The organism is Bradyrhizobium sp. UFLA05-153, from assembly GCF_054185185.1.
Genome location: NZ_JBBIAM010000005.1, coordinates 54,954 through 112,095, shown reverse-complemented (window position 1 = coordinate 112,095; position 57,142 = coordinate 54,954). Strand labels below are relative to the sequence as shown.

Below are 57,142 nucleotides of genomic sequence, written 5' to 3'. Positions count from 1 at the left end.
CGTTAAGCTTGTGCGGGCAGGTCGCGGCGGGTTCCGTCCGGCCAGGGTCGTTTCGCTGAACCTGGGTTGCCGTACTCGGTCCATCGCGTCTCTCGCTCGTGAGGCGGACGCGCGTGGCTGAAAAGCGCGTGGTATCGCCACCGCGGCTTTCAGCACGGGAGGGTGCATTCATGGCCACTCTGTACTCCCACGACCTCATAAGACGGCACGTGTTCGGCGAAGCGGTCTCTTATCCCGTTCGCAAGATCGACCTGTCCGACCTTCGAGAAGCGCTGCGCCTGGGTTGGGAAGATTTCCAGGCAATGCCAAGTCACGCGATCGTCGTATGCGTGATTTATCCCGTTCTCGGCCTCGTCCTGTTCAGGATGGTCCTCGGCCATTCGGTGCTGCCGCTATTGTTTCCGCTAGCGGCCGGATTTGCCTTGATCGGACCCTTTGCCGCGATCGGTCTCTACGAGCTCAGCCGTCGCCGCGAACGCGGCGAGGAGGTCGATGCATGGGACGCGATCAAGGTGCTGCGGGCACCGTCGTTCGGCGCCATGGTCGAGCTCGGCGTGCTCCTGCTCGTCCTGTTCGGGGCCTGGATCGGTGTCGCGAACGCGATCTATGTCTCAATCTTCGGCCACGCGGCAGCCGCGAGCATTCCCGACTTCGCAACGCGCGTGCTGACCACACCGGAGGGCTGGTCGCTCATCATCGTGGGTTGTGGTGTCGGCTTCGTGTTTGCGGTCGTGGCCCTGTGCGTCAGCGTGGTGTCGTTTCCGTTGATGCTCGACCGGCATGCGACTGCGATCGATGCGATCCGCACATCGCTGCGAGCGGTGGCGGCGAATCCGGTTGCGATGGCTGCGTGGGGCCTCATCGTCGCGGCGCTGCTCGTGATCGGCTCGCTACCGCTCTTCGTCGGTCTCGCCGTCGTCCTTCCGGTGCTCGGCCATGCCACCTGGCATCTTTATCGGAGGGTGGTCGAGCCGAATCCAAATCCACCGGACGAGGCGCCGCCGCCCCCGAAGGGAAAGCGCTATGCCGCGGATTTCCCGGCCAATCTCTTCCCGTGGAGCCGCGAGGGCGAGCAGTAACAGCGCAAGGGCCGCGGAGTACTGGATGCCCCGCCTTCGCGAAGGCGGGGCATGACAGTAGAGTAGGGACCAGCTACTTCTGCTGCTGCGGCAGGAAGGTCGGACCGACTGAGCGGATCGGCTTGTTCTCGCTCGGGGGCGTCGTCGGCGTGGAATCCGCCGGTGCAGCCGTCGCCGGTGCGCTCGCCGTAGTCGTAGCCGGAGGTGCACCCTTCTTGCCGTTGGCCGGCGCACCCTTGGTGAGCTGCCGCTGCTGCATCTTCTTGGCGCTCTCTTCGGTGACGATGATGTCACCCTGCTGCTCGACCGCCGCCTTGTCGTCGGCCGATTTCAGCGCGTCCGCCCAGCTCTGGCCCGCGGCCTTGCACGAGCAGGACGGGTTGAACTCGCTGCGGAATTTGAAGGCGTTCGGGAGCGCGGTGTAGGGCTGGCCGCTGACGGAGACCGCCGCGTTCATGTCCTCGCCGGGATTGCGATAGGCGTAGAGCGCAGCGTCTGCCGCCGGGCACAGCGCCTTGCAGGTCCTCTCGTCATCAGGGAAGCGTGCCGGGACGGTGGCGAACGAAACCGGGAAGTAGGCGCCGTCGCAGGTGCGGACACAGACAGTACGATAAGTGCCCGACTGCGGGCCGAGATCGGCGGGCGGTGTGCCGGGTGGAGGATTATTAGGATTGTTGCCGCCGCCAAACAGGTTGCTGAGGAAATTGCCGGGGCCTTGCGACTGCGCGGCGTTGGCATATTGCGGGCCGCAATTGTTCTGCGCGAGCGCGACCAGCACAGATCGGCGCTGGTTGTCGCGGTCGGGGCTGTAGCTGCCAGGACCGCCGGCGCGTAAGCGTTCGAGATTGGAGGTGATCTGGTCGAGATTCGCCCGCATCTGCTGGATCTGGGTGTTGACCGGACCGCATTGCGCCGACTGGTTGTTGAACAGCGAGAAGAAGCCGGAACTGTCGCAGCCCATACGCTTGGCCTGCGAGGTGAGGCGATCGAGCTCGGCCTGCTGGCGGGTCGCTGAATCCTGGTAGCGGCGGATCTGGTCGTCCTTGGCGGGATCGCCGCTGCCGCCGCGGTCGAGCGCGGCAAGCTGGCCTTCCAGCCGCGAGCAGATCGGGTTCGCTCCCGGCGCGGCTTGCGCGGGCGGCGGCGGCCCGGGGGGACCTGATTGTGCGAGAGCGTCAGTGCCGAGGGCGAGCGCGCTGATCAGCGCGGCGCCGGCAAGGATCGAACGGGAGCGAGAGAGAGAAGACAAAAATTCCGGCATATCCGCCATTCTAGCGATGTCACGGCCCCAAACATGGGGCCGGTGCGCGCCCTCCAATACCCGCTTCTCGGGGCATCGTCACGTCGTTTCGGGGGCGGTGATTGGACCTAAGGTCCGCCAGCTCCGACCGAATTCAGCGCTGGCAGGTGATTGCGACGTAATCGTCGCAATGGCCATGGGAGCAATTTGCGCCTGATTTGGGGACGGAGCCGGTAATTTCGTCGGGATCGACCCGGCGGTAGGACGAGGCCTGGGCAAAGTCCCGGGACTGGCAATAGGAGCGGGCGGCGTGCGCGCCGCACTGTTCACCCTTGGCCAGGCACTGGTCGACGCCGTAGCCGTCCGCCTGGTTGGCGATGATGAAGACGCGGGTCTCCGCCGAGGCGCTGGAGGCGGCGATGATGAAGGCACAGCAAAGAAGTGCCGGAAGGGATCGCATGGAAAGCACCGTAGCTTGGGAGGAACCGCCATCACATGAGTAAACTCAAAAGGTTAAGGATGATTAACCCTGGTGGCGGGACGCGGGCGCTTTGAGCAGAGAAAGCGGCTTTTTCGCGGCTCACTTGACGGCAGGCCCGCTTGTGGCCCATATGTTCCGCATGAACGGTCTCCTCGCCATTTGCGCCATTTGCCGCGAGATTACGAGCTAGCGATTCGCTGGCTGGAGCCGTCTTTTCTCAAAACATATTGAGAGCACTGGACGCCCGGCCCGGCCGATAGGGATGGGTTGTCATGGACTTGCGTCTTCACGATACGCTGACGAGGGAAAAGCGCACTTTTGTGCCGCTCGATCCAAAGAACGTCCGCATGTATGTCTGCGGACCGACCGTCTACGACTTCGCCCATATCGGCAATGCGCGGCCGGTGATCGTGTTCGACGTGCTGTTTCGGCTGCTCCGCCACCTCTATGGCGAGGCGCACGTCAAATATGTCCGCAACATCACCGATGTCGACGACAAGATCAACGACCGCGCCGCGCGGGATTTTCCAGGGCTGCCGCTCAACGAGGCGATCGGCAAGGTCACCGAGGAGACGGGGCGGCAGTTTCACGCCGACGTCGACGCACTCGGTGCGCTTCGGCCGAGCGTCGAGCCGCGCGCAACCGAGCATATCGGCGAGATGCGCGAGATCATCGAAAAGCTGATCGCCGGCGGTTTTGCCTATGTTGCCGAGGACCACGTGCTGTTCTCGCCGCAGGCCATGAACGCGGCCAATTCCGAGCTGCCTCGCTATGGCGCGCTGTCCAATCGCTCGCTGGACGAGATGGTCGCCGGTGCCCGTGTCGATGTCGCGCCCTACAAGCGAGGGAACACCGACTTCGTGCTGTGGAAACCGTCAAAGCCCGGCGAGCCGTCATGGCCGTCGCCGGCCGGCATCAAGGCAGAGGGGCGCCCGGGCTGGCACATCGAGTGCTCGGCCATGGCCTGGAAGCATCTCGGCACGCATTTCGACATTCACGGCGGCGGCATCGATCTCGTGTTTCCGCATCACGAGAACGAGGTCGCGCAGAGCTGCTGCGCGTTCCACCAGTCGCGCATGGCGAACTATTGGATGCACAACGGCTTCCTCCAGGTCGAGAGCGAGAAGATGTCGAAGAGCCTCGGCAACTTCATCACCATCCGCGACCTGCTTGCGGATTGGCCGGGTGAGGTGCTGCGTCTGAACATGCTCAAGACGCATTACCGTTCGCCGATCGACTGGACCCTGAAATCGCTGGAGGAGAGCGGCAAGACGCTCGACGACTGGTATCGTGTCGCGGCGGACGTTCCGCCCGGCAAGCCGGCCACGTCGGTGATCGAGCCGTTGCTGGACGACCTCAACACGCCGCAGACCATCGCGGCGCTGCATGGTCTGCGCAACGCGTCCGACGCCGCCGGCCTGGCGGCGTCACTGCGGCTGCTTGGCTTCCTGTCCGAAACTGCGGCGCAGTGGGAGGGACGGAAGCGGCAGGCAAGTGGTGTCGATGCCAGCGAAATCGACCGTTTGATCTCGGAGCGCACGGCGGCACGTGCGCGGAAAGACTTCAAGGAGTCCGACCGCATCCGCGATCAGCTCGCCGCGATGGGCGTTGCGATCAAGGACTCCAAGGAGGGCACGACCTGGGAGATCGCGCGATGAGCCGTCCCGATACGCCTTTTCCCAGGCACTGGCTTTACTACATCGTGCTGAAGATTCTGCTCCTTGCCGGCGCGGTTGCGCTGGCGCTGAAACTGTACGGAATGTGGTGACGATCATGGGACAGACTTTGCCGAAGCCCGCGCTGCGGCCGTTCCTGCCGGCCGACGTCCCGGTCGTTGCCGCGATCTTCGCATCCGCGATCGAGGAGCTGACCGGCGACGACTACAGCGAGGCGCAGCAGGAAGCCTGGATGGCGGCTGCGGAGGAGGACGAGTTCGGCCGCCGGCTCGCCTCCGACCTGACGCTGGTCGCAACGCTCGATGGATCGCCGGTCGGCTTTGCCTCGCTGCGGGGCAACGATCACATCAGTATGCTCTATGTGCATCCGGCGGTGAGCGGCCAGGGCATCGCGACCCTGCTGGTCGATGCGCTGGAGAAGCTTTCCGGCGGCCGCGGCGCCACGAGCCTGACGGTCGATGCCAGCGACACCGCGCAGGGCTTCTTCGCCAAGCGCGGCTATACCGCCCAGCAGCGTAACAGCGTGACGATCAACGACGAATGGCTCGCCAACACCACCATGAAGAAGACGCTCGGAGCGCCGCAATGAGCAAGGAGCGCCTCTATCTGTTCGATACCACGCTGCGTGATGGCGCGCAGACCAACGGTGTCGATTTCACGCTTGCCGACAAGCAGGTCATCGCGCAGATGCTGGACGAGCTCGGCATCGACTATGTCGAGGGCGGCTATCCCGGCGCCAATCCGCAAGATACGGAATTCTTCGCCGAGAAGCCGAAGTTCGCGCAGGCGCGCTTCACCGCCTTCGGCATGACGCGGAGGGCGGGGCGATCGGTGTCGAACGACCCCGGCGTCGCCGCGCTGCTGGAAGCGAAGGCGGACGCGATCTGCTTCGTCGCAAAATCCTCCGCCTATCAGGTGCGCGTCGCGCTCGAGACGACGAAAGAAGAAAACCTCGCCTCGATCCGCGACAGCGTCAGCGCCGCCAAGAAGGCCGGTCGCGAGGTGATGCTCGATTGCGAGCATTTCTTCGACGGCTACAAGGAGGATGCGGATTTCGCGCTCGCCTGCGCGAAGGCAGCCTATGAGGCCGGCGCGCGCTGGGTGGTGCTGTGTGACACCAATGGCGGCACCATGCCGCACGAGGTCGAAAGCATCGTCACCGAGGTGATCAAGCACATCCCCGGCGATCACGTCGGCATCCATGCCCATAACGATACCGAGCAGGCGGTGGCGAACTCGCTCGCAGCCGTGCGCGCTGGCGCGCGCCAGATCCAGGGCACGCTCAACGGACTTGGCGAGCGCTGCGGCAACGCCAATCTCTGTTCGCTGATCCCGACCTTGAGGTTGAAGAAGGAGTTTGCCGATGTCTTCGAGATCGGCGTGACCGGCGAGAAGCTGGCAAGCCTCGTCAAGGTTTCGCGCACGCTCGACGACATGCTCAACCGCGCGCCGAACCGGCACGCGCCTTATGTCGGCGAGAGCGCCTTCGTCACCAAGACCGGCATTCACGCCTCCGCCGTGCTGAAGGATCCGCAGACCTATGAGCATGTGGCGCCGGAGGCCGTCGGCAATCATCGCAAGGTGCTGGTCTCCGACCAGGCCGGGCGCTCCAACGTCATCGCCGAGCTCGATCGCGCCGGGATTGCCTACGAGAAAAGCGATCCGAAACTGACGCGGCTGGTCGAGGAGCTGAAGGAGCGCGAGGCGCAGGGCTACGCCTATGAATCCGCCAACGCCTCGTTCGAGCTGCTGGCGCGCCGCACGCTCGGCAAGGTGCCGCACTATTTCGAGGTCGAGCAGTTCGACGTCAATGTCGAGCAGCGCTACAACGCGCTTGGTGAGCGCGTCACCGTTGCGCTCGCCGTGGTGAAAGTCGACGTCGCCGGCGAGCGCCTGATCTCGGCGGCGGAAGGCAACGGCCCCGTCAACGCGCTCGACGTCGCGCTGCGCAAGGACCTCGGCAAGTACCAGAAATACATCGAAGGGTTGAGGCTGATCGACTACCGCGTGCGTATCCTCAACGGCGGCACCGGCGCGGTCACGCGCGTTCTGATCGAGAGCGAGGACGAGAACGGCGACAGCTGGACCACGGTCGGCGTGTCGCCCAACATCATCGACGCCTCGTTCCAGGCGCTGATGGATTCGGTGATCTACAAGCTCGTGAAGTCAGGCGCGCCGGCGTAAGACCCGCGACGGCCGTCATACCCCGCGAAAGCGGGGTATCCAGTACGCCGCGGCTTCTCAGTAGCTCTCGGGCGTCTCGGAATACTGGATCGCCCGGTCGAGCCGGGCGATGACAGCGGAGGTGAGGAGGGGACGAAGACATGATCGACCACATCTCCGTCGGCGTCAGCGATCTCGATCGCTCCGCAAAATTCTATGAGGCGACACTTGGCACCCTCGGGCTCACGCGGCTCGTGACGCGGCCGGGGACGGTCGGTTTCGGCAAGGCCTATCCGGAATTCTGGATCAATTTGCGCGCCGGCATGCCGCCCGTAGCACGGGAGAGTGGCGTCCACATCTGCCTGCGGGCGAAGTCGACTGTCGAAATCGATGCGTTTCACACCGCAGCGCTTGCGGCGGGCGGCGCTTCCGACGGTGCGCCGGGCCTCCGCCCGCATGACCGCGTGCGCTATTACGCGGCCTTCGTTACCGATCCCGACGGCAATCGCATCGAGGCGGTGACGTTTCCGAGCGAATAAGATTATCGTTTGAGCATGATCTTTTCGGAAAACCGCTTCACACTTTTCCGGATCATGCTCTACAGCTTCCGCGCAACTTCCGGCGCGAGGTTCTTCTCCGCCTCGGCCACCTGCGCGGCAGCCGCCTTCAGTTTCGGCAGGATATCCTCGACCTTGTCGGCCATGAGGATGTCGACGTTGAAACCGGCGCGGATGAATTCCGTCTGGCGCATGTGCGACAAGAGCGAGAACAGTGGCTCCCAGAAATTGTCGATATTGGCGAGCAGCACGGGCTTGGCGTGACGGCCGAGCTGCTTCCAGGTGAGTTGCTCGACCAACTCCTCCAGCGTGCCGATGCCGCCGGGCAGCGCCACGAAGGCGTCGGAGCGTTCAAACATCAGCCGCTTGCGCTCGTGCATGTCGGGCGTGACGACCATCTCCTGCACGCGGGTCAGCGCATTCTCGCGCATCCGCAGGAAGTCAGGGATGATGCCGGTGACGGTGCCGCCGTGGTCGAGCACGGAGGTTGCGACTGCGCCCATCATGCCGAGCGCGCCGCCGCCATAGACGAGGCGGACGTTGCTCTCCGCGAGCGCCTTGCCGAGCGCCTTGGCGCCTTCGATGAAACGGGGATTGGTTCCTGGGCCGGAGCCGCAATAGACACAGACGGTTTTTAGAGTGCTCATTGAACCCATGATGCATTGCAGCGAAAGGGCGTCAAGTCCAATCGGTGATTCGCAAGCCCCCGGGACTCTACCGGTAAATCACGACAAACAATCGAGAATAGCCGTCTGGTGGGGTGCGCGGCTGGCCCGAAGCCTCTATATGAGGGCGAAATCGGTTAATCGCAAACGGGCTCGCATCCGGCGGGTCTTCCAAGGTTGTCTATGGCTCACCCTCATTCGTCCCCTGCCGGCGGCGACGTCCCTGATGCCGCGCGCAGCTCCGCGGAGCGGGCGACCCTGGCTGGAACGCTGGCGCATCTGTGGCCCTATATCTGGCCGAGCGACCGCATCGACCTGAAGATGCGCGTGGTCTGGTCGATGGTGCTGCTGCTCATCGCCAAGCTCATCACGCTATCGGTGCCCTTCACCTTCAAATGGGCGACCGATGCGCTGACCGGCGCGAACACGGCGCCGGTGGAAGCCTCCAACTGGCACCTCTGGGTGATCGCTTCGCCGCTGGTCCTCACCGCAAGCTACGGCGCGACGCGTATCTTGATGGCGGTGCTGACGCAGTGGCGCGACGGCATCTTCGCCCGCGTCGCCATGCACGCGGTGCGTAAGCTCGCCACCATCACCTTCATCCACATGCACGAATTGTCGCTGCGCTTTCACCTCGAGCGCAAGACCGGCGGCTTGACGCGCGTACTCGAGCGCGGCCGCGAGGGCATCGAGGTCATCGTGCGCATGGTGATCCTGCAGCTCATCCCGACCATCGTCGAGGTGTCGCTCTTGATGGCCGTGCTGTTCTGGCAGTTCGACTGGCGCTACGTGGTCGCGACCCTGATCACCGTCGTGATCTACATGTACTACACCTACATCGCCACCGAATGGCGGATCGGCATCCGCCGCAAGATGAACGATTCCGACACCGAGGCGAACACCAAGGCGATCGACTCGCTGCTCAACTACGAGACCGTGAAATATTTCGGCGCCGAGGCGCGCGAGGCGCAGCGCTATGACCGTTCGGTCGAGCGCTACGAGGAGGCGAGCGTCAAGACCTACACCTCGCTCGCGGTGCTCAACACCGGCCAGGCCGTGATCTTCACCATGGGACTTACGGCAACCATGCTGATGTGCGCGATCGGCGTACGAAGCGGGCGCAACACGGTCGGCGATTTCGTGCTGGTCAACGCCATGATGATCCAGCTCTACCAGCCCCTGAACTTCATGGGCATGGTCTATCGCGAGATCAAGCAGGCGATCATCGACATCGAGAAGATGTTCAACGTGCTGTCGCGGGAGGCCGAGATCAAGGACGCCCCGGACGCCAAGCCGCTGGTGGTGTCCGCAGGCGCCGTGCGCTTCGAGGACGTGCGTTTTGCCTATGAGACGGCGCGGCCGATCCTCAAAGGCATCAGCTTCGAGGTGCCGGCCGGGAAGACGGTTGCGATCGTGGGGCCGTCTGGCGCCGGCAAGTCGACGATCTCGCGGCTCCTGTTCCGCCTCTACGACGTCTCCGGCGGCAAGATCCTGATCGACGGCCAGGACATCCGCGATGTCACCCAGGGCTCGCTGCGCGCCTCCATCGGCATGGTGCCGCAGGACACCGTGCTGTTCAACGACACCATCCGCTACAACATCCGCTACGGCCGGTGGGATGCGAGCGATGCGGACGTGGAGCAGGCGGCGCGGCTCGCGCAGATCGACAATTTCATCCGCATGGCGCCGAAGGGCTATGAGACCCAGGTCGGCGAGCGCGGCCTGAAGCTTTCCGGCGGCGAGAAGCAGCGCGTGGCGATCGCGCGCACCGTGCTGAAGGCACCGCCGATCCTGGTGCTGGACGAGGCGACCTCGGCGCTCGACAGCCACACCGAGCACGAGATCCAGGGCGCGCTCGACCGCGTCTCGAAAAATCGCACCTCGCTGGTGATCGCGCACCGGCTTTCGACCATTGTCGGCGCCGACGAGATCATCGTGCTCGACCAGGGCCGCATCGCGGAGCGGGGGACGCATGCCAGCCTGCTGGCGTTCGGCGGGCTCTATGCCAGCATGTGGAACAGGCAGCGCGAGGCGGAGGCCGCACGCGAAAAGCTCGCCAAGATCGCCGAGTCCAGCGAGGCACCGAACCGCGAGCCGCCGCCGGTCGATGACGTCCTCACGACGCCGGCGGCCGCCGAGTGACCTTGTCTATGGTCCCAACTCTGGCCTAAACCTCTCCCGCGCGCGAGATGACCGCGCGCCAGCAACCCCAGGCGGCAGATAGCGATGTCCATTCTCGATTCGATCCAACGGCAGATCCCGCCGATCCACAAGGAAGGCTATCCCTTCATCGGCATCTTCGCGCTGGTGAGCCTCCTCCTGTTCTGGCTCTGGTCGCCCCTGGGGTGGATCGGCACCGTGCTCACGGTGTGGTGTGCGCTGTTCTTCCGCGACCCCGTCAGGGTGACGCCGGTGCGCGAGGGGCTCGTGGTATCGCCGGCCGATGGGCGGGTCTCGATGATCACGATGGCGCTGCCGCCGGCTGAGCTCGGGCTCGGCGACCGGCCGCTGCCGCGGGTCTCGATCTTCATGAGCGTGTTCAACTGCCACGTGAATCGTGCCCCGATCGCAGGCCGCATCGACCGCATCGCCTACCGGCCCGGCCTGTTCATCAATGCCGAGCTCGACAAGGCGAGCGAGGACAATGAGCGCAACTCGCTGGTGATCTCCTCGGCGCAAGGGCGGATCGGCGTCGTCCAGATCGCCGGCCTCATCGCCAAGCGCATCGTGTGCTTCGTCAAGGAGGGCCAGTCGATCGGCGCCGGCGAGCGGTTCGGTCTGATCCGCTTTGGCTCGCGACTCGACGTCTATCTGCCGCTCGGCACCCGGGCGCTGGTCTCGGAAGGCCAGACCGCGATCGCCGGCGAGACGGTTTTGGCCGATATTGTCGCTGACGACACCGGCCGGTCCTACCGCGCCAATTAACTATTACAGCGGCGAAAGGTCCCGCGGGCGCATTGGCGGGAGGCGGGGCGGCTTGCTATATCTCGGGGAAGCGAGGTCAAAGCCATGACGCCCTACGACTTCAAGAATCCCGACGTGCGCCGCCGGCGGTTCCGCCCGATTCCGGTGCGGATGCTGGTGCCCAACGTCATTACACTGCTGGCGATCTGCGCCGGATTGACCTCGATCCGGCTGTCGATCGAAGGGCGGATGACGCTTGCGGTCTATGCGATCGTGTTCGCCGCGGCCCTCGACGGCATCGACGGCCGCATCGCGCGGATGATCAAGGGCCAGTCGAAATTCGGCGCCGAGCTCGACAGCCTCGCCGACTTCGTCAATTTCGGCGTGGCGCCCGGCCTGATGCTGTATTTCTGGCAGCTTCACGAGCTGCGCAACGCAGGCTGGATCGCGGCCATGGTGTTCGCGATCTCCGGCGGCTTGCGGCTCGCGCGCTTCAACGCCACCATGGACGATCCCAACAAGCCGCCGTTTGCCTCGAATTACTTCACCGGCATTCCGGCGCCTGCCGGTGCGATCACGGTGCTGCTGCCGATCTATGCGGCGTTCCTGGATCTTGGGCGCTGGCCCGCGCCGGTGACGGCCGGCTACACGCTGCTGATCGCCTTCCTGATGGTGTCGCGGCTGCCCGTGTTCTCCGGCAAGACGGTGCGCATGCGTGTGCCGCCGGAGCTGGTGCTGCCGTTGTTCGTCGGCGTGATCTTCTTCATCGCGCTCCTGATCAGCTATCCCTGGTACATCCTGCTGGCTGGCTCGGTGCTCTATCTCCTGGCCCTGCCATTGGGCTGGAGGTCGTATCAGAAGCAGGCGCGTGCGTACGCCGCTGCGTCACCGGGACCGGTCGGCGTCACGCCGCCGGGTGCCGCGCCGACGCTGTCGCCGAACCTGCCGGAACCCCCGCACGACGACCGGCCCGAGCGGCTGCATTAGACGGCGCTCGCGGATATCTGCCATGAAGGCGCGCGCGTTGGGTTGACTCCCGATCTCGGCTATATCGCCTTGGGTCCGCGGCGCATGCGAAACAGCCGTGGCCAACAGGGGAGAGAACGCCGTGACGACATCCGCAACCGGGCCGCTGCCTGCATCCGTCCTCGAAGCGCTCGGCCGCTACGACACGCCGACGATCTGCAACGCCATGGAGATCGTGGCCCCCGAGCGGCGGCTGATCGGCTTCACCACCAAGCCGCTGGTCTGCCCGTTCCCTGATCTGCCGCCGATCGTCGGCTACGCGCGTACGGTGACGATCCGCTCGGTGCTGAAATCCTCGCTTCCCGCGGAAGAGCAGGCCAAGCGCCGCATCGACTATTACGAATATGTCGGCACCGGCCACGGGCCGCGCATCGCCGTGATCCAGGACATCGACGGCGCGGACGTCGGCTACGGCGCGTTCTGGGGCGAGGTGCAAAGTAACGTGCACAAGGCGCTCGGCTGCCTCGGCGTCGTCACCGATGGCTCGATCCGTGATATCCCGCAATGGGCGCCGGGCTTCCAGGCGCTCGCCGGCTCGATCGGCCCGTCACATGCCTGGGTGCATGCGGAAAGTTTTGGCGGCGAGGTGCGGGTCGCCGGCATGACCGTGAAGTCGGATGATCTCATCCACGCCGACCAGCACGGCGCGATCGTGATCCCGCTCGACGTCGCCGCCAAGCTCCCCGAAGCCGCGGAGCTGTGCGGCCGCCGCGAGACTCCGATCCTGGAGATCGCGCGCAGCCCCGACTTCTCGCTGGAGAAGCTGAAGGCCGCGCTGAAGCGCTCGGCGGAGATTCACTGATAGCCTCGGCCGATCGCCTTCACGTTCGCCGCAATATCGTTCGGAAGCAGCGCGGGCGGAGCGAGTTACGCGCAACTCCTCCGGTCGCGACAGGCGTCAGGCTTGCGGCGACCTCCACGATGTCGGCGACCCCACGAAAAATCATATCGACCGCGACATAGACAATCACGAGCAGGCCAACATAGGCGATCCAGCGTTGATGCTGCAGCAGCCTTGCGATGAGTGAGGCGGCTGCACCCATCATCGCAATGGAGAGGGTCAGCCCGAAGATCAGAATCACAGGCTGCTCGCGCGCCGCGCCGGCGACAGCCAGAACGTTGTCGAGCGACATTGAGACGTCCGCGACGACTATCTGCGATATGGCCTGGAAAAGTGTCTTTCCCGGCTCGCGTTTTGTGTCGACCTCGGTGGTGTTGGCGTCTTCATCGCTCGACGACGTGCGCAGCTCGCGCCACATTTTCCAGCACACCCACAACAGCAGGATGCCGCCTGCCAGGAGAAGGCCGACGATCTGCATGATCTGTGTGGTCAATACCGCAAACAGAATGCGAAGCACGGTCGCGGCCAGGACGCCGATCAGAATGGCTTTGCCTCGTTGGGTATCTGACAGGCCGGCCGCAGCAAGGCCGATGACGATGGCGTTATCTCCGGCGAGTACAAGATCGATGACAACGACCTGAAGGAGTGCGGTGAGGGCATCGATGTTGAGGAGTTCGGACATGGGCCACCCGCCTGACTCCAGTCCGACATCGCAGCCCGTAGGCTGCCAGAGGGGCCCGGCCTGGTAACGATCGACTAGGGTCGTGAGACCGAACGCAGCTCGGCCTGTTCCTCAAGGAACAGGGCGGCTTGATCGGGCTCGCCGAATATCGCAGCCGCGCAGCCGATCAGAGTGAGTGCGCCGGCGAAATCCCACAACGTTATATCCGCCGCATTCTCCGGAACGTGCATCATATGCGCAACGATGCCGGTGACGGCGGCTTCCGCGAGGAGCAGGACGCTGAACGCGGGGAGAACGAGTTCCGGCTCAACCGTGCGCAGCGTTAGGATAGCGGGGGCGATGGTGAGGAGGCCGAACAGCGCCAACGTTCCGAACGGCTCCAGCGAGGGAGCGTGTCGCGTGAACCAATCTGGACTGGAGGCAGACATCCTGTCCCTTTCAACGTCCACATGAGGATCAACGGTCGCATCGCAGCCACGCTGTCAGGATAACAAAACGAGGCCCTGCCGGGGAGAGTTCGCGCCGCTCGCGAGGCGTGGCGCAGCGCCGCACACAGAGGCGTGCGCCTGCGCGCGCTAAGCCTTAACTTGACGGGTTTTGCCCCAGGCCAGCCGACTATGGTTAGCAAAGTCTTGCGATCGGAATGGCCTTGCGGCAATTCGCCCGCGCGATGAGCCCGGCGATGTGGCCGGATCGAGGCAGGCCGCACTTAACCTTTACGCGTCTTTAATGGCAGCTCTTTAGGGTTCCTCCAACGCGGTTCGGGGTTGGGCTGCGCCGCCGGCCATGACGGCCGGTGTGTGGCGTGCGGGTTGGAGTCTCCCATGGATATCATGACGGGCGTTGGGCTTGCGGCGGGTTTCGCTGTCATCGCCGTCATGATGATCATGGGTGGCGATCTCCACATGTTCATCTCCGAACATGCGATGATCATCATCTTCGGCGGCTCGATCTCCGCCACCATGATCCGCTTTCCGCTCAGCGCGCTGGTGCACGGCCTCCCGCTCGGCGCCAAGTTCGCCTTCACCATGAGCCGGCTGTCGGCGCACGATCTCGTCGACGAGCTCGCCCGCATCGCCGAGATCGCCCGCAAGCAGGGTCCGGTGGGTCTGGAAAAGGTCGAGACCGACGAGCCGTTCCTCGCCAAGGGCATCCGCTACGTCGCCGACGGCTACGACCTCGACTTCATCCGCGACAATCTCGAGCGCGATCGTGACAATTTCCTCATGCATCTGGACGAGGGCAGCAAGATCTATCGCGCCATCGGCGACTGCGCCCCGGCCTTCGGCATGATCGGCACCCTGATCGGCATGGTGCAGATGTTCGCCAACATGACCGACCCCTCCAAGCTCGGCCCGTTCATGGCGACCGCGCTGCTGGCCACGCTCTACGGGGCGCTGGTTGCGAACCTGTTCTGTCTGCCGATCGCCGACAAGCTGCACGGCAAGCTGCTCGACGAGGAGACTAACCGCACGCTGATCATCGACGGCATCCTGATGATCCGCGACTCCAAGAGCCCGACCCTGGTGCGCGAAATGCTGCTGGCTTACCTGCCGGAGAAGCATCGCCATGCTGAGGGCGAGCCAGTGCCGGCCTGATCAGCCACGCCGGGTTTAGGACATGGCCAAGAAGAAGCGCGGCGATGCACATGGAGGCGGTCACGGCTGGTTCGTGACTTTCGCCGACCTGATGGGCCTGATGATGAGCTTCTTCGTGATGCTCGTCGCGTTCTCCACGCAAGACGCCAACAAGCTCAAGATCGTCGCAGGCTCCATGCGCGACGCCTTCGGCATCCAGAGCGAGGCGCGCTATGCCGGCATCATCGAATCCGACGGCCTGCCCACGCGTCCCAAGCTGAAGAACGTCGATCACATCCAGCCCGAGGACGCCTCCAACACGCCGACCCCGGATCAGCAGGATCGCGACCGCACTTCGGGCGCGAAGATCAAGGTCGATCGCGACTTCGCGCTTGCCGCGGCCTCGCTCCGCCAGGCGCTTCAGGACCTGCCCGAACTCACCGAGATGTCCAAGCACATCATGTTCGAGGAGACCAAGCAGGGTCTCAATCTCGAGATCGTCGACCAGGACGGCCGCTCGATGTTTGCCGACGGCTCGAAGGTGCCTTATGACCGCACCCGACGCCTGATCGAGAAGCTGGCGGTCCCGCTCAAGGCGACGCCGCTGCGCGTCTCCATCGTCGGCCATACCGCCGCAGGCTTCGTGCCGAGCCGCAGCGACTACGGCGCCTTCGACCTCTCGGCCGACCGTGCCAATGCGGTGCGCCAGATCCTCGAGCGTGAGGGGCTGCCGCCCTCGCACATCTTCGCCGTGTCCGGCAAGGCGGACAGCCAGCCGCTGTTTCCCGACGATCCCTCGCTGGCCGCCAATCGCCGCGTGACCATCACCCTGATGCGCGAAGATCCGCCGCTGCCGCCGAACCTGAAGCCCTAAATTCCTTGCGTTACCATTTTACCTGAGGCATGTCGTCGCGCGGCGATGACCGTGGCTGCTCCGTCAGAGCATCCGCGCCGGCGCCTGCTATGCTGGGGCGATTGACAGGCGCGCAGGAAGCGTCAAAAGGCGCCGGATCAATTTCAGGGAAGAAGCGTTTTCCACCCCTATGACGGCGAGCATCACCACGACCGAAGGCCAAGAGACCACGGCCCATGCGGGCTTTTGGGCCCTGACGCTCGGAAGCATCGGCGTCGTCTTCGGCGATATCGGCACCTCGCCGCTCTACGCATTCCATGAGGCGGTCAGGGGCGCGGCCCATGGCGAGCCGGTCTCGCGGGTCATCGTGCTCGGCGTGCTCTCGCTGATCCTGTGGGCGCTGCTGATCGTCGTTACCGCCAAATATGTCCTGCTGCTGCTGCGCGCCGACAACAACGGGGAGGGCGGCACGCTTTCGCTGATGGCGCTCGGCCAGCGTGCGCTCGGGCGTCGAAGCTGGTTCCTGCTCGCGCTCGGCGTCGTCGGCGCCTCCATGTTCATCGGCGATTCCATGATTACGCCGGCGATTTCGGTACTGTCGGCGGTCGACGGTCTGAAGCTCGCGACGCCGGCTTTCGAGCACTATGTCGTGCCGCTCACCGTCTTCATCCTCGTGGTGCTGTTCGCAGTCCAGAGCAAGGGCACCGCGCTGGTTGCCTCCGCCTTCGGGCCGGTCATGGTGGTCTGGTTCACCTGCCTCGCGGTGATGGGCCTCGTTCACATCGCCGACGATCCGTCGGTGCTGGCGGCGATCAATCCCTATTACGCGCTGCAATTCCTGCTGACGCACGGCACGATCGGGCTTGTGACCCTCGGCGCGGTATTTCTCGCGGTCACCGGTGGCGAGGCGCTCTATGCCGATCTCGGCCATTTCGGCCGCAAGCCGATCCAGTCGGCCTGGCTGTTCTTCGTGCTGCCCGCGTTGCTGATCAACTATTTCGGACAGGGTGCACTGGTGCTGTCCGATCCCAGCGCGATCGAACATTCCTTCTATCGCATGGTGCCCGAGCATCTGGTGCTGCCGCTGGTCGGACTTGCGACCGTGGCGACCGTGATCGCGAGCCAGGCCGTGATCACCGGCGCCTATTCGCTGGTCTATCAGGCAGTACAGCTTGGCCTCTTGCCGCGCTTCGCGGTCCGCTACACCTCCGAGTCTCACGCCGGCCAGATCTATCTGCCGCGCGTGAACCGGCTGCTGCTGATCGGTGTGATGCTGCTGGTGCTGCTGTTCCGCACCCCCGGCGGGCTGGCCTCGGCTTATGGCATCGCGGTGTCCACCACCATGGTCGCCGACGGCATCATGGGCTTCGTCGTGATCTGGAAGCTGTGGAACTGGCGCGCCGCGACCGCAGCGGCAGTGATCCTGCCCTTCGTCGTAGTCGACATGACCTTCTTTGGCGCCAATCTGCTCAAGCTGCTCGAAGGCGCCTGGGTGCCGCTGTTGTTCGGCGCCTGCATGGCCGCGACGATCTGGACCTGGCGGCGGGGCACGGGAATTCTGCTCCAGAAGACCCGCCGCATCGAGGTGCCGCTGGACGATTTGATCCGGAGCCTGGAGAAGCGGCCGCCGCACATCGTCAAGGGCACTGCGGTGTTCCTCACCAGCGATCCCGCCTTCGTGCCGACCGCGCTCTTGCACAATCTCAAGCACAACAAGGTGCTGCACGAGCACAACGTGATCCTGACGATCGAGACCGCGCACACGCCGCGGGTCGATCTCTCGGAGCGGTTCCGGATGGAGAAGATCAGCGATAAGTTCTCCAAGGTGCGGCTGCGCTTCGGCTTCATGGAACAGCCGAACGTGCCCAAGGCGCTGGCGATTGCGCGCAAGCAGGGCTGGCAGTTCGACATCATGTCGACGTCGTTCTTCGTGTCGCGCCGCTCGCTGAAGGCCTCGGCACAGTCGGGCATGCCGCTGTGGCAGGATCACATGTTCATCGCGCTCAGCCGGTCCGCCAACGATGCCACAGATTACTTCCAGATTCCGACCGGACGGGTGGTTGAAGTTGGCACCCAAGTCACTATTTGACGAAATTGGCGGACTTATGCGATTTTTGCATGGCAAGGGCCCAAAATCGCGCTAGGCTATGCCGGTAGCGCAGGACTATAAGCCGCGCGCTCTCTGCCGCCATTGTGCAGTGAAGCATTTTTAGAGGCCAACAGTCTCTCCCATGACCAGTGAAGTCGCAGTTCCCGCCCCGGAAACGGTGGCGGCCAATGGGCATGGCGATGCCCACACCACCGCCGGCTTCGGCGCGCTGACGCTTGGCAGCATCGGCGTCGTCTACGGCGATATCGGCACCAGCCCGCTTTACGCGTTCCGCGAGGCGGTCACGGCGGCGTCGGGCGCGGAGGGCGTGCCCACGACGGTCGCTGTGCTGGGGGTGGTCTCGCTGATCCTGTGGGCGCTCGTCATCGTGGTGACGCTGAAATACGTCGTGATCCTGCTCCGCGCCGACAACAACGGCGAGGGCGGCACGCTCGCCTTGATGGCGCTGGCCCAGCGCGCGGTCGGCACGGGCGGGGCGACCATCGTCCTGCTCGGCATCATTTCCGGTGCGCTGTTCTACGGCGATGCCGTGATCACGCCGGCCGTCTCCGTGCTGTCAGCCATCGAAGGCATGAAGGACGTCACGCTGACGTTCGAGCCTTACATCGTCCCGTTGACCGTGGTGATCCTGGTCTGCCTGTTCGCCGTGCAATCGCGCGGCACGGCCCGCGTCGCGGCATTCTTCGGTCCTGTGATGTGCGTCTGGTTCGCGGTGATCGCGGTGGCGGCGATCGGTCCGATTCTCCGGCAGCCGCAGGTGCTGTTCGCGCTGAACCCGCTCTACGCGGTGTCCTTCATGCTCCACCACGGCATCATCGGGTTCGTCACGCTGGGCGCGGTGTTCCTGGCGGTCACCGGCGCCGAGGCGCTCTATGCCGACCTAGGCCATTTCGGCAAGCGGCCGATCCAGACCGCCTGGCTGTTCATCGTGCTGCCGTCGCTGGCGCTGAACTATCTGGGGCAGGGAGCTCTCGTCCTGGACGACCCCGGCGCGATCGTGAGCCCGTTCTTCCAGTTGTTTCCGCAAGGCTGGCTCCGCGGCAGCATGGTCGTGCTCGCCACTTTGGCCACCGTGATCGCCAGCCAGGCCGTCATCACCGGCGCCTATTCGCTGACGCGCCAGGCGATCCAGCTCGGGCTGCTGCCGCGATTTGAAATTCGCCATACCTCCGAGGCCCATTCCGGCCAGATCTTCATCCCGCGCATCAACCAGCTGCTGCTGGTTGCCGTGATCCTGATGGTGCTCTTGTTCCGTTCTTCCAGCGCTCTGGCGTCGGCTTACGGCATCGCCGTCACCGGCACGATGGTGGTCACGGGCATGATGGGCTTTGTCGTGATCTGGAAGGCCTGGAGGTGGTCGCCGCTTGCTGCTGCGGCTCTGATCGCTCCGTTCCTCTGCCTCGACTTGACCTTCCTGGCGGCGAACCTGCTCAAGGTGTTCGAGGGCGGCTGGGTGCCGCTGGCGCTCGGCGCGCTCATGATCCTCCTGATGTACACGTGGCGACGCGGCAGCCGGCTCTTGTTCGAAAAGTCGCGCAAGCTCGAGTTCCCGCTCGCCGACCTCGTGGCGATGCTGGAGAAGCGGCCGCCGCAGCGGGTGCCCGGAACGGCCGTGTTCCTCACCTCCGACCCGCTGAGCGCGCCGACCGCGCTCATGCATAGTCTGAAGCACTACAAAGTGCTGCATGAGAAGAATGTCATTCTCACCATCGAGACCGCAACGACCCCGCGCATCGATCCGTCCGAGCGCGTCAAGCTGGAGCAGGTCAGCCCGACCTTCTCCAAGGTGACGCTGAAGTTCGGCTTCATGGAATCGCCCAACGTGCCCAAGGCGCTGGCGATCGCCCGCAAGCTCGGCTGGCAGTTCGACATCATGTCGACCTCGTTCTTCCTGTCGCGCCGGGCGCTGAAGCCCGCCGCCCATTCGGGCATGCCGCGCTGGCAGGACCGCCTGTTCATCTCGCTCAGCCGCTCGGCGAACGATGCCACCGACTATTTCCAGATCCCGAGCGGGCGGGTGGTCGAGGTCGGAACGCAGGTGACGATCTAAAGCTCCGCTTCAATGCCCTGCGATTTAGCTTTAAGTTCCGGGATATCGCTCAAGCCTTTGTAGCGCTTGATTTTCGCGTGCCGAGAGGCGAGGTTGCCGCCGGCCGGGGCAGCCCGGCCTAACGCGGCCGTTCTGGAGGATGAAGTGGCAAACCAGGTGCAAGATCTGACCCCGGACGAGGTCGCCAAGGGTGTGAGCGAGGGGCGCTATCTGCTCGTCGACGTCCGTGAGCCCAACGAGGTTGCCGCGGAGGCCTATCCCTATGGCGTCGTCGTGCCGCTCTCGACCTTCGACCCCAAGGCGATCCCCGATCCGCAAGGAAAGGACGTCGTGTTCGCCTGCCGCTCCGGCAAGCGCTCGGTGACGGCCTCGCTCGCCGCGCAGGCGGCGGGGCTTGCCTACGACAAGCATCTTGCAGGCGGCATGCTCGGCTGGAAGTCGGCGGGCCTCCCCACCAAGGTCGGTGGCTGATCTAAGCCGATGTCGTCCAAGAGCTCCTCCCTGAACAAGGTCTTCGCCGACCTTCCCGTCACCATCTTCGAGGCGATGTCGCAGGCCGCGCGCGACAATGCCGCCATCAATCTCGGTCAGGGCTTTCCCGACGATCCCGGCCCCGAGGACATCCGCCGCGCCGCGGCCGATGCCTCGGTGCATGGCTACAACCAGTACCCGTCGATGATGGGCATCCCCGAGCTGCGCCAGGCGATCGCGACCCATTACGGGCACTGGCACGGGTTGAAGCTCGATCCGATGAGCGAGGTCATGGTGACCTCCGGCGGCACCGAGGCCCTGACCTCGGCGATCCTCGCGGTGGTGCAGCCCGGCGACGAGGTCGTCTGCTTCCAGCCGGTCTATGATTCCTATTTGCCGATCATCCGCCAGGCCGGCGGCATTCCGCGCCTGGTGCGGCTCCAGCCGCCGCACTGGCGGCTGGACGAGGACATGCTGAAAAGCGTGTTCAATTCAAAGACCAAGGCGGTCCTGTTCAACAACCCCTTGAATCCATCCGCCGTCGTCTTTCCGCGCGAGGACCTCGAACTGTTGGCGCGCTATTGCCAGGAGTTCGACGTCATCGCGATCTGCGACGAGGTCTGGGAGCACGTCACCTTCGACGAGCACAAGCACATCCCGCTGATCACCATCCCCGGCATGCGCGAGCGCACCATCAAGGTCGGCTCGGCCGGCAAGATCTTCTCGCTGACCGGCTGGAAGATCGGCTTCGTCTGCGCCGCGCCGCCCTTGCTGAGGGTGGCCGCCAAGGTGCACCAGTTCCTGACTTTCACTACTGCGCCGAACCTGCAGGCCGCCGTCGCCTATGGCCTCGGCAAGCCGGACGAGTATTTCGTCTCGATGCGCAAGGATCTGGCGAGGAGCCGGGATCGTCTGACCAAGGGCCTGGAGAGCCTCGGCTTCCCCGTGCTGAAATCGCAAGGCACCTACTTCCTCACCGTGGACCTGTCGCCGCTCGGGCTCAACGAGAGCGATACCGAGTTCTGCTGGCGCATCGTGAAAGATTACAAAGTTGCGGCGATCCCGGTGTCGGCGTTCTACGAGCAGGACCCCGTGACCTCCGTGGTGCGCTTCTGCTTTGCCAAGAAGGACGAGACGCTCGACACCGCGCTGGAGCGGCTGTCGGACGCGGTGCGCGGGCGCAAGAGGTAGATCTGAGATGACGAACGTCAGCCGCTCCTGGCTTTGCCGTGGTTTCGCAATCGCCGCAGCGCTGACGTTGCTCTCCGCTCCCGCAGGGGCCGAGGAGCGCGTCGTCAACTTCTACAACTGGTCCAACTACATGGCGCCGGATGTCCTTGACAACTTTACCAAGGAGACCGGCATCAAGGTGGTCTACGACACCTTCGACGCCAACGAGACGCTGGAAACGCGCCTGATGGCCGGCAAATCCGGCTACGACGTCGTGGTGCCCACCGCCTATTTCCTCCAGCGGCAGATCAAGGCGAACATCTTCCAGAAGCTCGACAAGTCGAAGCTGCCCAATCTCGCCAACGCTTGGCCGATGGTGAACCAGCACCTTGCGACCTACGATCCCGGCAACGTCTTTGCCGCGAACTACATGTGGGGCACGACCGGCATCGGCTACAATGTCGCTAAGGTGAAGCAGATACTCGGGCCCGACGCGAAGATCGACAGCTGGGACATCGTCTTCAAGCCGGAGAACCTCGCCAAGTTCAAAGATTGCGGCGTCCACATGCTCGACTCTGCCGACGACATCTTTCCGGCGGCGCTGAACTATCTCGGGCTCGATCCGAACTCGACCAAGCAGGCGGACCTGGAGAAGGCCGCCGACGTCGTCGCCAAGGTTCGCCCGTCCGTGCGCAAGTTTCATTCGTCCGAATATCTCAGCGCGCTCGCGACCGGCGAGATCTGCTTCGTGGTCGGCTGGTCCGGCGACATCATGCAGGCCCGCGCCCGCGCGGCTGAAGCCAAGAACGGCATCGAGATCGGCTATGCGATTCCCAAAGAGGGCGCGCAGATGTTCTTCGACAATCTCGCGATCCCCGCGGATGCCAAGAACGTCGCGGAAGCCTACGAGCTGATCAACTATCTCTACCGCCCGGACGTCGCCGCGAAGAACTCCGACTTCCTGTCCTACGCCAGCGGCAACCTCGCTGCCCAAAAGCTGGTCGACCCGAAGATCCTGGGCGACAAGAACATCTATCCGGACGAGGCGACGCTCGCAAAACTCTTCGTCATCACCGCCCGCGATCCCGCCACCCAGCGGATCATCAACCGGCTCTGGACCAAGTTGAAGACGGGGCGGTAGAGCGGCGGCAACCAAAACCCTGCAAAACAATCCCATGAAAAGTAGAACCGCCACCTCGGGGTTTACCGAGGTGGCGGCGCCTAAGTCGCGATGATGTCTGGCTTAATCGCCCCGCAGGCGCTCAGAACCCGACGCGCAAACCCGCGCGGCCGCTGACCACGTTGGAGTTGTCCGACAGCGCGAGATATTCGGCGGCTGCGTACAGGGTGACGTTGCGGCTGCGCCACTCCAGCCCCAGGCCGCCGAAACCGCCCCAGACGTTGGCTTGCCCCGGCGTCGCGAACGGAATGGCCTGGCCGAGCAGGGCGGCGTTGACGGTGGAGCTGCCGACGCGTTGCGTGCCGAGCACGCCACCAGAGAGGCTGGTGGAGAGCTGGCTCATCGGGCCGAACGCCACGCTGCGGGTCAGCTTCACCTCGCCACGTTCCTCCAGCGTGTTCGCGGTCTGCTCGCCCACCGTCAGCGGCGCGGTGGTGCCGGTCTCGGTGTAGCCGTCGAAGGCGCCGTAGAGATAGCGCACGCGCGCGCTCGGCGTCAGCGTGTAGGTGGCGTCCGCGAGCTGGCCGAGCGCAAAGTGATGACCGAAGGTCAGCTCGGGGCTGACATACCAGCCGTTGAACGAGGCGACGGCGTTCTCGATGCCGCCTGTGACGAGGTTGTTGTTGACGGTGCGCGTCGTGGTGTTGCGCGAGCCGCCGCCCTGGATCGCGCCATGCAGGAAGGACGCGCCGATGTCGTAGCGGGCATAGGCGCCGCCGAACAGCATGTCGGAATCCGCGCTGCCCTGGTTGAGATCGATGCTCGAGCGGGTCTTGCCGCCGCCGAGGAAGAGGCCGGTGCGCAGGTCGGGGCGCGCCGCGAAATCGGCGCCGATCATGCCGCCATAGAACAGATTGGCCGTGCGCAGCAGGACGCCGTCCTGCTGCTGGATGCGCTGGCCGGCAAAGCCGCGGGCCCATACCGTCGTGCCGTCTGCATAGGTCGATGTCGGTGCCTTGAACACCATGGCCTCGCTCGCATAGGCGGACGCACGCGAGGGGATCGCTGCAAAGGCATCGTCGAAACGCGAGGGCGCATCAGGCCCCGCGAAGGCGAGCGGCGCGCTGCTGCCGGACGTGCCACCGGAAAACACCGGCACCGCATCCGACACGCCGCGGGTGAAATCGGCGAGCGAGCGCCAGTTCGCCGCGAAGGAGGTGGGGTCGATGGCGACGGCCTGGTTGCCCGAGACAGCGAACGGCGTGGTGCCGGTCACGGTCGCACCGGTGAGCGTATCGAAAGTCAGGTTGTGGTTGCCGCCGCGGAAGTTGACGGTATCGCCGCTGCCGAGTGAGATGCTGTCGCCGCCCTCGCCAAGTTTGATAGCACTGCCGCCGCCGCCGAGATTGATCGCGCCGATGATGCGCGAGCCCGGCAGAAGCGTCAGAGTGTTTGCAGTGCCCCCAAACTGCAACGCAATGATTCCAGAAATGGTGCCGGAGTTCGTCACGGAGGCGTTGCCGAGGAAGGCGGCGATGCCGTAGGTGCCGCCCGAGATAGTGCCGGAGTTCGTCACGTTCGCGGTGATGGTTTCGATGCCGAAGAAGCTCCCTGAGATGGTGCCGGAATTTGTCACATTGGCGGCGTTGAAGGCGAGGACGCCGTAGCTACCCCCCGAGATGATGCCGGAGTTCGTCACTTTCGCTGTATTGGCGCTGATGCCGGCGCCGCCGCGTCCCGAGATGGTGCCGGAGTTCGTCACATTTGCGGTGTTGGCGCTGATGCTGTTGAAGACCCCCGAGATAGTGCCGGAGTTCGTCACATTCGCAGTGTTGGCGCTGATGCCGTCAAAGCCCCCGGAGATGGTGCCAGTGTTCGTCACATTGGCGATGGTGGTGGCGACGATGCCGGTGCCGCCCGCCGAGATGGTGCCGGAATTCGCCACGTTGGCGGTGTTGGCGAAGACGCCAGATTTGCCCCCAGTGACCGTGCCGCTCGCGGTATTGGTCAACGTCAAGGTCGCCGTATCGATGATGCCGGCCATTGACGCAGAATTCGTGCAGGTCTGGTTGGTGCCGGTGGTGACGCAGGGTGTCTGCGCCTGCGCTTTCGCAAGCGGACACACCAGCAGCGCCAACGCGGCCGCTGCCCACCAGACTTCACTCGCCTTCATTCCCATGTCTCGCATTCTCAAATTTCGTATTTCAAAGTCTCGATATCCAATTTGAAAAGAGTCGATGTGCCGCCTACCACGCATAGCGCACCGTGCCCTTGCCAGCGTAGGAGCGCGTCACGTTGGAGAGCTCGCCCTCGAAGCTTGCTGCCGCCGACCAGCCGTTGAGCCATTTCATTTCGGCGGAGGCGGTGGTGAGAGCGGAGTCGCTTGCGGCGCGTGCGCCGTTGACGACGAAGCTCGCGCCCGGCAGCGCCTGGAACGTCGCGGCGACGGAGTGATCCGGATTGAAGTCGTGCGCCCAGGCGGCGCGGCCGCGCAGGGTGAGGACGCCGTTGGCCATGGCGAAGGACTTGTCGGCACGCAGGCCGAGTTCGCTACGCGCATCGGTGACGCTCTTCGCTGCATAGGCCAGCGCGAAGGCATTGCTGCCCGAGACGACGGACTCTGCGTAGCCCGGCAGGTTGAACGTCGTGAACTGGCCGGCGGCGTAGGGCGTCAGGCCGATGCCGCCGATCCACGGCGCGACAAAGCGATAGCCGCCTTCGAGCCGGCCGCTCCACGCATTCGCGTTAAACTCGGCGCGCAGGCGATCGACGCCGGCGAGCGTCACGGTGCGATCGGTGGTGACGTCCTGCCAGCCATAGGCCAGCGCGGCGGTAATGTAGTTCGGGCCATTGTTGTGGCGGACGTATGCGCCGGCCTGGAACAGGTCGGAGCGGCCACTGCCGCCATTGACCACGGAGAAGCTGGTGCCGCCGCCGGCCAGCGCAAAGCCGGCCAGTGTCTGCGGCGAGAACCAATACTCGGCGCCGGCGGCGGTGCCGAACAGGCGGCTGGTTGCGCTGTTCGAACCTAGCGCGGTGTTGCCGTCTGTGGTCTGCGATCCGGCGAAGCCGGAAGCCCACACGCTCCAGCGCTGCTCGAAGGTCTGGGCCGGTGGCGCCTTGGCCAGCATGGCAAAGGCATCGCGTGCGGCGCCTGTTGGTGTGCTGTCGGCATAGGCCGGCGGCGCGGAGCCGCCGATGTCGCGGCCCGCACCGGAGGGATCGGTGAGCAGGCCCATGAACTGGCCCATGGCCTGGAAGGTGGTCTGCTGCGAGCCAGCGGCCGTTTCGCCCGAAGCCTGCGTCAGGCCGCCGGCCGTCAGCCCGCTATAGACCAGCGAGATGCCGCCATTTGCGTTGAAGGAGTTGATGATGGCATTGCCGACCTTCTGCTGATTGCCGGAAAGGCCGCTGCCCGGCGGCGCAACGAAGTCCAGGATCAGGTTGAGATAGGCGTGGGTGGCGTCATAGCTCACCGTGGTATGGAAGTTCGACGGCAGGTTGGTCTGGACGACAGAACCGAACGTGCCGCTGACGCTGCCGGCGGTCAGGATCGTGTACTGCTTGGCGACGTAGCTGCCATTGGCGTAGACAGCCTGGAGTGTCGATCCGCCGAGCGTCGCCGTGCCCGAGACATTGGCGTAGCTCGACGTCGCCGGATTGATCTGCACCATGTAGAAGGCGCTGGATTGCAGCGCGAGGCTGCCCGCCACGGTCAACGACGAGTTGGCGGTGCCGTTGCCGGCCGCGAGCGTGCCGCCGGCGTTGACGGTCGTGGTGCCCACGGTGCCGCCGCCGCCGAGGGTCGCGCCGCTGTTGACGGTGACGCTGCTCGACGCCGCAATCGATCCGTTCACGACGAGCGCGCCCGCATCGACGATGGTCGCGCCGGTGTAGGTGTTAATGCCCGAGAGCGTCATGGTGCCGGTGCCGACCTTGATCAGCGATGTTCCGGTGAGGCTCCCGTTGCCGGTGAGCACGCCGGTGACATCGGTCGACAAATTGTTGTTGCCGACCGTCAGCTCTGTGCCGTTGAGGTCGAAGCGGCCGCTGCCGGCGATGGAGGCGGCGGTGAGCTTGCCGTCGCTGCCCGGGCCAGGGGTGAAGAAGTTGAACACGGCGGTGGCCGCGGTGTTGATGAGCTGCGCGTTGTCGGGCGTCGAATTGCCGTCGAACAGTACGTTGCCGCTGTTGACGATGATCGCGTTGCCGGCCGTGGAGTGACCGTAGAACGCCAACCGCGCGTTATTGGTGATGGTCGTGTTACCGGCCGTGGTATCGAGGAATGCCAGCGTGCCGGCGGAGATCGTCACGCTGGAAAATGTGTCCGCGCCGGTCAAGGTCAGCGTGCCGGCGCCGGATTTGGTCAGCGCGCCGCCGTTGAGACTTTGGCTGACGGTGAAATTGTTGGCTGCGTCCGCAATGTCGAAGGCGCCGCCATTGGCACCCCAGGTGATGCTGCGCGTCGTGGCGTTGAACGTCGTTCCCGTGATCTGCAAGGTCCCGCCGTTGAAGGTCAGGCCACCCGCGAGGTCGCCGAGATTGGCTTCGGACGAGACGCTGACCGTGCCGCCGGCGAAGGTGGTGCCGCCGGTATAGGTGTTGGTCCCCGAGAGCGTCAGCGTGCCGGTGCCGATCTTGACCAGCGAGCCGGTACCCCCGATGACGCCGCTCACTTCGGTCGAGAGATTGTTGGATCCGACGGTCAGCTCATTGCTGCCGAGCAAATAGAGGCCCGCGCCCGCGATCGAGCCCGCGCTGACCTTGTTGTCGCCGTTCAATCCCGAGGTGGGGGTGAAATCGACGAGAGTGTTGGCATTAGCGATGAGGGTCGCATTGCCGGCCGTGCTGTTGTCGGAGAAAGTCATGCTCCCGTTGACGGTGATGGTCGCGTTACCGGCTGTGCTGGAGTTGAAGAACGAGATGCCGCCATTGTTGGTGATATCGGCGCTTCCCGCCGTGCTGGTGCTGTAGAAGTACAGGAGATTGGAGTTGGTGATAGTCGCGCTGCCGGCGCTGCTTTGGTCGGTGAAGGTCAACGTTGCCGAGCCGAGATTGGTGATGGTGGCGTTGCCGGCGCTGCTTTGCGCGTAGAAAGTCAGCGAGCCGTTGCCAACATTGGCGATCGTGGCGTTGCCGGCCGTGCTGTTCGTGAAGGACAGCCAGCTGTTGTTGGTGATCGTTGCGTTGCCGGCCGTGCTGTTGCCGTAGAAATACAGGTAGGCGTTGTTGCTGTTGGTGATGGTGGCGCTGCCGGCCGTGGCGTTTCCGAAAAAAAGGACCCTGCCGTTGCTGCTGTTGGTGATGGTGGCGCTGCCCGCAGTGCTGGTATCGTTGAAATACAGGTAGTTGCTGTTGATAATGGTCGCGCTGCCCGCCGAGCTCGAATTGTTGAATTTGAGGGTGCCGGCGACGTTGGTGATGGTGGCGGTGCCGGCCGTGCTCGTGTCGTAGAAAGCCAGCTGGCCGTTATTGGTGACGCTGGCGCCGCCGGCACTCGTAACGTTGCGGAAATATGTTTTCCCGCTGTTGGAGATGCTGGTGATGCCGCTGGTGTCGGCGTTGAGAACGTCGAACGTGCCGCTGGCGCCAACGGTGACGATCCCCAGAATCGTGCCGACGCTGGTGGCCGTGCCGAGCTGTAACGTGCCGCCGTTGATCGTGGTGCCGCCGGTGTAGGTGTTCGCTCCCGACAGCGTCAGTGTGCCGGTGCCGATCTTGACCAGCGAACCGCCGCTGCCGGCGATGACGCCGCTCACTTAGGTCGAGAGATTGCTGGACCCTACGGTCAGCTCATTGACGCCGAGCAGGTACAAGCCCGCGCCCGCGATCGAGCCGGCGCTGATCTTGTTGTCGCCGCTCAGGCCCGCGGTCTGGCTGAAGTCGACCAGGGCGTTGGCATTGTTGATGATCGCCGCATTGCCGGCCGTGCTGTTGTCCTGAAAGGTGATGCTGCCATTGATGGTGATGGTCGCGTTGCCGGCCGTGCTGTTGTCCTGGAAGGTGATGCCGCCATTGTTGGTGATGGTGGCGCTGCCGGCGCTGCTGTAGTCATAGAAGTAAAGGAGGTTGGTGTTGGTGATGGCTGCGTTGCCCGCCGTGCTGTTGCCGACAAAGTAAGTCATGCCGCCGTTGTTGTTTGTAATGGTTGCGTTGCCGGCCGTGCTGCTGTCGCCGAATTGAAGGGAGCTGTTGTTGTTGATTGTCGCGCCGCCGGCCGTGCTGGTGTTCTGGAAAGCCAGTGAGGAGTTGTTCGTGATGGTGGCGCTGCCGCCGTTGATGGTGATGCCGGCGCCGGTGAAGTTCAGCGAGTTGCTGACGTTAAAGGTGTAGTTCGAGGCGCCGGCATTGAAGGTCCAGCCGCCGACGGTGGCGCTCGAAATCACCAGGCTGGTGGTATCAGAGGCACCGAAGGTGGCGGTGCCCACCGGCACGAAGCCGCCACTCCAGTTGGAGCCGGTGTCATAGTCGTTGCTGCTGGGAGAGGTCAGCCAGGTGCCGTTCGCCGCGGCGCGCGATGGCGTGGTCGGCAGCATCCAGGCCAAAGCCAGCGCCGACGACGTCAACAGCGCGGCCCGCAGCCGGCGGGTGGCCCCGAAACAATATTTCTCCGTCCCCACCGCTTCCCCCCAGCACGCTCGCGAGTCTCAAGCCGGATTCTTGTCATTGGCTTGGGGCGGTGTCCTGATAAGGCGCGGGGGAGTTTCTGAAGCTTTCTGATATTTCCGTTTCAGACCCGTTTTCCGGTCACTTTCGGCAGACTTCCACTATATGAGCGGGCTGGAGAGACACTTTGGGGGATAGCGTGCTTCGTTTCGCCGGCTTCGGGCTGGATCAGCAGCGCGCGGAGCTGCGGGGGCCGGATGGCGTTGCGATCAAGCTCCGGCCGAAAACCTTCGAGATGCTGCGGCTGTTCGCGACCAGCGGCGGCCGGGTGCTCAGCAAGCAGGAACTGATGGAGGCGGTCTGGCCGAACGTCCATGTCGGCGAGGACAGCCTGTTCCAATGTATCCGCGAGCTTCGCACCGCGCTCGGCGATGACCGGCGGCAGCTGATCAAGCTCGCCTCCGGCGGCGGCTATCTGCTGACGGCGGAGGTTGAGGCCAAGCCGGAGGTCATGGCGGAGGCCGAGGCGCCTCCGCCCGCCGAGGCCATGGAGGCCGCGCCCGCGGCGCCGGCCGAGGGTGTCCTGGCACAGGCGAGGTCGCAGCGCTCGATCTTCGGTTTCAGCCGGCGGGCCATGGTCGCCGCAGTGGCCGGGCTCGGCGTGATCGTCGTGGGGCTTGCGGTGGCCGCGCCGGTGCTGAAGCCGGACCTCCTGTTCCGGCGAAAGCCGCCGCGTGTCGCCGTGCTGCCGATCGTTGATGCCAGCAGCGATTCGCGCGGCGCCGGGACAGCGGAGGAGGTCACCGGCCGCCTCACGGACGGCTTTGCGAAGATCCAGAACATCAGCGTGGTTGCGCCGCGATCGCCAGCGCTCGCGGGCGTCGAAAGCACCAGTGCACGGGCCGCATCACCCGATTACGAAATCCGCGGCGAGTTGCAGCGTAGCGATCAATCCTGGACGCTACGGGCGCGCATGATCAAGACCGCCACCGGCGAGGTTCAGGTCGCTGCCGTTTCGGTCAACGCGGAGGAGGCGGACGCGCAGCTTGCGCAGTCCCGGCTCGCCGCGGGCGCAGGTCACGTGCTGGCGCGCCGCCTCAACGACATGCTGGAGCCCAGCGCGTCCTCGTCCGCCAGCCGCGGACAGTCCGCGGGCGGCGACAAGGTCGCCATCGAGCAGGCGCTCGCCTCGATCAACCAGACGACACGCGAGCGTTTTGGCGCGGCGCAGGCGATGCTGCAGAAGGCGCTCACCGACGATCCTGACAATGTCGATCTGGCCGTCGCGCTCGCCTCGCTGCAGATGCGTGGCATCCAGATGGTCTGGTTCAGTCCGGAGGAGGCGGTTGCCGTCGAAGCGCAGGCCAATGCGACGCTCGCGCGAGCCTTGCGATCGAAGCCGAATTCCATTCCGGTGCTCGAGGCTTACTGCCGCTTCCTCAGTGCGACCAACCATTTCGTGGAAAGTCTCGTCACCTGCGCCAAGGCGTTGAGCTTCGATCCGTGGAACGGCTCTGCGCTCTATCTGATCGGATTGGGCCAAATCTATCTCGGCCGCTTCGACGATGCGCTCGCGACATTCCAGCAAGCCGATCGTTACGATACGCCGCCGGCCTCGCGCTGGACCTGGCTGCTCGGCGCGGGCTTGGCGAATGTCTTGATGGGGCGCGACGAGGAGGCGTTGCCGTGGCTGCAGCGTTCGATCGCCATTACGCCGGCGACCGGCCGCTCGCACTTTCTGCTCGCCGCCGCCTACCAGAGATCGGGCCGGTTCGAGGAGGCGAGGGCGGCGATCGCGGAGGGACTGCGCTTGCGGCCCGGCACGACCAGGCTCAACGTCTCGCCGCCGATGAAGAACGCAAGTCCGGTGAATATCGCAGCCTGGGAACGCGTCGTTCAGGCCGAGGTCGACGCAGGATTGCCGGAGCGGTGAGGGCGAGTTTGCGGCGATGGGGCGATCGCAAGCGTGCACGATGAAAGCGTGCGTCAGGAGTGCAAGCCGCTTCCTAACCCTCGCTGTCATGCCCCGCGAAAGCGGGGCATCCAGTACGCCGCGGCCCCTCCGTATCCGTCACCGTCTCTGGAATACAGGATCGCCCGGTCGAGCCGGGCGATGACAGGCGAGAGTGTGGACGGCGCGTGCCACGAGCCTCGTCATTGCGAGCGCAGCGAAGCAATCCAGAATCTTTCCGCGGAGGCAGTCTGGATTGCTTCGCTGCGCTCGCAATGACGGAGCAAACTACCGCCATCTCCGATGCAGCCAGAGCCACTGCTCGGGATATTCGCGCACCCAGCCTTCCACCACGTTGGTGATCGCCTGCGTCGTGCCCTGGACGTCGATCTTGCCCTCGGCGTCGCGCACCGGCGGGATCTCCTCGGTCAGCTCGGCGCGGAAGCGATAGCCGGGCAAGCGGATGATGCGCACGCCGTGGATGGGGCATTCGACCTGGCGCAAGAGCCGCGCCAGCATCGGGTTGGCGCGGGTCTTGCGGCCGAAGAAGGTGACCTCGACGCCGCCGGTCAGATATTGATCGACCAGCATGGCGACGTGCTGGCCGTTCCTGAGCGCTTCGCCAAGCCGGAACGGCGCGTCGCGCCCCGCCGGGATCAGCGTGCCCATGTTGACCTGGCGCATCTCCTGGATGATGCGATCGGCGGACGCGATATTCGGGCGGCGATAGAGGATCGCGGTGTCGAGCCCATGCGCGACGGCAGCGAGTGCCGGCAATTCCCAGTTGGCGAGATGCGAGGCGAAGATCAGCGCCGGCTTGCCGTCGTCCCTGATGTGGTCGAACAGCTCGACGGTGCGCGGCGACAACTCGATCCGGCTCTTTTCCGGATGATCGCGGTCATAGTCCCAGACCTGATCGAGATGGGCGAACTCGGCGCCGACGCGGCCGAGATTGTCCCAGACGCCCATCAGGATCTTTTCTATCTCTTCCGGCGATTTCTCGGGAAATGCCGCGGTGAGGTTGGCGCGGCCGATGCGGTGCTCGCGCAGGCGCGGGCCGATCGTCTTGGTGACGCGCGCGAAGAAGTCCGAGGTCTTGACCGGATCGAAATAGCGCGTGGTGCGCAGCATGCCGACGGTGGCCGCGCCGATCACGCTTCCGCCGATCGACTTGGCAACTTCCCGCGCGCGGGCCTTCGTGCTCGCAGGAAGCAGCGCCATGCGTCCGATCAGGCCGGTTCGCGGGTCAGGATCAGCGAGGCGTTCTGGCCGCCGAAGCCGAACGAGTTCGACATGACCGCGGTGACGCGGGCATCGCGCGCGGTATTGCCGACGACGTTGAACAGGATCGTGGGATCCGGATTGTCGTAGTTGATGGTCGGCGGAATGCGCTGATGCTCGAGCGTCAGCAGCGAGAAGATCGCCTCCACCGCTCCGGCGGCCGAGATGGTGTGGCCGACCATCGACTTGTTGGAGGTCACCGGAATTTTCTGCGCGAGATCGCCGAACACGGCCGAGGTCGTGTTGAACTCCATCTTGTCGTTTTCGGGCGTCGCGGTGCCGTGGGCGTTGATGTGGTCGATCTGGTCCGGCGTCATGCCGGCATCGGCCAGCGTCTTGTTCATGCAGCCGATGATCGGCTTGCCGTCGGGGGAGGAGCGGGTGCGATGGAAGGAGTCGGTGAGCTCGCCGCAGCCGGCGAGCACGCCGAGGATCTTTGCGCCGCGCGCGGTCGCCGCCTCATAGCTTTCGAGCACGAGGGCGCCTGCGCCTTCAGCCATGACGAAGCCGTCGCGATTCTTCGAGAACGGCCGCGAGGCGGCCTGCGGCGGTTCGTTCTGCGTGGAGAGCGCGGAGAGCAGCGAGAAGCGCACCAGAGCTTCGGGATTCACGGTACCGTCGGTCGCGACGCACAGCGCCGCATCGGTCTCGCCGCGGCGGATCGCCTCGACGCCGAGCTGGATCGAGGTTGCCCCCGAGGCGCAGGCCGTCGACAGCGAGATCGGCGAGCCCTTGGTGCCGAAGGTCTCGGCGAGGTGTGCGGCTACCGAGCCGAACATGAAGCGGTGATGATAGGCGGTGTATTTGCCGCCGCCGGAGATGCGCAGGAGATCATCGTAGGTGAAGTCGGACGTGCCGACGGCGCGGCCGAGTTCGCGGCGCTGCGGCCATTCGACCTCGACCGGCGCAACCGCCAGGAAGAGGGGGCCCGGGAAATCGCCCTTGGCGCCGATACCGGCCTGATCCAGCGCTTCCTCCGTGACCATCTCGGCCATCCGTTCGGAGAGGCCGGTGGAGGAGAACGGATCGACGCTGACGAAATCGACCGTGCCGGCCATCGTCGTCTTCAGCCCGTCGGTCGGAAAGCGCGTGATGGTGCGGATGCCGGATTGCCCGGCGACGAGCTTCGACCAGTTGTCGGCCTTGCCGGCGCCGAGCGAGGTCATGATGCCCATGCCGGTGACGACTACGACGGGCCGTCCGAATTTGTCGCGTGGTGCTGTCATGATTCCCCCGCTCGTCTCAATCGTCCCAAACAACCAGCCGAACGCGCGGCTCAGCTGACCGCTTCCACCAGCGCCATGCCTTCGCCGCGCCAGTGTCCGGCTCCCACCACCACAATCTGGGTCGGAGCCGACTGCATTTCAATCTCGAGGCCGGTCGAATCGTTCGGCGGGAACAGGGCCCCGCGCGAGAGCGACAGTGCGGCGAGCGCAATCCCGAGCGGGAACTGCGTCTCCATGGTGTGGCCGAACATGGTACCGGTGGCGCGAACCGGGAAGTCCGCATGGCTCTCGAGGAAGGCGCGCTCCTCGGCGGTCGCCGGCTCCGCGCCGGTTGCCCCCGTGATGATCGCGCCCTTGCCCTCGCGCCTGGGCAGCTTCGACCACAGCTTCTGAAGCGTCGCGGTCAGTTCGCCCGGCTGCTTGCGCCTGGCCAGATCAGCCACCACGCTCGTCAGCTTCGCAAACGGTTTTGCGCCGCGCGCTTCCGCATGGGCCTTCGATTCCAGCACCAGGAATGCGCCGGCCGAGCCGAGCGCGAAGCCGGCGTGGTCCTTGCGCCCCCAGACCGGGGCGAACTTGTCCTTCAGGTTGAAGTCGCCGAACTCGTAGAGGACCATCAGGTCCTTGCGCTCGCCATTATGCGAGCCGCCGACCAGCGCAATGTCGCTCTCGCCCGAGGCGATCCGTGCCAGCGCGATGCGCGTGGCATCCGCGCCCGCCACCTCTTCACCCATGAAGGTGCGCGAGGTGCCGCCGAGACCGTGCACGATGGCGATGTTGCCGGCGAGCAGGTTGGAGAGCTGGGCCAGGAACAGCGTCGGCCGCAGATCGCTCATCAGCCGCTCGTTGAGGAAGCCGGGCGCATTGGCGCCCTTGGCCTCGGCCGTGAGCACGCCGGTATCGACGTTGAGATCGCGCTCGCCGCCGCCGGCCGCGACCACCATGTCGATCTTGGAGAGGATGTCCTTGTTGCCTTTGATCCCGGCCGAATCGAGCGCCAGGCCCGCCGCATAGGTGCCGATGCGCTGCCAGGCTTCCATCTGGCGCTGGTCGCCCTTCTTCGGGATCTGGCTGTCGAAACTGACCGGCATCAGGGGATGCACGATGAAAGGGGCAAACCCCTTCTCGTCGACGTTGATGCGCCGCTCGCCGAGCGCGGCCCAGTTGGCGTCCAGCCCTTCGCCGAGCGAAGTGGCAAGTCCAATACCGGTGATCCAGACTTCCGTCTGGCCGGGCTTCGAAGCAGGAGTGTCAGTCATGGCGAAACGGCCTGTTGCGGAAAGCCGATGCGCTTGGCGAACGCGTCCATGTAGCTGCGCATATCCGCATTGGGGAAGGGAATCTGCGTGAAGGTGAGCGTCGAATTCGCGCGCAGCTTGCCGCCGACCCGGATCTTGGCCTCGGTCATGGCGTAGCCCGAGCCCTCATGGGCGAGGGTTGCCTCGATGCTCATGAGATCGCCGGGGAAGACCGAGCCGCGGACCTTGGCCTCCTTCACGGCGGCGAGGATCGGCATGCGCTCGAACTTCAACACGCCGAGCTGCAGCCAGCCCGAGGCCTGCGCCATCGATTCGATCAGGAGCACGCCGGGCATCAGCGGATAGCCCGGAAAGTGTCCCTCGAAGATGGTGCTTTCCTTCGGAACGAGCGCCTCGACGACGATCCGCTTCTCGTCGACGTTGAGGTCGACGATGCGATCGATCATGTGGAAGTATTCGAGTTGCATGGTTGCGCGATCAGGCGCTCGCGCCCTTGGCCGCCACCAGCTCGTCGATGCGCGCGCACAGGTTCTTCAGCACGAAATACTGCTCGGTTGTCGCCTTGCCGTCGTTGACCTCCTGGGTCCACTTCTCCAGCGGCAGCTTGATGCCGAACTGCTTGTCGATCGCAAACGCGATGTCCAGGAAATCGAGGCTGTCGATGCCCAGATCGTCGATGGCGTGACTATCCGGCGTGATCGTGTCGCGCGGGATGTCGCAGGTTTCAGCGATGATCGTGGCGACCTGATCGAATGTAGAGGACATCACTAAGCCTTTGATATATTGCAGGTATTTGTCAGATTTTCCAGAGAGGCACGGTGGGCGGGCATCGCGCCCCGAGTGATGCCCTCAAACGCCCTCTGGCCGGGTCGAGTGCCCGTATATCGGACGGCCGCCCTGAGTTCAATGGAGCCGGGCAGGGCCCGGGGACAGGGCTGGGGATGCCGGTCGGAGCCCCGCGAACCCGGGCTCTCCGGGCCGGGCTGCCTAGATATGCGGCGTCGTGATCTTCACGCAGTCGCGACGGCCCATCAGCACGCAATCCTGGGTCCGGCGCAGGTCGGCAATGCTGACCGCGAGCCAGATACCGATCGCGGTGAGCGCGATGGTGAAGGCGAGGGCTGCGATGTTGGCGAGCATGCGGTGGCGAAAGTCGTCCGGCTCGTCGCGGGGCTGCTCGTAACGCGAGAGGTCGAGTGGTTCCGGCGCGGGCTGGGCGTGCAACGGCTGCACCGTCCCGTTCCCCCGCCGGGGAACGCCCTGGAGCTGGCCGCGCGGCCTGAACTGGAGCACCCGGTGCTCGTCGTCCGAGGTTATGGGCCGCTGGGTTTTCATGCCAAGGATCGGTCGCGGATCAGCCTTCAAAGCAGCGAAATTTAGATAGCACAGGGCTGCGAAGCGTTGCAGAAAATCTTCACAAGCACAGCGTGCATCTGTCGCGTTTGGAATTATGCTTCGCCGGTCGTTTCCAGTGTCTGGTGGAACCTGCCGTAGTCGATGCGCAGCCGTCCATCGTCCTGCGTATCGAGGATGTCGACATCGAACCTGATCTCGAAATGCTCGTAGGATTTGCGGGCATGCACCGTTTGCGCTGCAACAACGTCGTAGCCCGACAGCACCACGATGAGCGCGACGGTCGCGGCTTCCATGTCTTCCGCCGACAAAGCATGCAACGGGCTCGTCTCGTCCAGCGTGTGATAGAGCGTCCAGCTCAGGGCAAGGCCGGGGATTTCGTTGCGGTCGAGCGCGAGTTCGTAAAAGCGCCGCAGCGGCCGGCCTTCCTTCGTCACCACGCTCTTGAAGGCCCAGACCCGCGCATTGGCATTGGCGATGACGTTGTGCCGCTCATTGGCAAGGCGGATCATCAGGGTCGGCTTGCCCTCGTGCAGCGAGATCACCGGGTTCTCGGCGAACAACAGCCGCGCGCTCGGCCGCGAGAAGCGGGCGAAGATCAGCCCCGTCATCAGCGACATCGAGAAGATGCCGGTGAACAATTCGACCGTCGCAACGAAGTGGCCGTAATGGCTCTGCGGATGCATGTCGCCGTAGCCCGCGGTCGAGAGCGTCTCGATGGAGAAGTAAAAGTAGTCGATATAGGCGCCGCCGGGGACGTTCGAGATCGGCAGGTCGCCGAACCAGTAGAAATAGGCGAAGAACGCGTTGAAGGCGAGAAAGACCAGCGCTGCGCCCGCGATGAACACCGGCCAGGACGCCGTCATGCAGCGATGGCTGATGTCGGCCCAGAAATTCAGCGTCAACCCCTCGGCGATGATTTCGCGCCCGCCGAGCCTGACGATCCGTGCCTTGCCGGTCCGTCCATTGGTCGTCCGTTCATTCGGGATTTTAAGCATCCGCTTTTGATCTCTTCGCGCCGCAGCGGCATTTGCCGTCCCGGCCGTCATGGCATAATCGTACGGAGTTCAGGACGTTCTTTGCAACCTTTGAGGGGTTTTCGACAATGACCAACACGCGCGAGCCCAGAGTGCACCCGGTGTCGATCCTGTCGCTGAAGCCGACGCAGATGACGGTCGGCATGCGCGAGGTCAAGGAGAAGCGCAAGCGCTGGCGCGAGCAGGACAAGCAGAAGCAGGCGGACTCGCTCGGCAAGCACATGATCCCCGTGGTTCACGGGCCGGACCAGCGCTACTACGTCATCGACCATCATCATCTGGCCCGCGCGCTTCACGACGAGGGCGTCAAGGACGTGCTGGTCACCATCGTCGGCGACCTCAGGATGGTCGAGCGCGACGCCTTCTGGGGCGTGATGGACAACAAGCGCTGGGTCTACCCTTACGATGCCAAGGGTGAGCGGCGGCATTTCAAGGACCTGCCGAAATCGGTCGCCGCTCTCAAGGACGATCCGTTCCGCAGCCTCGCCGGCGAACTCCGCCGGATGGGAGGCTTCGCCAAGGACACCACGCCGTTCTCCGAATTCCTGTGGGCCGACTATTTGCGCCGCAAGCTGTCACGCAAGGCGGTCGATGCCAATTTCGACAAGGCGCTGGAGAAGGCGATGGCTGCCGCAAAGATCAAGGACGCGATCTATCTGCCCGGCTGGTGCGGACCGGCGGCGGACGACTAGGGCGCAGCGCTCACATCAATCGCGCTGGAAGATCTTGGCGCCGGGGTAGACGCGCCGGGCGTATGTCACGACCAGCTCCCTGTCCTGAGTCTCCAGGAAAGGGGTGCGGATCTGGCACGACCCGACGATCAGGTGCCACAGGCCATTAAGCTTCTGAACGAAGACGTTCATTTGATTGTTCCTCGACGAACCTGCATCCAGCAAGAGCTGCTTGTCGCAGCAGCCTTGCGATTCACTATCGTTATCCCGAGCGCAAAATTCCCAACGTGACCCGCGCCACTGTAAAACGACGTGACCATTGTTAGTTGCGCCTTTCGAGCGTGAAGTTCGCGCGGTTCATTCGTCGCTTTGGACTAGTCGGCGAGCATAAGGATCTCTCCCCATCGCTCAATTGTACGAGCTTATGCGGAGGTCATAAGAAGGGATGAGCGCGCTAAACCAAGGTATTCCGTTGTTTACCGGAGCGTCCTTGCCGGCCGGACCTCATCACAGTCTCTTGAGTGAAATCATTTTCCTGGCGCACGAAGAGGTCCTGAAACAAAGCCGTTCCATCCTTCGGGGCACTCGAGCCCACAAAGGAGGGAGGAATGCGCCGTCTGGTCTTCGCCGCCGCCTTGCTCGCGGTCGCCACAGTAGGGTTTCACAGTTTCATCTCGGCTTCGCTTGCCGCGGCTCGCGAGGCCAAGGCCGCGACGTTTGCCGAACGCTTTGCCCCGGCGGTCGAGTTGATGGGGAAGCAGCACTAGCGCAGTAGCGCGCCGCCGCCGCAGGCAACGCAGCGGCGGTAGGCCCGGACATCAAGGCCGGTGGCTCAGGCTCCGGGCGGCGGAGATGGCAGCATCTTAGGGAAGGTCGGCAGCCCCTCGTGCATCAGATGCCACGGTGGCGCCGAGGACGTATAGAGATGCAGGGCCGGCGTCAGGTCTGAATTGCTGTCAAGCGCGCCAAGCTTGACAGTCAGGAATGGCGCATTGGGAGGCAGGCTCCACAGCGGAGACCCGCAATCCGGACAAAAGGCGCGACCGACGTCGCCGCCGCTGTCGGCCTTGCGCGAGTAGATTTTTGCCTCGCCCTTCGTGACTTCGAGGCCGGTCTTCGGCGCGAGCGCGACGTAGTTCGGCCCGCCGCCCGAAGCCTTCTGGCAATCGGTGCAGTGGCAGATCCCGACACCCATCAGCGGCGCATTGATCCTGAATCGGATCGCGCCGCAAGCGCATCCTCCGGTACGGTCGGTCATGGTTGCCTCAATCCTCGTTGGCCAAGAAGCCGCTCATCCTGGCCGCTCACATCAACAGCCGGCTGGACACGCATAAGCGAGCGCTGCTGCCAACGTCTTGTCAGCATGGCTTGTTGCCCCTCGCGCAATCGACGCGAAAATTCGACCGTGCCGTAGCGCGAGACACCCCATCTACTCGGCTGATCCCATACATCGGGCGGCAAATTCGGCGATGAGGGCTGTGATTTCCTCCGGGCGCTCCAGGCTAGGCAGATGCGCGACACCCGGCATCTCACGCCCTTCCGCGTCCGGTACTGTCGCTGCCACGTGACGACAGCGTTCCTGAACGTAGGGAAAGTCGAGATCGCCCCAGATCACAAGGGTCGGCACAGCGACTTCACTGAGGCGGTGGAAGAAGGGTTGAATGTCAATGTCCGATCCGAATGGCGCGGAGCGGAGCGCGATGCCGTTCATGTCAAGGAGCAGGTCGCGAGCGGGACCGGCTACGCGGCCTTCGGGGGCCAGTGGTCCGTCCAGCCAGAGACGCGCCTTCATCGCGTTCAACCGATCCAGATCGCCCGATGCCTCAATCCTCCTTGATTGCGCCATCAGCTTATCGATCTCGGGAGGATAAACCGGATCAGGTGCGCCTGCGACATTAGGGGCGATCAGAACGAGGGCGCCAACACGCGATGGGTGTCGAAGCGTGGCATCAAGCGCGACGCGCCCGCCGAGGGAGCAGCCAACAAGGACCGCGCGCTTGCCGTCTGCGGTAGCATCCAGCACGGCCACGAGGTCTGCGAGGGCGGAGAAGTCCTCCAACTCGGCCTGAGTTTCGCCGAACCCACGCCGGTCATAAGCAACCGCCTTGTGAGTGGCGCCGAGTCCATTCAACTGGTCGCGCCACATGCGCCGGTCGCACACGTTGGCATGAAGAAAGACGATGGCAGTGCCGCCGCCCACGATCTCTGTTGCGAGCCTGGCGCGACCAGACGTGACATAGTGCATAGATTGCAGGTCCAAACCGATGACGTCTGCGAGTGAGGATAAACGGGATCAATCGAGTCCAGAACCCCGGTTGCCTGCATGGGGGTAGAGAAATCAAGGCGGGTCTGCCCGCGTGGTGCGAAGGGTGACGGGTTTCGCAAGAGCTCTGCCCGACCTGGGGACTAGCGCTCCCGCACATCTCGCCTCGCCGTTGTCTCGGCATCATGCGACTCCGCCTCACCGCCGAGCGCGCGGTGCAGCCAGTGCTCGGTGCGGTTGCCGACGGTGAGGATCAGGAAAGCCAGGACGAACGCCGTGCCGACGATCGGCCACTCTCCGGCGCCGCAGGCAATCCCGACGCAGGCGGCGAGGAAGGTACAGGCGGCGCTAGTGAGGCCGCGAACCCGAAAATGCTCGCTTTCGTGGACGATCACGCCGGCGCCAAGAAAGCCGATGCCGGTGAGGATGCCCTGGATGACGCGGCTGGTCGCGTCCGAGATCTTGCCGGGCTCGGCGAACTGGACCGCGAGCAACACCACAGTCGCGGTCGACAGGCCGACGATGCCGAGCGTCTTCAGCCCGATCGGCTTGCCGTGCAGGTCGCGGTTCAAGCCGATGGCGCAGCCTGCGAGCGAGGCGGTGCCAAGCCGCAGCACGATCTCCGGCCAGTCGAGCGAGGCGATCATTGTTTCGGCAGGCGCCCCATCAGGTAGAACTCGTCGTTCGGCCGCATGCCCGTGAAGTTCGCGAGCCGGTTCGACAGCGCGAAGAACGCCGAGATCGCGGCAATATCCCAGATGTCGTCGTCGCTGAAGCCGTGTGGGGCAAGCGCCGCGAAATCCTCCTCCGAAATCCGCTGTGCGTCGGCCGAGACCTTCATCGCGAAATCGAGCATCGCCTTCTGCCGCGGCGTGATGTCGGCCTTGCGGTAGTTCACCGCGACCTGGTCGGCGATCAGCGGGTTCTTGGCGCGGATGCGCAGGATCGCACCGTGCGCGATCACGCAATACTGGCACTGGTTGGCGGCCGAAGTGGCCACCACGATCATCTCGCGCTCGGCCTTCGTGAGGCCGGAGTCTTTCTCCATCAGCGCGTCGTGGTAGGCGAAGAAGGCGCGGAACTCGTCGGGCCGGTAGGCTAGCGTCAGGAACACGTTGGGCACGAAGCCGCTCTTCTCCTGCACGGTGAGAAGGCGCGTGCGGATGTCCTCGGGCAGCGTGTCGATGGCCGGGGCGGGGAAGCGTTGGGCGGCTGTCTTTGTCATTGGTGTTTTTTCCGGATCGGGGCCGCAAACATAGTCGATGCGGGCGGTCGCCTCAACGTGCCACATACTCGCTGTCATCGCCCGACTTGATCGGCGATCCAGTATTTCAGAGACGGCGATGGGATATGGAGAGGCTGCGGCGTACTGGATGCCCCGGTCAAGCCGGGGCATGACAGCGGAATTTGGGGAGGCGGTATCCGCCCCTTACCGCAACGGCTTCTTCAACAGCGAGAAGCGGTCGGGGTCGAGCCCCATCGACGGCTGGAGCATCGGGGCGTCGAGGCTGGAGAGCGTCTTTGCGGGCGGAGCCGAGAACACCGGATCGTTCGGCGCATCGCGCTGCGAGGTGGCGCCGCGCCAGCGCTCGAGTACGGCGCCCACGAAATGCATGTCGTGACCGGCAGTGACCGAGGGAACGCTGCTGATGGTCGCTTCGCCGCGCGGCAATTGATGCGGCGGCACCTCCTTGAAGCGCAATCGCGTCGGCAGTGCTACGCCTTCGCCGAACGCAAGCACCTCGCGGGTGCCGAGCGAAGGGACGAACGAGAGCAGGTTCGCGGCCGCGTCCGACACCGCGGCGCGGAGCAGCGCCTGGTCGCGGTCGTTGGCAAGGCGCATCGTGAACAGCGTGTTGCACTGGGAGATGATGGTGGCGTCGAGCTCGGCCGGACGCTGGGTGATGAGGCCGAGATAGACGCCGTATTTGCGGCCTTCCTTGGCGATGCGCGACACCGCCTTGCGGGTGGGCCCGAAACCGACGTTGCGGTCGGCGGAGGCATAGCGATGCGCCTCCTCGCAGACGAACAGCAGCGGCGAGACGCCGTCGCTCCACAGGCCGAAATCGAAGGCCATGCGGCAGAGCACCGAGACGACGGAGTCGATGACCTCAGCCGGGAAGCCGGCGAGCTGCATCACCGTCATCGGCTTGCCGTTGGCGGGCAGGCGGAACAGATGGCTGATCACCTCCGCCATGGTGTCGCCGCCGACGTTGGCGTTGTCGAACATGAACGCGTAGCGCGGATCGTTGCGCACCGCCTCGATGCGCGAGATCAGCTTGTGATAGACGATGCGCGAGGAGCGGTTTTCCAGCTTGCCCATGCGCTCGTCGATCAGCGAGATCAGATCGACCAGGCGGTACGGCACCGGCGTGTCGACGGTGAAGCCGACCTGCTTGGGATCGACGCGCTTCAGGCCGATGCGGTCGGCGTTCTGATACTGCGTGTAAACGCCCTTGGCGATCGGGATGACTTCGGCGAGGATGTCGAGCTCTTCGGGCACGCCGGGCCGGCCGCCGAACAGCACGTCGACGATTTCCTCGAAATTGAACAGCCAAAACGGCAGCTTCAGGTTCCGCGGGTTCAGCACCAGCGCGCGGTCGCCGAAGCAGCGGCCGTATTCGTTGTGGACGTCGAGCAGGAAGATGCGCAGGTTCGGGCGCGCTTTCAGGATCTCGTTGAGCAACAGCGACACGCCGGTCGATTTGCCGACGCCGGTCGAACCGAGCACCGCGAAGTGTTTGGAGAGCATTTCCTCGACGTCGACATAGGCGACGACGGAACGGTCCTGTTGCAGGAAACCGACATTGATCTGGTCCGTGCCGGTCGGCGCATAGATCGTGCGCAGCTCCTGGCTGGTGATCAGGTCGACCGCATCGCCGATGGTCGGATAGTTGGTGACGCCGCGCTGGAACTTGGCCTTGTCGCTGGCATTGAGGATCTCGCCGAGCAGGTCGACGGAGGCGACGGCAACGTAGTTGTCGTTCGAGAGGTTCTCGCAGGAGACCTCGGTGATCATGGCCACGATGATCGAGCTGGCGCAGCGGATGCTGACGAAGCGGCCGACGGTGGCGCGCACTTCGGCGATCGGCATCCGGCTTTCCGCCAAAAGTCCGACCCGGGCGAGCGATCCTCGTACCGAAATCACGCGTCCAAAGGATGTCACGATGATGAACCTGGCAAGAACAAGGATTTGCTCGCAACTATGCGCAGCCGTCACTGCACAAACGGTTAAATGCGAGGCGCCGCCGCTTTGTTAAATCCGCGACAATTCGGTGGGGAGACTTGTACCAAAGTGCATGCGTCCAGCGAAAATCGGTACGAAATTGCCGCTTTCCCGGCCGGTCGGCGGGTCGGTGCGTAAGGAAGGATTTACCATCCGGAAAGCCCGCTCAACCCGGTGGGGAAATGAAGGCGGCGCGGAGCGGTGCAGCCCAGTGCGGGAAGAGGGCGCTTCTATTTGTTGACGAGACCTAATCATTTGTACATTAGTACAAATGAACCGGCGGCCGGCAGGCCGCCCGCGCGCGTGCAGGTTCCGCCGTGGCATCCGCAAGCCCGCGTCGAAATTCCGGGATCCGTGGAGAGCGGATCGCCCGACATGCCATGGAGGAAATGATGCAGCCCGAACCGATCCTCGATCTCGCCCATCTCGGCCACATGGAGCTATTGACGCCCAAGCCCGACGAGAGCCTGAAATTCTTCGTCGACGTCATGGGCATGACCGTCAGCGGACGACAAGGCGAGTCGGTCTATCTGCGCGGCTGGGATGACTATGAGCGCTATTCGCTAAAACTCACGGCGTCGAACACCTCGGGCATGGGTCACATGGCGCTGCGCGCGCGCAGCCAGCAGGCGCTGGAGCGGCGCGTCGCGGCGCTCAAGGGTTCCGGCTTCGATATTGGCTGGATCGACGGCGATATGGGGCAGGGGCCGACCTTCCGCTGCCGCGATCCCGACGGCCACATCGTCGAGCTCTATTACGAGACCGAATGGTATCAGGCTCCGCCCGAGCTGAAGCCCGCGCTGAAGAACCAGGCGCAGCGCTTTCCCGCGCGCGGCGTCAATGTGCGCCGCCTCGACCATCTCAACTGCCTCGCGGCCGATATCAAGGCCAACCGCGAGTTCTTCGAGACCTATCTCGGCTGCCGCCTCACCGAGCAGATCGTGCTCAACGACGGCCGGGAAGCCGCGATGTGGCTGACGATGTCGAACAAGAGCTACGATTTTGCCTATTCGCTCGACCATTCCGGCGTGCCCGGCCGCTTCCACCACGTCACCTACGCGCTCGACAGTCGCGAGGAGATTTTGCGCGCCGCCGACATCTTCCTGGAGAACGGCGTCTACATCGAGACCGGCCCGCACAAGCACGCGATCCAGCAGACCTTCTTCCTCTACGTCTATGAGCCCGGCGGCAATCGCGTCGAGGTCGCCAATGCCGGCGCGCGCCTCATCCTCGCGCCCGACTGGAAGCCGATCGTATGGACCGAGGAGGAGCGCAAGAAAGGCCAGGCCTGGGGCCTGAAGACGATCGAGTCCTTCCACACCCACGGCACGCCGCCGGTGGAGACGAAGAAGCACGCCTAGTGCGTGCGCACGCGTGCGATCGTCTCCCTGATGCCCGTCCATGCCGGCTTGTCCGGCGCGAACTGTTTGCGCAGGAACGTGATGAGCTCCTCGACCTGCGCATCGCTCATGCTGTGCTTGAACGCGGGCATGTAGCCGAGGTCGCTTGAGGCGGGTTCGGTGATGCCGTGCAGGATGACCTGCACGAGATTGTCTGCCGTCGCGCTGTGCAGATTGCTGTTGAGTGACAGTGACGGCCGGCTGCCGAACAGCGGCAAGCCGCCGACCTCGTGGCAGACGGCGCAGGCGCCCTGATAGAGCCGCGCGCCGGTTGACGGGGCGACGGTGACTTGCGTTGCGCTCTCGAGCTGGGCCGCTAGCGCGTCCTGCGCCTGTCGGTCGATCGCGGTGTCGTTGAACGAGCCGAGATAGACCGCCATCGCGCGGATGTCGTGATCGGGCAGGGCGGCGAGATCCCGCACGATCGGCGCCATCGGGCCCGCTGCGACGCCGTGGAAACGCGAATGGCCGGTGCGTAGATAGGCGTAAAGCTCGTCCTCGCTCCAGGGAACCGGCGCCCGCGACAGCGATGTCAGCGCCGGCGCTTCCCAGCCCTCGGCGAAGCCGCCGGCAAGATAGGAGCTGCGCTGCTCGGCGCCGAGCGCATTGCGCGGCGAATGGCAGGCGCTGCAATGGCCGAGGCCTTCGACAAGATAGGCGCCGCGATTCCAGAGCTCGGACTTGGCCGGATCCGGCTTGAGCGTCGTGGTTCGATGGAACAGCGCATTCCAGCCGGCCAGCAGCGGGCGAAGATTGAACGGGAAGGCGAGCGCGTTGTCCGGTGTGGTTGCACGCACTGCGGACTGCGCCATCAGGTACGCGTACAGCGCCTGCATGTCGGCGTCGCTTGTCTTCGCAAAATGCGTGTAGGGGAATGCAGGATAGAGCTGCCGGCCGTCGCGATGCAGTCCCTCGCGCATCGCGCGCTCGAAGGCCGGATAGGACCATGCGCCGATGCCGGTCTCGACGTCGGGGGTGATATTGGTGCTGTGGATCGTACCGAACGGCGTTTCCAGCGCGCGGCCGCCTGCGTTCAATGCGCCGCCTATGGTGGTGTGGCACTCCGCGCAATTGCCAAGCGCGGCGAGCTCTGCGCCGCGCGCGATCGTCGAGGCCGAATAGACAGACGCATCGGGCCGCGCGATCGGCGCGATGGCGCGGCCCGGCAGCATGGCGGCGCCGATGCCGATCGCGGCCGTGCAGAGCGCGGCCGCCGTCGCGAAGACGCCGGTGCGTTTTGCAAACGGATTTATCCAGGAGCGAGCAGGCGCGGCCGCCGGTGCAGGCAACGCCTGAGGCTCAGGCGGCGCGTCGCCACGCAAACCCCTGAGAACGCGCTCCGGCGTGAACGGCGGCTCGCGGAAACGTACGCCGGTCGCATCGAAGATCGCATTCGCGATCGCCGCAGCGCTCGGCACCGAGGCGGATTCGCCGACGCCGAGCGGCGGCTGGTCCTGACGCGGCAGCATCAGCACGTCGATTTTGGGCACGTCGGGGAAGGGGATGATCGGGTAGGCGCCCCATTCGCGCGCCGCGACCGCTCCGCGCTCGAAGGAGACCTCTTCCATCAGCGCGCGGCTGGTCGACTGGATCACGTTACCCTGGATCTGGTGACGCACGCCGTCCGGATTGATCATCAGTCCGGAATCCTGGCCGGCGACGATGCGGGTGACGCTGACATCGCCGGTCGCCTTGTTGACGGCGACGTCGGCGATCCATGCCGACCACGCCGCGCCATAGCCGGGAAACTTGCTGTGCACGTAGAGCGCGTAAGCGAAGCCGCGCCCGTGCACGATCTCGCCGTTCTTGTCCTGCCGCACCGGCCGCGGTGTCCAGCCCGCGCGCTCGGCGACCGCATTGACGAGATCGACCGCGCGCCGGTCCTTCAAATAGCGCAGGCGATAGTCGATCGGATCGACACCGGCTTCAGTCGCGAGCTCGTCGATGTAGGACTCATGCGCAAAGGTGTTCGGCAGCGCCGAGACGCCGCGAAGCCAGGAGGCGCGCACGATCGGCGGCATGTCGTGCGCGACGACGCGCATGTGATCGTAGTCGTAGGGCGGGATCGCGGTGCGGTCGCCCATCTGGAGCACGTCGGGCTCGGGCGAGACCCGGCCGGTGAGAAGCAGCGCAAGAGTCGGCGCGGCATTCGAAGGATAGCGCGTGGCGAGATCGTAACCGGCGACGCCGCCGTCGGCGTTCAACCCGCCATTGACATCGATGAGCTGCGCAGTGCCCTTCGGCTCCCAGGCGTGTTCCTGCTCCCGCGTCAACTGCACGCGCACGGGCCGGCCGACCGCGCGCGAGAGCAGCAGTGCATCCGCGGTGACGTCATCGGCGCAGTTGCGGCCGTAGCAACCGGCGGCCTCGAGCCGGAACACCTCGATCTCGGACTCGGGCCGCTCGATCAGCAAGGCGAGGTCGGTGCGCAGGATGTGCGGGTTTTGCGTTCCGGACCAAACCCGAATGCGACCGTCCTGAAAATCGGCAACGGCACAGGAAGGCCCGATCGAGGCATGCATCTGGTAGGGCCAGACGTAGGTGCGCTGCATCGGCTTGGCGGCGGCGGCGATAGCTGCGCTCACGTCGCCTTTGTCGATCAGCGTGCGTGGCGTCGACGGGTTGGCGCGTAGCGCAGTCTCGAGATCGGCGAGATCGGGCAGGGCGGGTGTCGGCTTCCAGGTCACCTTGAGCCGGCTTGCGGCCAGAATCGCATTCTCCTCGCGCTCGGCGACGACGCCGACGAAGTCGCCGATGCGCACGACGCCGACGAGGCCGGGAATATCGCGCACCGAGGACTCGTCCACCGCGATCAGGCTGGTGCCGACGAACGGTCCGGCATCGACGCCGGCGTAGGGCGGGCGCACGACGCGGCCGTGCAGCATGCCGGGAACGCGGATGTCGTGCACGAAGGTCAGCTCGCCCGTCGCTTTCGCTGGCAGGTCGACGCGCGGCACGGACTGGCCGACGATGGTGTAGTCGCCGACGGGCTTGACCTGCACGTCCTCGGCGAGCTCGAGACGGATGATCTCATCGCCGATCAGCTCACCAAAGCTGACGCTACGGTTGTGGCCGCGAACCAACCCATCCTCAATGCTGAGATCCGCAGCCGGCAGCTCCAGCCGCTCAGCGGCGCGCGCGATCAGAAAATGCCGCGCTTGCGCGGCGGCCTTGCGCAGGGGAACGGCGGTGATCTGGATCGTCTCGCTCGCAATCGTCGCGCCCTGGTTCGGCACGACGGCCGTATCGCCGAGCACCACGACGACGCGGGCAAAGGACACGTCGAGCTCTTCGGCGACGATCTGGCCGAGCGCGGTGCGGATGCCGGTGCCAAGATCGACATGGCCGTTATAGGCGCTGACTGAACCGTCCGCGGTGATGCGGACGAAGGTCTCGGACGTGCCATCGTCGAGCGCGCGGGCGATGACGAGCGAACCGGAGCGCCGCTCAGTTCCATTCGAAACAGCGGAGGCCATCAATCACCGGCCTCGGCGAGCTGGCCAGATGCGCGCATCACGGCGCGCAGGATTTCGACATGCGTGCCGCAGCGGCAGAGATTGTAGCGCAGCGCCGCCATCGCCTCCTGCTCGGTGGGCTGAGGGTTGATCGCAAGCAGCGCCTTCGTGGACATGATCATACCGTTGAGACAGTAGCCGCATTGCGCGGCCTGCTCGTCGATGAAGGCCTGCTGCACCGGGTCGGGATTTTCGCGCGTGCCGAGCCCCTCGAGCGTCACGATGTCGCGCCCGGCGCAACCGCCGATCGGAATGACGCAGGAACGCGCGGCCGCGCCATCAATCAGGACAGTGCAGGTGCCGCATTCGCCGAGGCCGCAGCCATATTTGGGACCGTTGAGCGCGAGGTCGTTGCGCAGCACATAAAGCAGCGGCGTCTCCGGCGCGGCGGCGACGTCATGGATCCTGCCATTCACGGTGAGGCGGATCATGGTCTGCGTCATCTCTGGTCCCGGCGCGGTGCGCGCGCATGTCAAATTGCGAAGCCCGACGATACCGTTTGTACACAAACGTGCAAGCACCGCATGCCGCACTGCAGCGCGGTTGCCCGCTTTGTGGACAGGGCGGGCAGGCAGATGAGGTTTTATTCGGCAGCCTCACGGTTTTGCCGGTGGCGCCGCTTGACAGCTTCCGGCATCGCGCGCAACATCGTTCGTATACGAATGATAAGCCCCGTGATCCGCTGGCTTTGACATGGTGACTGAAGCGACGAGCGCTGCCTCCGACAAGATCCGCTGCGATGCCTGTCCGGTGATGTGCTACATCAAGCCCGGCGCGGCCGGCGCCTGCGACCGCTACGCCAATCACGACGGCAAGCTCGTCCGCGTCGATCCGCATATCATCCTCGAGCGCACGGTGTCGCATGGCGGCAAGCTGGTGCCGTTCAGCCGGTCAGAGGATTGGGACGGCAAGATCGTCCATGAACCCTCGACCTTCGTCACCGCGATCGGCGCGGGCACGACCTATCCCGACTACAAGCCGGCGCCGTTCATCGTCTCATCGGAAGTCGATGGCGTCGATATGGTCACCGTCGTGACTGAGGGCATCTTCTCCTATTGCGGCGTCAAGGTGAAGATCGATACCGACCGCTATCTCGGCCCGGAAAGCGCGGTCGTGCGGGCGCAGGGCGAGGCGGTCGGCCACGTCACGACCAGCGAATATGGGTCGCAGATGCTGTCGCTCGGCGGCGTGCATCATTTGACCGGCGGCTCCAAGAAGGAAGGCCGCGTCACCTGCGACACGCTGATGGACCTCTCCAACTGCAAGCCGGTCGAGTTCACGATCGACGGCGGCGCGACGGTGGTGGTGCAGGCGGGAGAGCCGCCGATTGTCAACGGCGTGAAGGAAGAGCGCATGCGGGTCGGCTGCGGCTCGGCGACGATCGGCATGTTCGCAAAGCAGTGGCACGGCAAGGTCGATGAGGTCGTCGTGGTCGATGACCACATCACCGGTGTGCTCAGCGAGCACCAGGCCGGCAAGCTGCTCGACATCGCCGACACCGGCATCAAGATGAAGGGCCGGCGCTCGACGCCCGGCCGCTATTTTCAGGTCGCCGATCCCGGCACGGGCTGGGGCGGCACCAACATCTCCGATCCGCTGTCGATCCTTGGTCCCTTCGACGCCAAGGAAGCGAAACCCGGCCTGACCATGCTGATGGTCTCCACGACCGGCGAGCACGCGTCCTACTATGTGCTCGACGATGCCTTGAAGCCGGTCGAGACCGAGATGCCGGCGGATTTGCGATTCTCGGTCGAGCGCATTCAGGAAAATTGCGAGCCGGCCCTGTGCACCGTGCTGTTCATGGCGGGGGCCGGCGGTTCCTTGCGCGCCGGCGTCACCGACAATCCGGTGCGGCTGACGCGCTCGGTGAAGGATGCGCTGACGCGCGTCACCAGCGGCGGTGCGCCGGTTTATGTCTGGCCCGGCGGCGGCATCACCTACATGGTTGATGTCACGCAGATGCCGGCCGGTGCGTTCGGCTATGTGCCGACCCCGGCTCTTGTCGCGCCGATCGAGTTCACGATGAGGCTATCCGACTATGCCGCGCTCGGGGGCCACATGGACCATGTGCGTCCGCTATCCGAGGTCCAGGAGAGCGATGATATCCGCCAGGTGCCGTGGCAGAACCCGATCCCGGGGCGGCGCGCATGAGGAGGCTCCCGCAAATCGCATTGCTGTCTGATGGCCGGCGGCTGCATTTGCAGGATGGTCCGATTGATCTGATCGTGGAGGCGAGGGGAGCCGAGCATCAGGTGCGCGCGGCCTATGAGGCGGCGGCGCGGCGTTTCACCGGGCTGCTCGATGAGCTCTGCGAGGAGCTGACGGAATTGCGCAAGGCGGCGCAGCCGGCGCAGTGTTCCCTGAAAGGCGTCGTCGCACGGCGCATGCACGGCGCCGTTGCTCCCTATGCCGGCGATTGCTTCATCACGCCGATGGCCGCGGTCGCGGGCAGCGTATCGGAGGAGATTTTGGGTGCGATGCTCGGTGCAGCGCATCTCGAGCAGGCCTATGTCAACGATGGCGGCGACATTGCGCTTCATCTGGGTGAGGGCGAGCGCTTCACCGTTGGCCTTATGGATCGACCCGACCGCGACGGCGTGATGCGGGCGATGACGATCGAGGCCGACGATCCGGTCCGCGGCATCGCGACCAGCGGGCGCCATGGCCGCAGTTTCTCGCTCGGTATCGCGGATGCAGTGACGGTGCTGGCAACGACGGCCTCGCAAGCCGATGCGGCAGCGACCGTCATCGCCAATGCGGTCGATCTGCCCAACCATCCGGCGGTCAAGCGCTGTCCGGCGAACGAGATTCAGCCCGACAGTGATCTCGGCGCGCGTCTCGTCACCCGCGAGGTCGGCGCATTGTCGCAGACAGAAGTTCGTGATGCGCTGGAATTTGGCGCAGAATGTGCACGGCAATTGTTCGATCGCGGACTGATCGAGGGTGCCGTGCTCAGGCTATGTGGTGATATGCTTGTCATCGGACCTAAGGATATTGAACGGCGACGATCGCGCCCGCCTGCACTGGAGAACGCGGTCCATGCCTGATCAGGAAACGAATCTAGGGAAACCGACATGAGCGCGATCATCCGCAAGATCGTCACGGTCGTCGAAGAGACGCAGATGGAGATGGGGAGGTCGGTGTCGCCGCCGACCCGACGCGCCGCGGCGATCGCCGTGATCGAGAATCCCTTCGCCGGAAAATACGTCGAGGACTTGTCGCCGCTGATCGCGATCGGCGAGGAGCTCGGCGACCTCTTGTCGAAGCGCGCGGTGGCGGCGCTCGGCATCGAAGGCTCGAAGGTGCAGAGCTACGGCAAGGCCGCCGCCGTCGGCGAGAACGGCGAGCTGGAGCATGCGGCCGCGATCCTGCATCCGAAGATGGGCGCGCCGGTGCGCAAGGTCCTGAGCAAGGGCGCGGCGCTGATCCCGTCGTCGAAGAAGCGCAGCGGTCCCGGCACAACGCTCGACATTCCCTTGGGCCACAAGGACGCGGCCTTCGTGCGCAGCCATTTCGACGGCATGGAAGTGCAGATCAACGACGCGCCGCGGGGCAACGAGATCATGGTCGCGGTGGCCGTCACCGACAGCGGCCGTCCGCTGCCGCGGGTCGGCGGGTTGACGGTTGCCGAAATCAAGGGCGAAGACGGGCTGCGTTAGACCATGATCCGGAAAAGTGGGAACCGGTTTTCCGATAAGATCATGCTCAAGAAATAGAGTCTTAAAACACTGGAGGTTGGGATGCGAGCAACGAAGTATTTTGTGGGCGCGGCATTCGCGCTGTTGGCCGGTGGTATGGCCAGCTCGGTGAAGGCGCAGGAGATCAAGATCGGCGAGATCAACAGCTACTCGCTGCTGCCGGCGTTTACCGAGCCCTACCGCAAGGGCTGGCAGCTTGCCGTCGAGGAGATCAACGCGGCCGGCGGCATCAACGGCAAGAAGCTCGTCGTGATCTCCAAGGACGACGGCGGCAAGCCCGCCGACGCGCAGACCGCGGCCAACGAACTCGTATCGAGCGAAGGCGTGGCGATGCTCGCGGGCACGTTCCTGTCGAACATCGGCCTTGCCGTGAGCGACTTCGCCAACCAGAAGAAGGTATTTTTCCTCGCCGCCGAGCCGCTGACGGATGCCGTCACCTGGTCGAAGGGCAACAAGTACACGTTCCGCCTGCGTCCCTCGAACTACATGCAGGCCGCGATGCTGGTTGAGGCCGCGGCAAAGCTCCCGGCAAAACGCTGGGCGACGATCGCGCCGAACTACGAATACGGCCAGTCGGCGGTCGCCGTGTTCAAGAAGCTGATGTCGGAGAAGCGTCCCGACATCCAGTGGGTCGACGAGCAGTGGCCGCCGCAGGGCAAGATCGACGCCGGCCCGGTGGTGCAGGCAGTCGCCCAAGCCAATCCGGAAGCGATCCTCAATGTCACCTTCGGCGCCGATCTCGTGAAGCTCGTGCGCGAAGGCAATACCCGCGGCCTGTTCAAGGGACGCGAAGTCGTCTCGTTCCTGACCGGTGAGCCGGAATATCTCGATCCGCTCAAGGACGAGACGCCCGAGGGCTGGATCGTGACGGGCTATCCCTGGTACTCGATCAAGACGCCCGAGCACGACGCATTCCTGAAGGCCTACCAGGCCAAGTACAACGACTATCCACGACTCGGCTCGATCGTCGGCTACCAGACCATCAAGTCGGCGGCCGCGATCCTGGCGAAGGCCGGCTCGACCGATCCGGAAAAGCTGATCGCGGCGGCCGAGGGCCTCTCGGTAGGCTCGCCCTTCGGCGAGATCACCTTCCGCAAGATCGATCACCAGTCGACGCTCGGCGCGTTCGTCGGCAAGGCCGCGCTGAAGGACGGCAAGGGCGTGATGGTCGACTCGTCCTACAAGAAGGGTGCGGATTATCTGCCGAGTGACGCCGAGGTCGAGAAGCTCCGTCCGAAGGATTGAGTTTCTCCGCTGTCGTAGGGGGGTAGCCGAAGGCGCAACCCACCACGGTCTGTCCCGCGGCGAAAGAAGTGGTGGGTTACGCTTCGCTAACCCACCCTACGAAGTTATCGCTCCCCGCGCGGGGAGCGCACAGAAACCCAACCCGGACCGCCGATGGCCTTTTACGTCGTACAGTTTCTGACCGGACTCGCCAGCGCAGCGTCGCTGTTCCTGGTGGCCTCGGGCCTGTCGATCATCTTTGGCGTGACGCGGATCGTGAACTTTGCGCATGGCGCCTTCTACATGATCGGCGCCTACATAGCGTTCACGCTCACGGACCGCTTGTCCGGTGCGTTCGGGTTCTGGGGCGGGATCGTTGTCGCAGCGCTCGCGGTGGCATTGATCGGCGTCCTCGTCGAAATGGTGCTGCTCCGCCGCATCTATCACGTTCCCGAGCTCTTCCAGTTGCTGGCGACCTTCGGCTTGACCCTGATGGTCCAGGACCTCGTGGTCCTGATCTGGGGGCCTGATGACCTTGTTGGCCGTCGCGCGCCGGGCTTCAAGGGCGCGGTCGATTTCTTCGGCCAGAACATCCCGAGCTACGATCTGTTCCTGATCGTGCTCGGCCCGGTCGTGCTCGGCATCCTTTGGCTGCTGTTCCAGCGCACCCGCTGGGGCGTGCTGGTGCGGGCGGCGACGCAGGACCGCGACATGGTGGCGGCGCTCGGCGTCAATCAGAAATGGCTGTTCACGTCAGTTTTCGCGGTTGGCGTCTTCCTCGCAGCGCTCGGCGGCGCGCTGCAGATCCCGCGCGATGCCGTGCATCACGCCATGGACCTGCGCATCATCGTCGAGGTCTTCGTCGTCGTCGTGATCGGCGGTCTCGGCAGTATCGTGGGCGCCTTCGTCGCGGCGGTGCTGGTCTCCGAGCTCAATGCCTTCGGCATCCTGATTTTTCCGAAGATTTCCATCATCCTGGTCTTCCTGGTGATGGCGGTGGTGCTGATCGTGCGTCCCTGGGGGCTGTTCGGCAGGCCTGAGGCGCCGGCGCGCCGCACGCCGGGCCTTACCGTCAATCCCTGGCGTCCGCTGACGTCGAACGAACGGCTGGCTGCGCTTGCCGCGCTCGTCGTCGCAGCAGCGTTGCCGCTGTTCGCCGGTAACTACGCGCTGACAGTCGGATCGGAGATCGCGATCTTCGTCATCTTCGCCGTCAGCCTGCATTTCCTGATGGCGGTCGGCGGCCTCGCATCCTTCGGGCACGCGGCGTATTTCGGCCTCGGCGCCTACGGCGTCGCGTTTCTCGCCAAGATGGCGGGACTGCCGATGATCGTCTGCCTGCTGGTGGGGCCGCTGCTTGGTCTTGCCGGCGCGGCGGTGTTCGGCTTCTTCGCCGTGCAGCTCTCGGGCGTCTACTTCGCAATGCTGACGCTCGCCTTTGCGCAGATCGTATGGTCGATCGCGTTCCAGTGGGTCAGTGTCACCGGCGGCGACAACGGCATTCTGGGCGTCTGGCCTTCGAGCTGGGCGGCGAGCCCATCGCATTTCTACTGGCTGGCGCTCGGCGTCGCCGCGCTTGTGACGATCGCGCTGCGCATCGCGGTGTTCTCGCCATTCGGCTACGCGTTGCGCGCCACGCGGGACTCCGCGCTGCGCAGCGAGGCGATCGGCATCAATGTCAAGCGCATGCAGTGGACGGCGTTCGTCATCGCTGGAACGACGGCCGGCATTGGCGGCGCGCTGTTCGACTACCTCAAGGGCAGCGTCTTCCCCGACAATCTCGGTATCTCGCTCTCGGTCGATGCGCTCGTGATGGTGTTGCTCGGCGGCGTCGAGACGGTGTCGGGCGCGGTGATCGGCGCGATCGTCTACAAGGCGCTCAACATCTGGCTCGTCAGCCAGACCGACCTGTCAAAGCTCGTGCTCGGCGCCTTCATCGTGCTGATCGTGGTCGTCTTCCCGAAGGGGATCGTCGGCATGCTGGAAATGCTTGCGCAGCGGCGCAAGGGATCCTCGCCGCCGGGCTCGACATTGCTCGCCAAACCGATCGGGTCCGCCGAATGAGCGTCGCCCCCACACTTCTCGCGGTCGAAGGCCTGACCAAATCCTATGGCGGCATCCACGCCGTGCGCGGCGTCTCATTCGAGCTGCGCGCCGGCGAGATCTTGGCGCTGATCGGGCCGAACGGCGCGGGCAAGAGCACCTGCTTCGACATGCTCAATGGCCAGAACAGACCGGACGCCGGGCGCATTCGTCTGCTCGGCGAGGATACGACGGGCAAGAAGCCGCGCGAGGTCTGGCGCCTCGGGGTCGGCCGCACCTTCCAGATCACCGCGACATTCGCGACCATGACGGTGCGCGAGAACGTGCAGGTCGCGCTGATCTCGCATCAAAAGCACCTGTTCCATCTCTGGGGCTCGGCGCCGCGGTTCGACCGCGACGAGGCCGTGCGCTTGTTGGAATTGGTCGGCATGGGGGGCTATGCGGATCGTCCCTGCGGCGAGCTCGCCTATGGCGACCTCAAGCGGCTCGAGCTTGCGGTTGCGCTTGCCAACGAGCCAAAGCTCCTGCTGATGGACGAGCCGACCGCCGGCATGGCGCCGCGCGAGCGCATCGACCTGATGCGGCTCACCGCGCGCATCGCGCGGGAGAAATCCATCGGCGTGCTCTTCACCGAGCACGACATGGACGTCGTGTTCGAGCATGCCGATCGCATCATCGTGCTCAACCGCGGCACCCTGATCGCCGAGGGGCCACCGACGGAGGTGCGGGGCAATCCGCAGGTGCAGGCAGTCTATCTCGGCGAGGGCCTCGTCTACGACGCCCGCCATCGCGAGGGGGCCTCAACATGAAGCTCACGGTCGAGGGGCTCAACAGCCATTACGGTCCGGCCCATATCCTGTTCGACGTCGCCCTCGAGGTCGGTGACGGCGAGGTGGTCGCCTTGCTCGGACGCAATGGTGCCGGCAAATCGACGACCTTCCGCTCCATCGTCGGTCTGGTGGCGCAGCGCTCGGGCCGCATCATGTTCGAAGGCAGGAACGTCTCGGCCCGGCCGACGCATGAGATCGTGCGCGGCGGGCTCGGTTACGTGCCGGAGGAGCGCCGCATCTTCACCGACCTCACGGTCGAGGAGAATCTCGAGGTCGGCCGCCAGCCGAAGCGGCCGAACGCGCCATACTGGACGCGCGAAAAGCTGTTCTCGCTATTCCCGAACCTGAACGAGATGCGCAACCGGCCGGGTGGCCGCATGAGCGGCGGCGAGCAGCAGATGCTGACCATTGCCCGCACGCTGATGGGCAATCCATCGCTGGTGCTCTTGGACGAGCCGTCGGAGGGGCTGTCGCCCAAGATCGTCGAGCAGATGGTCGATGCGATCCTGACCATGAAGAAGGAAGGCGTCAGCATCGTCGTTTCCGAGCAGAATTTGCATTTTGCAAAGCTGATCTCCGATCGCGCCTATATCATCGAGCGTGGCCGAATCTGTTTCGGTGGTACGATGGCCGAGCTCGATGCGCGCCCGGATATCCGCGACGCGCATTTGTCATTGTGAAGGGGCGGGGCGGGAATGGCGAGAGGCGTCGCAGCCAAGAAGAGTGTCAGGCAGGCCAAGCCGCCTTATGTGCTCGATGAGCAGGTCGGCTTCATCCTGCGCCAGGTCTGGCAACGTCACAGCGCGATCTTTGCCCGTGATATCGGCACCAACCTCACGCCGACGCAATGGGCGGCGCTGTCGAAGCTCGCCGAGACCGGGCCTTGCTCGCAAA

General features: G+C 64.7%; 51 protein-coding genes (1 of these 51 running past the window's edge). 28 read left to right on the top strand and 23 right to left on the bottom strand.

What is annotated here, in order from left to right; translation table 11 throughout:
* Positions 1-170: 170 nt before the first annotated feature.
* Positions 171-1,079 (top strand): DUF2189 domain-containing protein, encoded by a 909-nt coding sequence (locus Q2941_RS05325; RefSeq protein WP_027523644.1) that lies wholly within the window; start codon positions 171-173, stop codon positions 1,077-1,079.
* 73 nt (positions 1,080-1,152) lie between these two features.
* On the opposite strand, the gene Q2941_RS05320 is transcribed toward Q2941_RS05325, so the two are convergent.
* Positions 1,153-2,349 carry a DUF2865 domain-containing protein gene (locus Q2941_RS05320; protein ID WP_458191845.1) on the bottom strand — a complete coding sequence of 399 codons (1,197 nt, stop codon included), beginning with the start codon at positions 2,347-2,349 and terminating at the stop codon, positions 1,153-1,155.
* A 124-nt stretch (positions 2,350-2,473) separates the two neighbouring features.
* Positions 2,474-2,779 (bottom strand): hypothetical protein, encoded by a 306-nt coding sequence (locus tag Q2941_RS05315; RefSeq protein WP_458191844.1) that lies wholly within the window; start codon positions 2,777-2,779, stop codon positions 2,474-2,476.
* 293 nt (positions 2,780-3,072) lie between these two features.
* On the opposite strand from Q2941_RS05315, the gene cysS reads away from it, so the two are divergent.
* From cysS to Q2941_RS05295, 4 genes are all read left to right on the top strand, one after another.
* Positions 3,073-4,458, top strand: coding sequence for a cysteine--tRNA ligase (gene cysS / locus Q2941_RS05310; RefSeq protein ID WP_458191843.1), 1,386 nt, complete (start codon positions 3,073-3,075; stop codon positions 4,456-4,458).
* Between the two features lie 115 nt (positions 4,459-4,573).
* Complete coding sequence (locus Q2941_RS05305) at positions 4,574-5,065, top strand: GNAT family N-acetyltransferase (protein ID WP_027523648.1); 492 nt, start codon at positions 4,574-4,576, stop codon at positions 5,063-5,065.
* Positions 5,062-6,660 (top strand): citramalate synthase, encoded by a 1,599-nt coding sequence (gene cimA, locus Q2941_RS05300; protein ID WP_458191842.1) that lies wholly within the window; start codon positions 5,062-5,064, stop codon positions 6,658-6,660. The genes Q2941_RS05305 and cimA overlap by 4 nt, the downstream gene beginning before the upstream one ends.
* 140 nt (positions 6,661-6,800) lie before the next feature.
* Positions 6,801-7,178, top strand: coding sequence for a VOC family protein (locus tag Q2941_RS05295; RefSeq protein WP_254112922.1), 378 nt, complete (start codon positions 6,801-6,803; stop codon positions 7,176-7,178).
* Between the two features lie 59 nt (positions 7,179-7,237).
* Here Q2941_RS05295 and Q2941_RS05290 read toward each other — a convergent pair whose 3' ends face one another.
* Complete coding sequence (locus Q2941_RS05290) at positions 7,238-7,843, bottom strand: LOG family protein (protein ID WP_027523651.1); 606 nt, start codon at positions 7,841-7,843, stop codon at positions 7,238-7,240.
* Between the two features lie 201 nt (positions 7,844-8,044).
* Between Q2941_RS05290 and Q2941_RS05285 the strand changes: the two genes are divergently transcribed.
* The 4 genes from Q2941_RS05285 to Q2941_RS05270 all read left to right on the top strand — a co-directional run bounded on the left by Q2941_RS05285 (position 8,045) and on the right by Q2941_RS05270 (position 12,593).
* Complete coding sequence (locus Q2941_RS05285; protein WP_027523652.1) at positions 8,045-10,003, top strand: ABCB family ABC transporter ATP-binding protein/permease; 1,959 nt, start codon at positions 8,045-8,047, stop codon at positions 10,001-10,003.
* A 78-nt stretch (positions 10,004-10,081) separates the two neighbouring features.
* Positions 10,082-10,786, top strand: coding sequence for a phosphatidylserine decarboxylase (locus Q2941_RS05280; protein ID WP_256375280.1), 705 nt, complete (start codon positions 10,082-10,084; stop codon positions 10,784-10,786).
* A gap of 84 nt (positions 10,787-10,870) precedes the next feature.
* On the top strand, positions 10,871-11,752 hold the full coding sequence (locus Q2941_RS05275; RefSeq protein WP_458191841.1) for a CDP-alcohol phosphatidyltransferase family protein: 882 nt from the start codon (positions 10,871-10,873) through the stop codon (positions 11,750-11,752).
* 121 nt (positions 11,753-11,873) lie between these two features.
* Positions 11,874-12,593: an RraA family protein gene (locus Q2941_RS05270; protein WP_027523655.1), complete on the top strand. Its 720-nt coding sequence runs from the start codon at positions 11,874-11,876 to the stop codon at positions 12,591-12,593.
* A 19-nt stretch (positions 12,594-12,612) separates the two neighbouring features.
* Here the strand turns inward: Q2941_RS05270 and Q2941_RS05265 are convergent, their stop codons facing one another.
* Positions 12,613-13,314, bottom strand: coding sequence for a TerC family protein (locus Q2941_RS05265; protein ID WP_254112918.1), 702 nt, complete (start codon positions 13,312-13,314; stop codon positions 12,613-12,615).
* Positions 13,315-13,388: 74 nt separating this feature from the next.
* A complete protein-coding gene (locus tag Q2941_RS05260) occupies positions 13,389-13,679 on the bottom strand; it encodes a hypothetical protein (protein ID WP_458191840.1) in 291 nt (96 codons plus the stop codon).
* Between the two features lie 459 nt (positions 13,680-14,138).
* Between Q2941_RS05260 and Q2941_RS05255 the strand changes: the two genes are divergently transcribed.
* From Q2941_RS05255 to Q2941_RS05225, 7 genes are all read left to right on the top strand, one after another.
* On the top strand, positions 14,139-14,912 hold the full coding sequence (locus tag Q2941_RS05255; protein ID WP_027523657.1) for a motility protein A: 774 nt from the start codon (positions 14,139-14,141) through the stop codon (positions 14,910-14,912).
* A 22-nt stretch (positions 14,913-14,934) separates the two neighbouring features.
* Entirely contained in the window at positions 14,935-15,765 is an 831-nt protein-coding gene (locus Q2941_RS05250; RefSeq protein WP_027523658.1) for an OmpA/MotB family protein, read from the top strand.
* A 169-nt stretch (positions 15,766-15,934) separates the two neighbouring features.
* On the top strand, positions 15,935-17,833 hold the full coding sequence (locus tag Q2941_RS05245) for a potassium transporter Kup (protein ID WP_458191839.1): 1,899 nt from the start codon (positions 15,935-15,937) through the stop codon (positions 17,831-17,833).
* Between the two features lie 142 nt (positions 17,834-17,975).
* A complete protein-coding gene (locus Q2941_RS05240; protein ID WP_027523660.1) occupies positions 17,976-19,904 on the top strand; it encodes a potassium transporter Kup in 1,929 nt (642 codons plus the stop codon).
* A 144-nt stretch (positions 19,905-20,048) separates the two neighbouring features.
* A complete protein-coding gene (locus Q2941_RS05235) occupies positions 20,049-20,375 on the top strand; it encodes a rhodanese-like domain-containing protein (protein ID WP_027523661.1) in 327 nt (108 codons plus the stop codon).
* A gap of 9 nt (positions 20,376-20,384) precedes the next feature.
* Positions 20,385-21,566, top strand: a complete 1,182-nt coding sequence (locus Q2941_RS05230) for an aminotransferase (protein ID WP_035662661.1) — start codon at positions 20,385-20,387, stop codon at positions 21,564-21,566.
* Between the two features lie 7 nt (positions 21,567-21,573).
* Positions 21,574-22,686 carry a polyamine ABC transporter substrate-binding protein gene (locus Q2941_RS05225; RefSeq protein WP_458191838.1) on the top strand — a complete coding sequence of 371 codons (1,113 nt, stop codon included), beginning with the start codon at positions 21,574-21,576 and terminating at the stop codon, positions 22,684-22,686.
* 121 nt (positions 22,687-22,807) lie between these two features.
* Here Q2941_RS05225 and Q2941_RS05220 read toward each other — a convergent pair whose 3' ends face one another.
* The 3 genes from Q2941_RS05220 to Q2941_RS05210 all read right to left on the bottom strand — a co-directional run bounded on the left by Q2941_RS05220 (position 22,808) and on the right by Q2941_RS05210 (position 29,201).
* On the bottom strand, positions 22,808-24,838 hold the full coding sequence (locus tag Q2941_RS05220) for an autotransporter outer membrane beta-barrel domain-containing protein (protein ID WP_458191837.1): 2,031 nt from the start codon (positions 24,836-24,838) through the stop codon (positions 22,808-22,810).
* A gap of 73 nt (positions 24,839-24,911) precedes the next feature.
* Positions 24,912-28,424, bottom strand: a complete 3,513-nt coding sequence (locus tag Q2941_RS05215) for an autotransporter domain-containing protein (protein WP_458191836.1) — start codon at positions 28,422-28,424, stop codon at positions 24,912-24,914.
* Positions 28,425-29,201 (bottom strand): hypothetical protein, encoded by a 777-nt coding sequence (locus Q2941_RS05210; protein ID WP_458191835.1) that lies wholly within the window; start codon positions 29,199-29,201, stop codon positions 28,425-28,427. It lies immediately after the preceding gene.
* A gap of 269 nt (positions 29,202-29,470) precedes the next feature.
* Here Q2941_RS05210 and Q2941_RS05205 point away from each other — a divergent pair, with 269 nt between their 5' ends.
* Positions 29,471-31,204 carry a winged helix-turn-helix domain-containing protein gene (locus tag Q2941_RS05205; protein ID WP_458191834.1) on the top strand — a complete coding sequence of 578 codons (1,734 nt, stop codon included), beginning with the start codon at positions 29,471-29,473 and terminating at the stop codon, positions 31,202-31,204.
* Positions 31,205-31,510: 306 nt separating this feature from the next.
* Here Q2941_RS05205 and Q2941_RS05200 read toward each other — a convergent pair whose 3' ends face one another.
* The 7 genes from Q2941_RS05200 to Q2941_RS05170 all read right to left on the bottom strand — a co-directional run bounded on the left by Q2941_RS05200 (position 31,511) and on the right by Q2941_RS05170 (position 37,339).
* Positions 31,511-32,443, bottom strand: coding sequence for a lipid A biosynthesis lauroyl acyltransferase (locus Q2941_RS05200; protein ID WP_027523667.1), 933 nt, complete (start codon positions 32,441-32,443; stop codon positions 31,511-31,513).
* Between the two features lie 8 nt (positions 32,444-32,451).
* Positions 32,452-33,729, bottom strand: coding sequence for a beta-ketoacyl-ACP synthase (locus Q2941_RS05195; protein ID WP_458191833.1), 1,278 nt, complete (start codon positions 33,727-33,729; stop codon positions 32,452-32,454).
* A gap of 50 nt (positions 33,730-33,779) precedes the next feature.
* Positions 33,780-34,988: a beta-ketoacyl-ACP synthase gene (locus Q2941_RS05190; RefSeq protein WP_027523669.1), complete on the bottom strand. Its 1,209-nt coding sequence runs from the start codon at positions 34,986-34,988 to the stop codon at positions 33,780-33,782.
* Positions 34,985-35,455, bottom strand: coding sequence for a 3-hydroxyacyl-ACP dehydratase FabZ family protein (locus Q2941_RS05185; RefSeq protein ID WP_027523670.1), 471 nt, complete (start codon positions 35,453-35,455; stop codon positions 34,985-34,987). The genes Q2941_RS05190 and Q2941_RS05185 overlap by 4 nt, the downstream gene beginning before the upstream one ends.
* Before the next feature lie 10 nt (positions 35,456-35,465).
* Positions 35,466-35,753: an acyl carrier protein gene (locus Q2941_RS05180; RefSeq protein WP_007592476.1), complete on the bottom strand. Its 288-nt coding sequence runs from the start codon at positions 35,751-35,753 to the stop codon at positions 35,466-35,468.
* Between the two features lie 222 nt (positions 35,754-35,975).
* Positions 35,976-36,323, bottom strand: coding sequence for a hypothetical protein (locus Q2941_RS05175; protein WP_458191832.1), 348 nt, complete (start codon positions 36,321-36,323; stop codon positions 35,976-35,978).
* Positions 36,324-36,436: 113 nt separating this feature from the next.
* Positions 36,437-37,339 (bottom strand): ion channel, encoded by a 903-nt coding sequence (locus Q2941_RS05170; RefSeq protein ID WP_458191831.1) that lies wholly within the window; start codon positions 37,337-37,339, stop codon positions 36,437-36,439.
* Between the two features lie 107 nt (positions 37,340-37,446).
* Here Q2941_RS05170 and Q2941_RS05165 point away from each other — a divergent pair, with 107 nt between their 5' ends.
* Positions 37,447-38,070, top strand: coding sequence for a ParB-like protein (locus tag Q2941_RS05165; RefSeq protein WP_458191830.1), 624 nt, complete (start codon positions 37,447-37,449; stop codon positions 38,068-38,070).
* 15 nt (positions 38,071-38,085) lie between these two features.
* On the opposite strand, the gene Q2941_RS05160 is transcribed toward Q2941_RS05165, so the two are convergent.
* A complete protein-coding gene (locus Q2941_RS05160; RefSeq protein ID WP_198031773.1) occupies positions 38,086-38,241 on the bottom strand; it encodes a hypothetical protein in 156 nt (51 codons plus the stop codon).
* A 416-nt stretch (positions 38,242-38,657) separates the two neighbouring features.
* On the opposite strand from Q2941_RS05160, the gene Q2941_RS05155 reads away from it, so the two are divergent.
* Positions 38,658-38,816, top strand: a complete 159-nt coding sequence (locus Q2941_RS05155; protein ID WP_458191829.1) for a hypothetical protein — start codon at positions 38,658-38,660, stop codon at positions 38,814-38,816.
* A 65-nt stretch (positions 38,817-38,881) separates the two neighbouring features.
* Here the strand turns inward: Q2941_RS05155 and Q2941_RS05150 are convergent, their stop codons facing one another.
* The 5 genes from Q2941_RS05150 to Q2941_RS05130 all read right to left on the bottom strand — a co-directional run bounded on the left by Q2941_RS05150 (position 38,882) and on the right by Q2941_RS05130 (position 43,478).
* Positions 38,882-39,307 (bottom strand): GFA family protein, encoded by a 426-nt coding sequence (locus Q2941_RS05150; RefSeq protein WP_458191828.1) that lies wholly within the window; start codon positions 39,305-39,307, stop codon positions 38,882-38,884.
* 171 nt (positions 39,308-39,478) lie between these two features.
* Entirely contained in the window at positions 39,479-40,294 is an 816-nt protein-coding gene (locus tag Q2941_RS05145) for an alpha/beta fold hydrolase (protein ID WP_458191827.1), read from the bottom strand.
* 161 nt (positions 40,295-40,455) lie between these two features.
* Complete coding sequence (locus Q2941_RS05140; RefSeq protein ID WP_254113855.1) at positions 40,456-40,956, bottom strand: MgtC/SapB family protein; 501 nt, start codon at positions 40,954-40,956, stop codon at positions 40,456-40,458.
* Positions 40,956-41,537, bottom strand: a complete 582-nt coding sequence (locus Q2941_RS05135; RefSeq protein ID WP_458191826.1) for a peroxidase-related enzyme — start codon at positions 41,535-41,537, stop codon at positions 40,956-40,958. Before Q2941_RS05135 ends, Q2941_RS05140 begins: the two co-directional genes overlap by 1 nt.
* Positions 41,538-41,741: 204 nt before the next feature.
* On the bottom strand, positions 41,742-43,478 hold the full coding sequence (locus Q2941_RS05130; RefSeq protein ID WP_458191825.1) for an ATP-binding protein: 1,737 nt from the start codon (positions 43,476-43,478) through the stop codon (positions 41,742-41,744).
* Between the two features lie 452 nt (positions 43,479-43,930).
* Here Q2941_RS05130 and Q2941_RS05125 point away from each other — a divergent pair, with 452 nt between their 5' ends.
* Positions 43,931-44,899, top strand: a complete 969-nt coding sequence (locus Q2941_RS05125) for a catechol 2,3-dioxygenase (RefSeq protein ID WP_027523678.1) — start codon at positions 43,931-43,933, stop codon at positions 44,897-44,899.
* Here the strand turns inward: Q2941_RS05125 and Q2941_RS05120 are convergent.
* Both Q2941_RS05120 and Q2941_RS05115 read right to left on the bottom strand, forming a co-directional pair.
* Positions 44,896-48,414, bottom strand: a complete 3,519-nt coding sequence (locus Q2941_RS05120; RefSeq protein WP_458191824.1) for a molybdopterin cofactor-binding domain-containing protein — start codon at positions 48,412-48,414, stop codon at positions 44,896-44,898. The two genes, Q2941_RS05125 and Q2941_RS05120, sit on opposite strands and share 4 nt — an antisense overlap.
* Complete coding sequence (locus Q2941_RS05115; protein WP_027523680.1) at positions 48,414-48,896, bottom strand: (2Fe-2S)-binding protein; 483 nt, start codon at positions 48,894-48,896, stop codon at positions 48,414-48,416. The genes Q2941_RS05120 and Q2941_RS05115 overlap by 1 nt, the downstream gene beginning before the upstream one ends.
* 250 nt (positions 48,897-49,146) lie before the next feature.
* Between Q2941_RS05115 and Q2941_RS05110 the strand changes: the two genes are divergently transcribed.
* From Q2941_RS05110 to Q2941_RS05075, 8 genes are all read left to right on the top strand, one after another.
* Complete coding sequence (locus Q2941_RS05110) at positions 49,147-50,604, top strand: hypothetical protein (RefSeq protein ID WP_027523681.1); 1,458 nt, start codon at positions 49,147-49,149, stop codon at positions 50,602-50,604.
* The gene (locus tag Q2941_RS05105; protein WP_458191823.1) at positions 50,601-51,500 is read left to right on the top strand and encodes a UPF0280 family protein; all 900 of its coding nucleotides are present in this window, start codon (positions 50,601-50,603) and stop codon (positions 51,498-51,500) included. The genes Q2941_RS05110 and Q2941_RS05105 overlap by 4 nt, the downstream gene beginning before the upstream one ends.
* Positions 51,501-51,527: 27 nt before the next feature.
* Complete coding sequence (locus Q2941_RS05100) at positions 51,528-52,112, top strand: amino acid synthesis family protein (protein ID WP_027523683.1); 585 nt, start codon at positions 51,528-51,530, stop codon at positions 52,110-52,112.
* Positions 52,113-52,193: 81 nt separating this feature from the next.
* Positions 52,194-53,396, top strand: a complete 1,203-nt coding sequence (locus Q2941_RS05095) for an ABC transporter substrate-binding protein (protein WP_458191822.1) — start codon at positions 52,194-52,196, stop codon at positions 53,394-53,396.
* Positions 53,397-53,549: 153 nt separating this feature from the next.
* Positions 53,550-55,439, top strand: coding sequence for an ABC transporter permease (locus Q2941_RS05090; RefSeq protein ID WP_458191821.1), 1,890 nt, complete (start codon positions 53,550-53,552; stop codon positions 55,437-55,439).
* Positions 55,436-56,227, top strand: coding sequence for an ABC transporter ATP-binding protein (locus tag Q2941_RS05085; protein WP_458191820.1), 792 nt, complete (start codon positions 55,436-55,438; stop codon positions 56,225-56,227). The genes Q2941_RS05090 and Q2941_RS05085 overlap by 4 nt, the downstream gene beginning before the upstream one ends.
* A complete protein-coding gene (locus Q2941_RS05080) occupies positions 56,224-56,928 on the top strand; it encodes an ABC transporter ATP-binding protein (protein WP_458191819.1) in 705 nt (234 codons plus the stop codon). The genes Q2941_RS05085 and Q2941_RS05080 overlap by 4 nt, the downstream gene beginning before the upstream one ends.
* A 15-nt stretch (positions 56,929-56,943) precedes the next feature.
* Positions 56,944-57,142: the 5' end (the start) of a MarR family winged helix-turn-helix transcriptional regulator gene (locus Q2941_RS05075; protein WP_458191818.1), read on the top strand. Its footprint extends 257 nt past the window's final position; the window shows 199 of its 456 coding nt (coding positions 1-199); it begins with the start codon at positions 56,944-56,946; its stop codon lies beyond the right edge, outside the window.

Excerpts from the sequence above, each read along its gene's own strand:
- Q2941_RS05250 (WP_027523658.1), top strand. The coding sequence starts at position 14,935 with ATGGCCAAGAAGAAGCGCGGCGATGCACATGGAGGCGGTCACGGCTGG.
- Q2941_RS05155 (WP_458191829.1), top strand. The coding sequence starts at position 38,658 with ATGCGCCGTCTGGTCTTCGCCGCCGCCTTGCTCGCGGTCGCCACAGTA.
- Q2941_RS05160 (WP_198031773.1), bottom strand. The coding sequence starts at position 38,241 with ATGAACGTCTTCGTTCAGAAGCTTAATGGCCTGTGGCACCTGATCGTC.
- Q2941_RS05165 (WP_458191830.1), top strand. The coding sequence starts at position 37,447 with ATGACCAACACGCGCGAGCCCAGAGTGCACCCGGTGTCGATCCTGTCG.
- Q2941_RS05285 (WP_027523652.1), top strand. The coding sequence starts at position 8,045 with ATGGCTCACCCTCATTCGTCCCCTGCCGGCGGCGACGTCCCTGATGCC.
- Q2941_RS05125 (WP_027523678.1), top strand. The coding sequence starts at position 43,931 with ATGCAGCCCGAACCGATCCTCGATCTCGCCCATCTCGGCCACATGGAG.
- Q2941_RS05090 (WP_458191821.1), top strand. The coding sequence starts at position 53,550 with ATGGCCTTTTACGTCGTACAGTTTCTGACCGGACTCGCCAGCGCAGCG.
- Q2941_RS05325 (WP_027523644.1), top strand. The coding sequence starts at position 171 with ATGGCCACTCTGTACTCCCACGACCTCATAAGACGGCACGTGTTCGGC.
- Q2941_RS05150 (WP_458191828.1), bottom strand. The coding sequence starts at position 39,307 with ATGACCGACCGTACCGGAGGATGCGCTTGCGGCGCGATCCGATTCAGG.
- Q2941_RS05170 (WP_458191831.1), bottom strand. The coding sequence starts at position 37,339 with ATGCTTAAAATCCCGAATGAACGGACGACCAATGGACGGACCGGCAAG.
- Q2941_RS05230 (WP_035662661.1), top strand. The coding sequence starts at position 20,385 with ATGTCGTCCAAGAGCTCCTCCCTGAACAAGGTCTTCGCCGACCTTCCC.
- Q2941_RS05120 (WP_458191824.1), bottom strand. The coding sequence starts at position 48,414 with ATGGCCTCCGCTGTTTCGAATGGAACTGAGCGGCGCTCCGGTTCGCTC.
- Q2941_RS05100 (WP_027523683.1), top strand. The coding sequence starts at position 51,528 with ATGAGCGCGATCATCCGCAAGATCGTCACGGTCGTCGAAGAGACGCAG.
- Q2941_RS05245 (WP_458191839.1), top strand. The coding sequence starts at position 15,935 with ATGACGGCGAGCATCACCACGACCGAAGGCCAAGAGACCACGGCCCAT.
- Q2941_RS05110 (WP_027523681.1), top strand. The coding sequence starts at position 49,147 with ATGGTGACTGAAGCGACGAGCGCTGCCTCCGACAAGATCCGCTGCGAT.
- Q2941_RS05240 (WP_027523660.1), top strand. The coding sequence starts at position 17,976 with ATGACCAGTGAAGTCGCAGTTCCCGCCCCGGAAACGGTGGCGGCCAAT.
- Q2941_RS05175 (WP_458191832.1), bottom strand. The coding sequence starts at position 36,323 with ATGAAAACCCAGCGGCCCATAACCTCGGACGACGAGCACCGGGTGCTC.
- Q2941_RS05095 (WP_458191822.1), top strand. The coding sequence starts at position 52,194 with ATGCGAGCAACGAAGTATTTTGTGGGCGCGGCATTCGCGCTGTTGGCC.
- Q2941_RS05275 (WP_458191841.1), top strand. The coding sequence starts at position 10,871 with ATGACGCCCTACGACTTCAAGAATCCCGACGTGCGCCGCCGGCGGTTC.
- Q2941_RS05315 (WP_458191844.1), bottom strand. The coding sequence starts at position 2,779 with ATGCGATCCCTTCCGGCACTTCTTTGCTGTGCCTTCATCATCGCCGCC.
- cimA (WP_458191842.1), top strand. The coding sequence starts at position 5,062 with ATGAGCAAGGAGCGCCTCTATCTGTTCGATACCACGCTGCGTGATGGC.
- Q2941_RS05190 (WP_027523669.1), bottom strand. The coding sequence starts at position 34,988 with ATGACTGACACTCCTGCTTCGAAGCCCGGCCAGACGGAAGTCTGGATC.
- Q2941_RS05195 (WP_458191833.1), bottom strand. The coding sequence starts at position 33,729 with ATGACAGCACCACGCGACAAATTCGGACGGCCCGTCGTAGTCGTCACC.
- Q2941_RS05185 (WP_027523670.1), bottom strand. The coding sequence starts at position 35,455 with ATGCAACTCGAATACTTCCACATGATCGATCGCATCGTCGACCTCAAC.
- Q2941_RS05305 (WP_027523648.1), top strand. The coding sequence starts at position 4,574 with ATGGGACAGACTTTGCCGAAGCCCGCGCTGCGGCCGTTCCTGCCGGCC.
- Q2941_RS05295 (WP_254112922.1), top strand. The coding sequence starts at position 6,801 with ATGATCGACCACATCTCCGTCGGCGTCAGCGATCTCGATCGCTCCGCA.
- Q2941_RS05135 (WP_458191826.1), bottom strand. The coding sequence starts at position 41,537 with ATGACAAAGACAGCCGCCCAACGCTTCCCCGCCCCGGCCATCGACACG.
- Q2941_RS05105 (WP_458191823.1), top strand. The coding sequence starts at position 50,601 with ATGAGGAGGCTCCCGCAAATCGCATTGCTGTCTGATGGCCGGCGGCTG.
- Q2941_RS05210 (WP_458191835.1), bottom strand. The coding sequence starts at position 29,201 with ATGCTGCCGACCACGCCATCGCGCGCCGCGGCGAACGGCACCTGGCTG.
- Q2941_RS05115 (WP_027523680.1), bottom strand. The coding sequence starts at position 48,896 with ATGACGCAGACCATGATCCGCCTCACCGTGAATGGCAGGATCCATGAC.
- Q2941_RS05320 (WP_458191845.1), bottom strand. The coding sequence starts at position 2,349 with ATGGCGGATATGCCGGAATTTTTGTCTTCTCTCTCTCGCTCCCGTTCG.
- Q2941_RS05080 (WP_458191819.1), top strand. The coding sequence starts at position 56,224 with ATGAAGCTCACGGTCGAGGGGCTCAACAGCCATTACGGTCCGGCCCAT.
- Q2941_RS05145 (WP_458191827.1), bottom strand. The coding sequence starts at position 40,294 with ATGCACTATGTCACGTCTGGTCGCGCCAGGCTCGCAACAGAGATCGTG.
- Q2941_RS05200 (WP_027523667.1), bottom strand. The coding sequence starts at position 32,443 with ATGGCGCTGCTTCCTGCGAGCACGAAGGCCCGCGCGCGGGAAGTTGCC.
- Q2941_RS05220 (WP_458191837.1), bottom strand. The coding sequence starts at position 24,838 with ATGAAGGCGAGTGAAGTCTGGTGGGCAGCGGCCGCGTTGGCGCTGCTG.
- Q2941_RS05265 (WP_254112918.1), bottom strand. The coding sequence starts at position 13,314 with ATGTCCGAACTCCTCAACATCGATGCCCTCACCGCACTCCTTCAGGTC.
- Q2941_RS05085 (WP_458191820.1), top strand. The coding sequence starts at position 55,436 with ATGAGCGTCGCCCCCACACTTCTCGCGGTCGAAGGCCTGACCAAATCC.
- Q2941_RS05180 (WP_007592476.1), bottom strand. The coding sequence starts at position 35,753 with ATGTCCTCTACATTCGATCAGGTCGCCACGATCATCGCTGAAACCTGC.
- cysS (WP_458191843.1), top strand. The coding sequence starts at position 3,073 with ATGGACTTGCGTCTTCACGATACGCTGACGAGGGAAAAGCGCACTTTT.
- Q2941_RS05290 (WP_027523651.1), bottom strand. The coding sequence starts at position 7,843 with ATGAGCACTCTAAAAACCGTCTGTGTCTATTGCGGCTCCGGCCCAGGA.
- Q2941_RS05255 (WP_027523657.1), top strand. The coding sequence starts at position 14,139 with ATGGATATCATGACGGGCGTTGGGCTTGCGGCGGGTTTCGCTGTCATC.
- Q2941_RS05225 (WP_458191838.1), top strand. The coding sequence starts at position 21,574 with ATGACGAACGTCAGCCGCTCCTGGCTTTGCCGTGGTTTCGCAATCGCC.